General features: G+C 72.5%; 55 protein-coding genes (2 of these 55 only partly in view). 40 read left to right on the top strand and 15 right to left on the bottom strand.

Translation table 11 applies throughout. The features are described 5' to 3' along the window. Positions 1-904, top strand: partial view of an acetyl-CoA C-acetyltransferase gene (locus BMW62_RS05750; RefSeq protein WP_091929880.1) — the 3' portion only. The gene continues 293 nt to the left of window position 1, outside the view; only the last 904 of its 1,197 coding nucleotides appear in the window; its start codon lies off the left edge, out of view; it ends in the stop codon at positions 902-904. Positions 905-926: 22 nt separating this feature from the next. Here the strand turns inward: BMW62_RS05750 and BMW62_RS05745 are convergent, their stop codons facing one another. After that, positions 927-1,778, bottom strand: coding sequence for an SDR family NAD(P)-dependent oxidoreductase (locus BMW62_RS05745; RefSeq protein ID WP_091929879.1), 852 nt, complete (start codon positions 1,776-1,778; stop codon positions 927-929). Beyond that, positions 1,775-2,284, bottom strand: coding sequence for a nuclear transport factor 2 family protein (locus tag BMW62_RS05740; protein ID WP_091929878.1), 510 nt, complete (start codon positions 2,282-2,284; stop codon positions 1,775-1,777). The genes BMW62_RS05745 and BMW62_RS05740 overlap by 4 nt, the downstream gene beginning before the upstream one ends. Before the next feature lie 175 nt (positions 2,285-2,459). Here BMW62_RS05740 and BMW62_RS05735 point away from each other — a divergent pair, with 175 nt between their 5' ends. Then, positions 2,460-3,218, top strand: a complete 759-nt coding sequence (locus BMW62_RS05735) for an SDR family NAD(P)-dependent oxidoreductase (protein ID WP_091929877.1) — start codon at positions 2,460-2,462, stop codon at positions 3,216-3,218. A 3-nt stretch (positions 3,219-3,221) separates the two neighbouring features. On the opposite strand, the gene BMW62_RS05730 is transcribed toward BMW62_RS05735, so the two are convergent. From BMW62_RS05730 to BMW62_RS05720, 3 genes are read right to left on the bottom strand one after another with little or no spacing between them, the layout of a single operon-like run. After that, positions 3,222-3,626, bottom strand: a complete 405-nt coding sequence (locus tag BMW62_RS05730) for a nuclear transport factor 2 family protein (RefSeq protein WP_091929876.1) — start codon at positions 3,624-3,626, stop codon at positions 3,222-3,224. Next, positions 3,623-4,132 (bottom strand): nuclear transport factor 2 family protein, encoded by a 510-nt coding sequence (locus tag BMW62_RS05725; protein WP_091929875.1) that lies wholly within the window; start codon positions 4,130-4,132, stop codon positions 3,623-3,625. The genes BMW62_RS05730 and BMW62_RS05725 overlap by 4 nt, the downstream gene beginning before the upstream one ends. Further along, positions 4,129-4,998 carry an LLM class F420-dependent oxidoreductase gene (locus BMW62_RS05720; protein ID WP_091929874.1) on the bottom strand — a complete coding sequence of 290 codons (870 nt, stop codon included), beginning with the start codon at positions 4,996-4,998 and terminating at the stop codon, positions 4,129-4,131. The genes BMW62_RS05725 and BMW62_RS05720 overlap by 4 nt, the downstream gene beginning before the upstream one ends. A gap of 199 nt (positions 4,999-5,197) precedes the next feature. Between BMW62_RS05720 and BMW62_RS05715 the strand changes: the two genes are divergently transcribed. The 6 genes from BMW62_RS05715 (at position 5,198) to BMW62_RS05690 (ending at position 12,448) form a co-directional block, all read left to right on the top strand. Beyond that, positions 5,198-6,100, top strand: coding sequence for an IclR family transcriptional regulator (locus tag BMW62_RS05715; RefSeq protein ID WP_091929873.1), 903 nt, complete (start codon positions 5,198-5,200; stop codon positions 6,098-6,100). A 241-nt stretch (positions 6,101-6,341) separates the two neighbouring features. Then, entirely contained in the window at positions 6,342-7,478 is a 1,137-nt protein-coding gene (locus BMW62_RS05710) for a steroid 3-ketoacyl-CoA thiolase (RefSeq protein ID WP_091929872.1), read from the top strand. 4 nt (positions 7,479-7,482) lie between these two features. Further along, positions 7,483-8,112: a PaaI family thioesterase gene (locus BMW62_RS05705; RefSeq protein WP_091929871.1), complete on the top strand. Its 630-nt coding sequence runs from the start codon at positions 7,483-7,485 to the stop codon at positions 8,110-8,112. Further along, positions 8,109-8,933 carry an SDR family NAD(P)-dependent oxidoreductase gene (locus BMW62_RS05700; RefSeq protein ID WP_091929870.1) on the top strand — a complete coding sequence of 275 codons (825 nt, stop codon included), beginning with the start codon at positions 8,109-8,111 and terminating at the stop codon, positions 8,931-8,933. The genes BMW62_RS05705 and BMW62_RS05700 overlap by 4 nt, the downstream gene beginning before the upstream one ends. A gap of 66 nt (positions 8,934-8,999) precedes the next feature. Beyond that, entirely contained in the window at positions 9,000-10,646 is a 1,647-nt protein-coding gene (locus tag BMW62_RS05695; RefSeq protein WP_091929869.1) for a steroid-24-oyl-CoA synthetase, read from the top strand. Between the two features lie 194 nt (positions 10,647-10,840). Continuing rightward, positions 10,841-12,448, top strand: coding sequence for an ABC transporter substrate-binding protein (locus BMW62_RS05690; RefSeq protein ID WP_091929868.1), 1,608 nt, complete (start codon positions 10,841-10,843; stop codon positions 12,446-12,448). A gap of 227 nt (positions 12,449-12,675) precedes the next feature. Here BMW62_RS05690 and BMW62_RS05685 read toward each other — a convergent pair whose 3' ends face one another. Beyond that, positions 12,676-13,491: an SDR family NAD(P)-dependent oxidoreductase gene (locus tag BMW62_RS05685; RefSeq protein WP_091929867.1), complete on the bottom strand. Its 816-nt coding sequence runs from the start codon at positions 13,489-13,491 to the stop codon at positions 12,676-12,678. Between the two features lie 61 nt (positions 13,492-13,552). On the opposite strand from BMW62_RS05685, the gene BMW62_RS05680 reads away from it, so the two are divergent. After that, positions 13,553-14,461, top strand: coding sequence for a TIGR03619 family F420-dependent LLM class oxidoreductase (locus tag BMW62_RS05680; protein ID WP_091929866.1), 909 nt, complete (start codon positions 13,553-13,555; stop codon positions 14,459-14,461). Positions 14,462-14,492: 31 nt separating this feature from the next. Here the strand turns inward: BMW62_RS05680 and BMW62_RS05675 are convergent, their stop codons facing one another. Then, positions 14,493-14,972, bottom strand: coding sequence for a nuclear transport factor 2 family protein (locus tag BMW62_RS05675; RefSeq protein ID WP_091929865.1), 480 nt, complete (start codon positions 14,970-14,972; stop codon positions 14,493-14,495). A 247-nt stretch (positions 14,973-15,219) separates the two neighbouring features. Here BMW62_RS05675 and BMW62_RS05670 point away from each other — a divergent pair, with 247 nt between their 5' ends. Further along, the gene (locus BMW62_RS05670) at positions 15,220-16,227 is read left to right on the top strand and encodes an SDR family NAD(P)-dependent oxidoreductase (RefSeq protein ID WP_211434995.1); all 1,008 of its coding nucleotides are present in this window, start codon (positions 15,220-15,222) and stop codon (positions 16,225-16,227) included. Positions 16,228-16,413: 186 nt separating this feature from the next. Next, on the top strand, positions 16,414-17,331 hold the full coding sequence (locus BMW62_RS05665; RefSeq protein ID WP_091929864.1) for an IclR family transcriptional regulator: 918 nt from the start codon (positions 16,414-16,416) through the stop codon (positions 17,329-17,331). A gap of 43 nt (positions 17,332-17,374) precedes the next feature. On the opposite strand, the gene BMW62_RS05660 is transcribed toward BMW62_RS05665, so the two are convergent. After that, positions 17,375-17,875: a flavin reductase family protein gene (locus BMW62_RS05660; RefSeq protein ID WP_091929863.1), complete on the bottom strand. Its 501-nt coding sequence runs from the start codon at positions 17,873-17,875 to the stop codon at positions 17,375-17,377. A 321-nt stretch (positions 17,876-18,196) separates the two neighbouring features. Between BMW62_RS05660 and BMW62_RS05655 the strand changes: the two genes are divergently transcribed. From BMW62_RS05655 to BMW62_RS05605, 10 genes are all read left to right on the top strand, one after another. Next, complete coding sequence (locus BMW62_RS05655; protein WP_091929862.1) at positions 18,197-19,063, top strand: alpha/beta fold hydrolase; 867 nt, start codon at positions 18,197-18,199, stop codon at positions 19,061-19,063. Next, on the top strand, positions 19,060-20,772 hold the full coding sequence (locus BMW62_RS05650; RefSeq protein WP_091929861.1) for an FAD-binding protein: 1,713 nt from the start codon (positions 19,060-19,062) through the stop codon (positions 20,770-20,772). The genes BMW62_RS05655 and BMW62_RS05650 overlap by 4 nt, the downstream gene beginning before the upstream one ends. A gap of 16 nt (positions 20,773-20,788) precedes the next feature. Further along, positions 20,789-21,835 carry a ferredoxin--NADP reductase gene (locus BMW62_RS05645; protein ID WP_091929860.1) on the top strand — a complete coding sequence of 349 codons (1,047 nt, stop codon included), beginning with the start codon at positions 20,789-20,791 and terminating at the stop codon, positions 21,833-21,835. Positions 21,836-22,228: 393 nt separating this feature from the next. Continuing rightward, on the top strand, positions 22,229-23,026 hold the full coding sequence (locus BMW62_RS05635; protein ID WP_091929858.1) for a 2-keto-4-pentenoate hydratase: 798 nt from the start codon (positions 22,229-22,231) through the stop codon (positions 23,024-23,026). Continuing rightward, positions 23,023-23,946: an acetaldehyde dehydrogenase (acetylating) gene (locus BMW62_RS05630; protein WP_091929857.1), complete on the top strand. Its 924-nt coding sequence runs from the start codon at positions 23,023-23,025 to the stop codon at positions 23,944-23,946. Before BMW62_RS05635 ends, BMW62_RS05630 begins: the two co-directional genes overlap by 4 nt. A 14-nt stretch (positions 23,947-23,960) precedes the next feature. After that, entirely contained in the window at positions 23,961-25,034 is a 1,074-nt protein-coding gene (gene dmpG, locus BMW62_RS05625; protein WP_091929856.1) for a 4-hydroxy-2-oxovalerate aldolase, read from the top strand. Between the two features lie 11 nt (positions 25,035-25,045). Next, positions 25,046-26,230: an acyl-CoA dehydrogenase family protein gene (locus tag BMW62_RS05620; RefSeq protein WP_091929855.1), complete on the top strand. Its 1,185-nt coding sequence runs from the start codon at positions 25,046-25,048 to the stop codon at positions 26,228-26,230. Positions 26,231-26,258: 28 nt separating this feature from the next. Beyond that, positions 26,259-27,179, top strand: a complete 921-nt coding sequence (locus BMW62_RS05615) for a VOC family protein (RefSeq protein WP_091929854.1) — start codon at positions 26,259-26,261, stop codon at positions 27,177-27,179. Further along, the gene (locus BMW62_RS05610; protein WP_091929853.1) at positions 27,176-28,675 is read left to right on the top strand and encodes an FAD-dependent oxidoreductase; all 1,500 of its coding nucleotides are present in this window, start codon (positions 27,176-27,178) and stop codon (positions 28,673-28,675) included. The genes BMW62_RS05615 and BMW62_RS05610 overlap by 4 nt, the downstream gene beginning before the upstream one ends. Beyond that, positions 28,672-29,421 carry an SDR family NAD(P)-dependent oxidoreductase gene (locus BMW62_RS05605; RefSeq protein ID WP_091929852.1) on the top strand — a complete coding sequence of 250 codons (750 nt, stop codon included), beginning with the start codon at positions 28,672-28,674 and terminating at the stop codon, positions 29,419-29,421. Before BMW62_RS05610 ends, BMW62_RS05605 begins: the two co-directional genes overlap by 4 nt. 30 nt (positions 29,422-29,451) lie before the next feature. Here the strand turns inward: BMW62_RS05605 and BMW62_RS05600 are convergent, their stop codons facing one another. Continuing rightward, a complete protein-coding gene (locus BMW62_RS05600) occupies positions 29,452-30,492 on the bottom strand; it encodes a YeiH family protein (protein WP_091929851.1) in 1,041 nt (346 codons plus the stop codon). A 70-nt stretch (positions 30,493-30,562) separates the two neighbouring features. On the opposite strand from BMW62_RS05600, the gene BMW62_RS05595 reads away from it, so the two are divergent. Continuing rightward, complete coding sequence (locus BMW62_RS05595) at positions 30,563-31,483, top strand: LysR family transcriptional regulator (RefSeq protein ID WP_091929850.1); 921 nt, start codon at positions 30,563-30,565, stop codon at positions 31,481-31,483. A gap of 18 nt (positions 31,484-31,501) precedes the next feature. Here the strand turns inward: BMW62_RS05595 and BMW62_RS05590 are convergent, their stop codons facing one another. The 3 genes from BMW62_RS05590 to BMW62_RS05580 all read right to left on the bottom strand — a co-directional run bounded on the left by BMW62_RS05590 (position 31,502) and on the right by BMW62_RS05580 (position 33,842). Further along, on the bottom strand, positions 31,502-32,290 hold the full coding sequence (locus tag BMW62_RS05590) for an SDR family NAD(P)-dependent oxidoreductase (RefSeq protein WP_091929849.1): 789 nt from the start codon (positions 32,288-32,290) through the stop codon (positions 31,502-31,504). 98 nt (positions 32,291-32,388) lie between these two features. After that, on the bottom strand, positions 32,389-32,664 hold the full coding sequence (locus BMW62_RS05585; protein WP_091929848.1) for a ferredoxin: 276 nt from the start codon (positions 32,662-32,664) through the stop codon (positions 32,389-32,391). Continuing rightward, positions 32,664-33,842, bottom strand: a complete 1,179-nt coding sequence (locus BMW62_RS05580; protein WP_091929847.1) for a Rieske 2Fe-2S domain-containing protein — start codon at positions 33,840-33,842, stop codon at positions 32,664-32,666. Before BMW62_RS05580 ends, BMW62_RS05585 begins: the two co-directional genes overlap by 1 nt. A 163-nt stretch (positions 33,843-34,005) precedes the next feature. Here BMW62_RS05580 and hsaA point away from each other — a divergent pair, with 163 nt between their 5' ends. Further along, positions 34,006-35,184: a 3-hydroxy-9,10-secoandrosta-1,3,5(10)-triene-9,17-dione monooxygenase oxygenase subunit gene (gene hsaA / locus BMW62_RS05575; protein ID WP_091929846.1), complete on the top strand. Its 1,179-nt coding sequence runs from the start codon at positions 34,006-34,008 to the stop codon at positions 35,182-35,184. 61 nt (positions 35,185-35,245) lie between these two features. Here hsaA and BMW62_RS05570 read toward each other — a convergent pair whose 3' ends face one another. Then, positions 35,246-36,793, bottom strand: coding sequence for an FAD-dependent oxidoreductase (locus BMW62_RS05570; RefSeq protein ID WP_091929845.1), 1,548 nt, complete (start codon positions 36,791-36,793; stop codon positions 35,246-35,248). A gap of 100 nt (positions 36,794-36,893) precedes the next feature. On the opposite strand from BMW62_RS05570, the gene BMW62_RS05565 reads away from it, so the two are divergent. Genes BMW62_RS05565 through BMW62_RS05555 form a run of 3 tightly spaced genes read left to right on the top strand, consistent with a single transcriptional unit; the run spans position 36,894 to position 39,224 of the window. Next, positions 36,894-37,619 (top strand): TetR/AcrR family transcriptional regulator, encoded by a 726-nt coding sequence (locus BMW62_RS05565; protein WP_348271450.1) that lies wholly within the window; start codon positions 36,894-36,896, stop codon positions 37,617-37,619. A gap of 43 nt (positions 37,620-37,662) precedes the next feature. Beyond that, positions 37,663-38,421: an SDR family NAD(P)-dependent oxidoreductase gene (locus BMW62_RS05560; RefSeq protein WP_091929843.1), complete on the top strand. Its 759-nt coding sequence runs from the start codon at positions 37,663-37,665 to the stop codon at positions 38,419-38,421. A gap of 29 nt (positions 38,422-38,450) precedes the next feature. Further along, positions 38,451-39,224, top strand: coding sequence for an SDR family oxidoreductase (locus BMW62_RS05555; protein WP_091929842.1), 774 nt, complete (start codon positions 38,451-38,453; stop codon positions 39,222-39,224). Positions 39,225-39,301: 77 nt separating this feature from the next. On the opposite strand, the gene BMW62_RS05550 is transcribed toward BMW62_RS05555, so the two are convergent. After that, entirely contained in the window at positions 39,302-40,234 is a 933-nt protein-coding gene (locus BMW62_RS05550; RefSeq protein WP_091929841.1) for a 3-oxoacyl-ACP reductase, read from the bottom strand. 276 nt (positions 40,235-40,510) lie between these two features. Here BMW62_RS05550 and BMW62_RS05545 point away from each other — a divergent pair, with 276 nt between their 5' ends. Genes BMW62_RS05545 through BMW62_RS05535 form a run of 3 tightly spaced genes read left to right on the top strand, consistent with a single transcriptional unit; the run spans position 40,511 to position 43,180 of the window. After that, complete coding sequence (locus BMW62_RS05545; protein ID WP_091929840.1) at positions 40,511-41,671, top strand: steroid 3-ketoacyl-CoA thiolase; 1,161 nt, start codon at positions 40,511-40,513, stop codon at positions 41,669-41,671. Between the two features lie 4 nt (positions 41,672-41,675). After that, complete coding sequence (locus tag BMW62_RS05540) at positions 41,676-42,548, top strand: MaoC/PaaZ C-terminal domain-containing protein (RefSeq protein WP_091929839.1); 873 nt, start codon at positions 41,676-41,678, stop codon at positions 42,546-42,548. After that, positions 42,545-43,180 (top strand): PaaI family thioesterase, encoded by a 636-nt coding sequence (locus BMW62_RS05535; protein WP_091929838.1) that lies wholly within the window; start codon positions 42,545-42,547, stop codon positions 43,178-43,180. Before BMW62_RS05540 ends, BMW62_RS05535 begins: the two co-directional genes overlap by 4 nt. A 10-nt stretch (positions 43,181-43,190) precedes the next feature. Here BMW62_RS05535 and BMW62_RS05530 read toward each other — a convergent pair whose 3' ends face one another. After that, positions 43,191-43,808: a TetR/AcrR family transcriptional regulator gene (locus BMW62_RS05530; protein ID WP_211434994.1), complete on the bottom strand. Its 618-nt coding sequence runs from the start codon at positions 43,806-43,808 to the stop codon at positions 43,191-43,193. 138 nt (positions 43,809-43,946) lie between these two features. Between BMW62_RS05530 and BMW62_RS05525 the strand changes: the two genes are divergently transcribed. The 11 genes in view from BMW62_RS05525 to BMW62_RS05475 are tightly spaced (at most 45 nt apart) and all read left to right on the top strand, a layout consistent with a single transcriptional unit that may run on beyond the window. Next, the gene (locus BMW62_RS05525; protein WP_211434993.1) at positions 43,947-44,543 is read left to right on the top strand and encodes an FAS1-like dehydratase domain-containing protein; all 597 of its coding nucleotides are present in this window, start codon (positions 43,947-43,949) and stop codon (positions 44,541-44,543) included. Then, positions 44,540-44,977, top strand: a complete 438-nt coding sequence (locus BMW62_RS05520) for a Zn-ribbon domain-containing OB-fold protein (RefSeq protein ID WP_091929836.1) — start codon at positions 44,540-44,542, stop codon at positions 44,975-44,977. Before BMW62_RS05525 ends, BMW62_RS05520 begins: the two co-directional genes overlap by 4 nt. After that, positions 44,974-45,417 (top strand): hotdog family protein, encoded by a 444-nt coding sequence (locus BMW62_RS05515; RefSeq protein WP_244523858.1) that lies wholly within the window; start codon positions 44,974-44,976, stop codon positions 45,415-45,417. Before BMW62_RS05520 ends, BMW62_RS05515 begins: the two co-directional genes overlap by 4 nt. Further along, positions 45,414-46,598, top strand: coding sequence for a lipid-transfer protein (locus tag BMW62_RS05510; protein ID WP_091929835.1), 1,185 nt, complete (start codon positions 45,414-45,416; stop codon positions 46,596-46,598). The genes BMW62_RS05515 and BMW62_RS05510 overlap by 4 nt, the downstream gene beginning before the upstream one ends. 19 nt (positions 46,599-46,617) lie before the next feature. Continuing rightward, positions 46,618-47,853, top strand: a complete 1,236-nt coding sequence (locus tag BMW62_RS05505) for a DegT/DnrJ/EryC1/StrS family aminotransferase (protein WP_091929834.1) — start codon at positions 46,618-46,620, stop codon at positions 47,851-47,853. Beyond that, a complete protein-coding gene (locus BMW62_RS05500) occupies positions 47,850-48,689 on the top strand; it encodes an SDR family NAD(P)-dependent oxidoreductase (protein ID WP_091929833.1) in 840 nt (279 codons plus the stop codon). The genes BMW62_RS05505 and BMW62_RS05500 overlap by 4 nt, the downstream gene beginning before the upstream one ends. Beyond that, entirely contained in the window at positions 48,686-49,828 is a 1,143-nt protein-coding gene (locus BMW62_RS05495; RefSeq protein ID WP_091929832.1) for a steroid 3-ketoacyl-CoA thiolase, read from the top strand. Before BMW62_RS05500 ends, BMW62_RS05495 begins: the two co-directional genes overlap by 4 nt. 45 nt (positions 49,829-49,873) lie before the next feature. Further along, the gene (locus tag BMW62_RS05490; protein ID WP_091929831.1) at positions 49,874-52,093 is read left to right on the top strand and encodes an acyl-CoA dehydrogenase; all 2,220 of its coding nucleotides are present in this window, start codon (positions 49,874-49,876) and stop codon (positions 52,091-52,093) included. A 45-nt stretch (positions 52,094-52,138) separates the two neighbouring features. Continuing rightward, complete coding sequence (locus tag BMW62_RS05485; RefSeq protein ID WP_091929830.1) at positions 52,139-53,356, top strand: acyl-CoA dehydrogenase family protein; 1,218 nt, start codon at positions 52,139-52,141, stop codon at positions 53,354-53,356. A 2-nt stretch (positions 53,357-53,358) separates the two neighbouring features. Next, on the top strand, positions 53,359-54,489 hold the full coding sequence (locus BMW62_RS05480; RefSeq protein ID WP_091929829.1) for an acyl-CoA dehydrogenase family protein: 1,131 nt from the start codon (positions 53,359-53,361) through the stop codon (positions 54,487-54,489). Continuing rightward, positions 54,486-54,671, top strand: the 5' end (the start) of a protein-coding gene (locus BMW62_RS05475) for an SDR family NAD(P)-dependent oxidoreductase (protein ID WP_091929828.1). 615 nt of this gene lie beyond the right edge of the window; 186 of the gene's 801 nt are visible here — the first part of the coding sequence; its start codon is at positions 54,486-54,488; its stop codon lies off the right edge, out of view. Before BMW62_RS05480 ends, BMW62_RS05475 begins: the two co-directional genes overlap by 4 nt.

The raw sequence follows: 54,671 nt of genomic DNA, 5'->3' as shown, positions 1-54,671 counted from the left end.
CATGGCGGTGCACGCGATCCGTGCCGGAGAGGCGCAGGTCGTCGTCTCCGCCGGCGTGGAGATGGTCTCGAGGTACACGTTCGGCAAGTCGGACGGGATGCCCGGCACCCGCAACCCGCGGTTCTCCGACTCGGCGGAACGGATCGGTGACTGGTCGGACCCCCGGCTGGCCGGCCTGCTGCCCGACCCCTACATCGCCATGGGGCAGACGGCGGAGAACGTGGCGCAGCTGCGCGGGGTGACCCGCCGGGCGCAGGACGAGTTCGCGCTGCTGAGCCAGAACCGGGCGGAGAAGGCGATCGCCGACGGGTTCTACGCCCGCGAGATCACCCCGGTCACGGCGCCCGACGGCACGGTCGTCGACGCCGACGACACCCCGCGCGCCGGCGTGACGCTGGAGGCGCTGTCGTCGCTGAAGCCGGTGTTCCGCGAGGACGGCACAGTCACCGCCGGCAACTGCTGCCCCCTCAACGACGGCGCGGCCGCTCTGGTGCTGATGAGCGAAACCCGTGCGCGGGAGCTCGGCATCGCGCCGCTGGCCCGCATCGTCTCCACCGGGGTCAGCGCCCTGTCGCCGGAGATCATGGGACTGGGCCCGGTCGAGGCTTCCCGCCGCGCCCTGGCGCTGGCCGGCATGACCGCTGCCGACATCGACGTCTGCGAGATCAACGAGGCGTTCGCCGCGCAGGTCCTGCCCTCGATCGACGACCTCGGCCTGGACGTCGAGAAGGTGAACCCGCACGGTGGCGCCATCGCCGTCGGCCACCCGTTCGGCCAGACCGGCGCCCGGCTGACCGTCACCCTGCTCAACGGGCTGCGCTCCCGCGACGGGGCGATCGGACTGGAGACGATGTGCGCCGCCGGTGGCCAGGGTATGGCGATGGTGCTCGAGCGGCTGAGCTGACCCCTGCGGTCCGGCGCGGCGGTCAGCCCTCGCGCCGGACCGGCGCCACCGGCCCGAACAGCGGCCCGCCGCCGAAGAGGTGTCGCAGGGACGGTGGGGTGCGCCCGCCGGGCTCGGTGAGGCCGTACCGGATCGCGGCCTCGGCCGTCACCAGGGCCTGACCGCTCAGCTGCAGCAGGTCGGGGTCCTCGGCCAGCGCCCGGATCACCCGCCCCTGCAGCTGCGGGCTCTCGCCCTCGGCCACCGGCACCCCGGCGACCTGCTCGATGCCGCGGGAGAGCAGCGCGTCGGTCCGGACGAGCCCCGGCCACAGCGAGAGCGCGGCCACGCCGTGGGGCAGCAGCTCGCGGGCCATGTCGTGGGTCATCTTGTCCAGCCCCGCCTTGGCGACGCCGTACAGGACCGAGTGCAGGTAGCCGCGGGCACCGAAGGAGGAGACGTTCACGACCAGGCCTGAGCCCCGGGCCACCATGTGCCGGCAGGCGGCCGTGCTCGCCACCCAGTGCGCCCGCAGGCCGAGCCCGACGAGATCGTCCCACTCCGTGAGCGGGCGCTCCCAGAACGGCGGCACCACCGGGCCGATGGCCGGTCCGGCCCACACGTTGTTGACCAGCACGTCCAGGCGGCCCTGCTCCGCGACGCAGCGGTCGACGAGGGCGGTGACCGCTTTGTCGTCCCGGTGGTCGCAGACCACGGCGATCCCGCTCCCGCCGGCGTTCACGACCTGCTCGGCCGTCGTGGCCAGCGGAGCGCCGGAGGACGCGGGCCCGCGGCCGGTGACGTAGACGGTCCACCCCGCCTCGCCCAGGCCGAGTGCGATGCCCCGACCCACGCCGCGGCTCGCCCCGGTGACCAGCGCCACCGGCCGGCTCACGCGACGCCCTCTTCGATCCGGACGTCGTCGGGCAGCGGGCGGGTGATCGACCACAGCGTGCGAGCGACGCACCGGCTGATCCGCCACTCGCCGTCCTCCACGACGTAGGCGTCGTCGTATTCGATCGCGGCGACCTTCTCCGTGCGGGCGCGCAGGTCCAGTTGCCGGAAGCGCAGCGTCCACCGCCCCGTGGCCGACGTCGCGTCGACGACGGTGATGTCGGGATGCAGGCCGTGGTGCATGTCGAGGACCAGGTGCCGGCCCGCGTCGTCGCGGCGCAGCGCCACGCGCGCGAAGACGTCGGCGAGCCCGTCGGCGTCGTCGTAGCGCCCCACGCGCTCGAAATCGATATCGGCGCCGGAGGCGACGAAGCACGCCCGGAAGGCGGTCACGTCCTTGCGGTCGCAGGCGCGCCAGTAGCGGTACTTCAACCGCTCGATGGTCGCCACGGCCTCGACGGCGGCCAGCCGCTCCTCGAGGGAGGGGTGTGCGTCACTGCTGCTCATCGTCGTTCCTGCTGCACCGCGCCACCGTGGCCCGCGGCACCGGGAGGACACCCCCGCGGATCCCGATGAGCGGGATCGGCGCTCGGAGATGGGGCACCCGGTCGCGAAGGATGGCCGGGCCACCGGCCGCACGCCGGCCGGCGGACGACACGACGGGTGGAGGGAGAGGGCGGGCATGGGCATCCTCGACGGCAAGGTCGCCATGATCACCGGCGCGGGGCAGGGAGTCGGGCAGGGCATCGCGCTCGCGCTGGCTGCCGAGGGGTGCCATGTCGCCGTCCTGGGCAGGACGTCGTCCAAGTTGGAGACGACGGCGGACCTGCTGCGCGCCCGCGGGGTGAAGGCCGAGGCGATCCAGTGCGACGTCACCGAGACCGCCGCGATCCCCGACGCCGTCGCGCAGGTGGTCGACGTCTTCGGCGGCCTGGACATCCAGGTGAACAACGCCTACTTCGGTGCGTACGGCCCGCTGTTGTCGATGGACGACCGCAAGTTCCAGCGCGGGTTCGTCAGCGGACCCTTCGCCGCGTTCGCCTTCATGAAGGCCGCGCACCCGCACCTCAAGGAGCGGCGGGGCAGCATCATCAACGTGGTCAGCTCGGTGACCGTGCGCTGGGACCTGTCGACCTTCGGCGCCTACGCCAGCGCCAAGTGGGCGCTGCGCTCGCTGACCCAGGCGGCCGCCGACGAGTGGGGGCCCGACGGCATCCGGGTCAACGCGATCGCACCGCACGCGCTCTCCCCGGGACTGGCCTCCTGGGTGGAGGCCAATCCCGAGGAGGCGGCGGAGTTCCAGAAGACCATCCCCCTCGGCTACATCGGCGACTGCGAGGACGACATCGGCCGTGCCGTCGCCGCGATCGTCAGCCCGGCCATGCGGTACCTGACCGGCGCCACCGTGCCGCTGGACGGCGGGCAGGCCAACTTCGACTGACCGTCAGCCGGGGCGCAGGACCCCGCGGTCACCGCGTTCGATGGTGACGACGAAGCGCCGGCGGGTCAGTCGCCAGCCCTCCGGCGTCCGCAGCCAGCGGTCGTGGTACTCGCCCATGCACTCGTAGAACGCGCGGGGGTCGTCGGCGCCGACGTGGAACACCCGGCCGTAGGCCAGCGACCGGGCGGTGCCGTCCTCCACCGTCACCCGCACGTTGCCCAGCAGGTGCTGCGACGACCCGCAGCCGCCCAGATGCTCCCGGACACGGGCGACGATCGCCGCCCGGCCGTCCGCCCCGTAGCCGTGCGCGTCCTCGGTGAACGCCGCTCCGAGCGCGGCCCAGTCCCGCTCGTCCAGCGCCGAGGCGACCGCGTGCAGCGTCGCCTCGATCGCGGCGTGCTCGCTCACGCCTCGTCGCCCGGGGAGCCGTTGCCGAAGATGCCTGCGCTCAGCAGGCGGGGCGCCTCCGCGCGGCCGTCGAGCACCCGGTTGGTGCGGTCGACCACCTGCCAGCCCTCGGCGCCGCGGCGCAGCCGCCAGCGGTTGGCGGTGGCCCGGCGGACCACGAACCGGCCGTCGTCGTGCACGACCATCAGCGAGTGGCAGACCGCAACCGCGTCGTCGCCGGTCACCGTGACGTGCGGCGGGCCGACCACGTGCGCGCAGCCCCCGGCGATCCAGCGCTGGTGGGCGGGGGAACGGACCATGGCGGCGATCTCCGCACGCCCGGTCATGAGCAGCTCGTCGACGTCGTAGACCCCGTCGGGATCCCACAGCGCGGCCACCCGGGCGTCGTCACCGCCGTCGACGAGCGGACCGTAGGCCGCGACCACCTGCGCCACCGCACGCTCGTCCTCCAGCTGCTGCACCCGCTGCTCCAGGTGCGCCAGGCGCCCGGCGAGGTCGGCGCTCATCGGGCGGGCACCGCGTCGGCGGCGGCCAGCCGGGCCAGGGCCTCGAGCTGCTCGCAGTAGTGCTCGGCGGAGTCGGCGGCCAGCGCGACGTTGACCGTCGTGGCACCGGCCCGCCGGGGCCGGTCCAGCGCCTCGCGGGTGCGATCGGGGTCCCCCGCCGGGTCCAGCGGCCGCCCCGCGGAGAGGACGACCTCGAAGCCGGACGGGACATCGACGGAACCCAGCAGGTCGGCGAGCTCGTCGAAGGAGAGCCCGAAGGGCACCCACCCGTCGCCGGCGGTGACCGCCCGGCGCAGCGACGTGAGCGTCCGCCCGCCGATCCACAGCGGTACCCGCTCCTGCTGCGCGTGCGGCTCCACCACGAAGCCGGAGAAGTCGTAGAACTCGCCCGCGTAGCTCGGCTCGCGTCGGGACAGCGCCGCGCGAAGCGCGGCGATCGCGTCGTCGGCCCGCGGGCCACGCCCTGCGAACGGGACGCCGAGGAGCGCGAACTCATCCTCGAGGCTGCCGACGCCCAGGCCGAGGGTGAGCCGCCCCCCGCTGACCCGGTCCAGCGTCCCGTAGCGCTTGGCGATCTCGAGGGGGTGGTGGTAGCCGACCACCAGCACCTGGGTGGCGAAGCGGATCCGCCGGGTGCGGGCGGCCAGGTGACCGAAGGTGGCCAGTGGGTCCCAGTACGTGGCGCCGCGTGTTTCTGCGACGTCGACCGGGACAGCGACGTGCTCGCTGCAGGTGAGGTGGGCGAAACCGAGCCGGTCGGCCGCCTCCGCGATCAGGCTGAGCGCCTCGATGCCCGCATTCCGTTCCCACGGGGAGTGGGCCCCCGGTACGAGGGTCACCACCGGGCTGACGATCCCGATCCGCATGCGCGCTCCTCCCACGGGCAGGCGCTGGGCGGCCTGCGTCCGGCTCCATTGCTACCGCCGGCGGGGCGGCGCACGGCGCGCCCTCCCGGTGGCCGGGAAGGGAGGGAAGAACACGCCGCGCGAGAGTTCCGCGTCACGCTCGTCGCTGGTAGCTTCGACGAAACGGAATTCATTCCAGTTCTGGAGGGTGGAGTCACCGATGACTGTTCTCGCCGCCGAGCCCGCCGCCGACTCCGCTGCTCCCGCCGCCGGGCGGCCGGAGCTCCCTCCGTCGATGGTGGAGCGGATGACGCTGATCCTCGATGCCTTTGATGGCCGTTCCACCCGTCTGACGCTCGAGGACGTCGCCCGGAGCACGCACCTCCCGCGGTCGACGGCGCACCGGATCCTCGATCAGCTGGTCCGGTTGAGCTGGCTGGAGCACACCCCGTTCGGGTACCGGTTGGGGCGGCGGGCGCTGGGGTTGGGCGGCCGCGACGGTGGCTTCGAGGAGATCCGGGTTGCGGCCGCGCCGTTGCTGCACGAGCTGCAGATCAAGACCGGGATGGTGGTCCACCTGGCCGTGCTGGAAGGGGCCGAGGTCTACTACCTGGACAAGGTCGGCGGGCGCTTCGCCGGGACGGTCCCCTCCCGGGTGGGTGGTCGGGCTCCGGCTCATTCGACGGCGCTGGGCAAGTCGATGCTGGCCTGGATCGAGCCGGAGCAGGTCGACGTGCAGGTGGGCCGGGCGATCGGCCGGTTGACCAGCCGCACCATCGGCGATCTGAGCACGCTGCACCAGGAGCTGAACCGGATCCGCCAGCGTCGGGGCCTGGCGTTCGAGCGGGGGGAGTGCTTCCCGGACATCTCCTGCGTAGCTGCCGCGATCCGGGGTCCGGAGGGGCCGCTGGCCAGCATCTCCCTGGTCGGTGACGCGCGGATGCCGTTGGAGAAGGTCGCGCCCCTGGTGGTCGACGCGGCTCGTCAGGTGTCGCTCGCACTGCACCCCAACCTGGAAGCCGGCCGCCGTCCGCGTGCGGTCCGCTCCGTCGCCGGCGCCACCTGGTCCCCGCAGACCCTGGACCGGCTGCTGGTCGCCGGCGAGAACGGCGACTGGCTCTGACCCCCCGGCGGCCGGCTCTGAGCCTTCGGTGGCCGGCCGTGCGGAGGCTGGCCGTCGGAGCGGCGCGCGAGGTCCCGGCGGTGTGCGCGGTGACCGTCGCCGCCGGGCGCTGATCCTCCTCTCACCCGCCGAGCCGGTGGTTCGCTCAGCGGGATCGGCTCGCCGCCGGCCGCCGCGCCGCGGTTAGCGTCCGCCCCGGCCCCGAGTCCCGGCCCAGAGTCCCGAGTCCCGGAGGATCTCCATGCTCACCCCCGTCATCGTCGACGCAGCACGGACGCCCTACGGAAGGCGCGGCGGCGTGCTGTCCGACCTGCACCCCGCCGAGCTGCTCGGGATCGCCCAGAGGGGCGTTCTCGACCGCGTCGGTCTCGATCCCGCGCTGATCGGCGAGGTCATCGGCGGGTGCGTCACCCAGGCCGGTGAGCAGTCCGGTCACGTCGTCCGCACCGCCTGGTTGCACGCCGGCCTGCCGGAGACCACGGGCGCGACCACCATCGACGCCCAGTGCGGTTCCGCGCAGCAGTCGGTCCACCTGATCGCCGGCCAGATCGCACTGGGCACCATCGACGCCGGCATCGCCTGCGGCGTGGAGGCGATGTCGCGTGTTCCGCTGCTGGCCAACATCGGGGTCGGTGACTACGGCCGCCCCAGGCCGGCCGACTGGGACGTCGACCTGCCGGCCCAGTTCGAGGCCGCCGACCGGATCGCCCGCCGCCGGAACCTGGCCCGCGAGCAGCTCGACGCCTTCGGGCTGCAGTCGCAGCAGCGTGGTCGCCGCGCCTGGGACGAGGGCCGGCTCGACCGCCAGATCATCCCGGTGACCCGGCCGGACCGCGAGGTCGTGACCCGCGACGAGGGCCTGCGGGAGACCAGCGCGGCGGCGCTGGCGACGCTCAAGCCGATCCTCGAGGGCGGCCTGCACACCGCGGGCACCGCCTCGCAGATCTCCGACGGCGCCACCGCTGCGATCCTCATGGACGAGCAGCGCGCCCGGGGCCTCGGGCTGCGACCGCGCGCCCGGATCCTGGCCCAGTGCCTGATCGGCGCGGAGACGTGCTACCTGCTCGACGGCCCGGTGCAGGCCGCCGAGCGGCTCCTGGAGCGGACCGGCATGAAGATCGACGACATCGACCTGTTCGAGGTCAACGAGGCCTTCGCGGCGGTCCCGCTGTCCTTCGCCCAGGTGCACGGGGTCGATCCGGAGCGGCTCAACGTCAACGGCGGGGCCATCGCACTCGGGCACCCGGTGGGCTCCACCGGCGTCCGGCTCATCGCCACGGTGCTCGACGAGCTCGAGCGCACCGACCGGACGATCGGCATGGTCGCGGTGTGCGCGGGTGGCGCCATGGCCACCGGCGCCATCATCGAGAGGATTTGAGCCGATGCCCGCACCGGTCGCAGCCGAGCGGGTTGCCGACATCGCGCCGGAGCGTCAGCAGGCGTCGATCGGCCTGGTGGCGGCGGCCCGTGAGCTCATGCTGGCCGCTGCGCTGACCGACCTGGAGGCCGGCGACCTGCTGGCGGCCCAGGAGCTGGTCGGGCGCGCCACGGCGCTGCTGGGCGGCCGCACCCGCCCGCGGGTGCTGCGTCCGAGCTTCGCCGGCCCGGCCGAGGCGCGAGACGCCGGCGAGCCCTATCCCATGTCCGTGCACAACCCGATGGGGCTGCCGTTGGTCATCCGCTTCGGAAGCCCCACCGAGTGCCGGGGCACGGTGACCGCCAACGCGCTCTGCGAGGGGCCGCCGGAGTCCCTGCACGGCGGGTGGAGCGCCTGGCTCATGGACTGCATGCTCGGCATCCTGGTGCAGGGCCAGGGGCGCCCGGCGGTGACCGGAACCCTGGCCGTGCGGTACCTGCACCGCACCCCGCTGGACGCCCCGCTGGAGCTCGGCTCCCGCATCGTCGATCGTGACGGGCGCAAGATCACCGTCGAGGGCTGGATCGAGCACGACGGGCAGCGCACGGTCGAGGCCCGCGGGCTGTTCGTCGAGCTGTCCCCGGTGCCGGAATGAGCGTGGAGCTGACCGGCCTGGCCGACCGGATCGCGGTGGTCAGCGGTGCCGGGCGGATGCGCTCGATCGGGCGCGCGATCGCCGTCGAGCTGGCCCGCGCCGGCTGCGACGTCGTCCTGACCGGGACCGGCCGCGATCCGGATCGTTACCCCGACGACGAGAAGGCTGCCGGCTGGCGGGACGTCGACTCGGTCGCCGACGAGGTTCGCGCGCTCGGCCGGCGTGCGCTGCCCGTGATCTGCGATGTCGCCTCTCCGGAGGGGGTCGAGGAGCTCCTGACCGCCACGCTCGCCGAGTTCGGCCGCGTCGACGTCGTGGTCAACAACGCCGCCGCCTCCCGCGGAGCCGACCGCGTACCGGTCACCGAACTCGACATCGGGATCTGGGACCAGGCGATCGCGGTCAACCTGCGCGGCACCTTCCTCATGAGCCGGGCCTTCGGCCGCCGGCTGATCGAGCAGGACCAGGGCGGCAGCATCATCAACATCTCCTCCATCGGCGGGAAGCTGAGCGGGCCGCGGACCGCGGCCTACTCCGCGTCGAAGGCCGGCGTCCAGTCGCTGACCTCCTCCATGGCCAAGGAGCTGGGCTCCCACGGCATCCGGGTCAATGCCGTCTGTCCGGGCGTCACCGACACCGGCCGCCTCGACGACTGGTCGCCCGACGCCTGGGCCGCCTACGTCACCGCGAACCTGCCGCTCGGCCGCGTCGGCACCGCCCAGGAGGTCGCCTCCACCGTCGTCTTCCTGGCCAGCGACCAGGCGGCCTGGATCACCGGGCAGTCGTGGAACGTCGACGGCGGTCAGCTGACCGTCCGTTGAGATGCATGGACGACGAGCTGACGAGCCGCCCGTCGTCCCCGACCCGATCACGGAGGAGCCCCGGACATGACCGGCCGCCACCCGACCAGCCGGGACGACGCCCTCGCCCTCCTGACCGGCCCCGGGGCACGATTCGCGATCCGCACCGAGGACGTGCTCGGGGAACCGATGGAGGTGTTCGCCAACCGGGAGCGGTCGCTCGGGCAGCTGTTGCGCGCCTCTGCCCGGTTCGGGGACCGGGAGTACCTGGTCACCGAGGACAGCCGGCTGACCTTCCGCGAGCACCTCGATGCCGTGGCCGCGCTGGCCTCGGCGCTGCGCGAGGAGTTCGGCGTGGGCAAAGGCGACCGGGTCGCCATCTGCTCGGCCAACAACCCCGAGTGGATCCTGACCTTCTGGGCCGCCACCGCGCTGGGGGCCGTCGCGGTCGGGATGAACTCGCTGTGGGCCGGCCCCGAGATCGCCTACGGGTTGGAGCACTCCGAACCCGTCCTGCTGGTGGCCGACGCGCCTCGCCGCGCCCTCGCCGGCCGACCGGCGATCCCGGTGCTCTCGATCGAGGACGACGTCCCGGCGCTGGTGGCCGAGTACGCCGGCGCACCGCTGCCCGCGGACGTCGTGGCGGAGGACGACCCCGCGGTGATCCTCTACACCAGCGGCACCACCGGGCGGCCCAAAGGGGCGACGCACTCGCACCGCAACGTCATCTGCGCCTGCTGGTTCCACCTGCTCAACGACGCGGTCGCCGCCGAGCTCGGCACCCCGCTCGTCGACCGCCGCTTCCTGCTGATCACGCCGCTGTTCCACATCGCCGCCCTGCACAATCTGGCCGTCGTGCGGCTGGCGGTGGGCGACACCGCGGTCGTCCACCGGGGGCGTTTCGACGTCGACCGGGTGCTGCGGCTGGTCGAGCGGGAGCGGGTCACCAACTGGGGCGCGGTGCCCACCATGGCCGCGCGGATCGTCGAGCACGCCGACCGCAACGGCGGGTTGGGCGCCTACGACCTGAGCTCGCTGCGCACCTTCAACCTGGGCTCGGCGCCGTCCTCCCCGGGGCTCAAGGACCGGATCCGCGATGTGCTGCCGGTGGCCGGCCGCTCCATGGGGACGACCTACGGGCTCACCGAGTCATCGACCGCCGCGACCCTCGCCGGCCCCGCCGAGCTGCTCGCCGACCCGGATTCGGTCGGCCGCCCGGTGCCCACCGTGCAGGTGGAGGTCAGCGACGCCGACGGCGTGCCCGTGCCCGACGGGACGGAAGGGGAGGTGTGCCTGCGAGGCGCGCAGATGATGCTCGGGTACTGGCGCAACCCGGAGGCCACCGCGGCATCCACCGCCCCGCACCGCTGGTTCCGCACCGGCGATCTGGGCACCTTCGTGGACGGGCGGCTGCACATCTCCAGCCGGCGCTCGGACCTGATCCTGCGCGGCGGGGAGAACGTCTACCCGGTCGAGGTGGAGAACCAGCTGACCACCCACCCCGCTGTGCGCGAGTGCATCGTGCTGGGCGTCCCCCACGGCGATCTCGGCGAGGAGGTGGCGGCGGTCGTCGTCGTCGCGGCCGGCTCGGCGGTCGCGGGCGAGGAGCTGCGCGAGTACCTGCTGGACCGCATCGCCCGGTACAAGGTGCCCTCCCGCTGGCGGGTGACCACCGAGGAGCTGCCCCGCAACGCCACCGGGAAGGTCAACCGCACGCAGGTCCGGCTGCGGTGAGTCCGGCCGCCATCCGCCACCCCGCCGTCCTTGAGCCGGTTGTCCGGGGGACATCGCGGATGGTTGTCAACCTAGCGTTTGCTTGGTAGACGTGTCACTGTGACAGGCGGGCTCGCCGATGTGACCGACGGGCGATCTCGGGCTGCACCGTGTCCACCCGAAGTCCGGGGGGGCTCACGAGTCAGGAGAGGTACATGAAGCGAGGCAGGACCCACGCGCTGCGCTCGACCACCGCTCTGGTGATTGCGGCGGGGCTCCTCGCCGGTTGCGGATCGGCCGACGACCCCGTTCCCGGCGAGTCCCAGGACCAGGCGGCCATCGACTACGCGGAAGGCATGGTCGGGGAGGACTCCGGCGGCGAGCCGGTGAGCGGCGGCAGTCTCGACTACGCCGCGTACGCCGAACCGCGCTCGCTCGACCCGGCGGTGACGATCGCCGCGGGCACCACCGGCGGCATCGAGATGATCAACATCTACGACTCGCTGACGCGTTACGACGCGGAGGGGCGCGAATTCGTGCCGCAACTGGCCGAGTCGTTGGCGGGGAACGCGGACAGCACCGAGTTCACGCTGACCCTTCGCGAGGGAGTCACCTTCAGCGACGGCACCCCGTTGGACTCGGCAGCGGTGAAGTGGAGCCAGGAGCGCTACGCGGCCGAGAACGGGCCGGAGTCAGCCCTGTGGGTGGAGAACGTGAGGACGATCGAGACGCCTGACCCGACCACCGTGGTCTACCGGCTGTCCAAGCCGTGGGCACTGTTCCCGAGCATCCTAAGCACCGGCCCCGGCATGATCGTGGCGGAATCGTCGACGGCCGGCGACGCGTTCACGCCGATCGGGGCCGGTCCCTTCGTCCTGGAGAGCTGGGCGCCGGAGGAGGACCTGGTCCTCGCCGCCAACGAGGACTACTGGGACGGTCGCCCGCACCTGGACCAGGTCCGTTCCGTGTTCCTCTCCGACCAGCAGACGGGCCTGGACTCCCTGGCGAACGGCGCCGTCGACGCCGTCCTGGTGCGTGATCCGGAGAAGGTCGACCCGTGGCTCGAGGGCGGTGGCGCCGGCTATCTGAGCATGGTCGCTGCCGCCAACGTCGCGCTGATCAACGCCACGGAGGGGCGTCCCGGCGCCGACCCGCGGGTGCGGCGGGCGATGGCCATGGCCATCGATCCGCAGCTGATCAAGGAGCGTGCGTTCGAGGGTCACGGCCTCGCCGGCTCCACCCTCTTCCCGGAGTACTCGCGGTGGCACACCGACACCGAGGCGCTGCCCTACGACCCGGAGGAGGCGCGCCGGCTGCTCGAGGAGGCCAAGGCGGACGGTTACGACGGCGTCGTGGAGTACATCGACGCGTCGGATCCCGTCTCCCGGGCCACCAGCCTCGCAGTGCAGGCGAACCTGGAGGCGGTGGGTTTTACCGTCGAGACCGAACTCCTCCAGTCCATCGCCGACCAGATCAGCCGGATCGCCGTCAACCGCGACTACGACGTGGCGGCCTGGGGCAACGCCTACCGCGAGGGTGACCCGCTCGCGAAGATGTACCCCACGCTGCACAGCTCCGGCACCCAGACCTACGGCATGGCCACGAGCCCGGAGATGGACGCTCTGCTCGAGGACTTCCAGGCCGCCGCGACCACCGAGGAGCAGCTGGACGTCATGGACGCCATCCAGCAGCAGGTCAACGAGACCGTCCCCTTCCTCGATTGGGGCCCGCTGGCCGAGCTGATCGTCTGGAGCGACGACGTCCACGGTGTCCAGGGGGCGATGGCGTCGATGGTCCTGTTCGACGAGGCCTGGATCGGCTGACGCGCCGCGCAGGAAGCACGGAGACGGTCGTCCGGCAGACCCGACGGGACAGCTGGACGACCGTCCACCACGTCGAGGGTCCGGATCTGACGTCGACCGAGTTCGGTCCCCGTGATGTCAGCCGCATCGCTCTCGGCGGGCGCGCGCTCGAGGGCGACCGGCCCATGCTGGCGGTCGCCTTCTGGCCGCCGCGGCGCAGGCCTACTTCGCGTCCCTCCGGAGGGGGCTCACGGGTCCCGCGGGCGGTTGGTCCAGCCACCGCTCGCGCGGGGGAACCAGCCGCCGGCCGCGCGGCTGCCGCCGTCGACGTGCAAGGTCGTGCCGGTCACGTACCCCGACAGCGGCGAGGCCAGGAACAGCGCGACCCCGGCGACGTCCTCCGGGGTGCCCGGGCGCGCCAGTGGTGCCCACAGGCGCCAGCGCCACCAGTCCTCCTCGTCGACCAACTGGTGATAAGGCACCTGCGGAGTCTCGATCAGGTCGGGGGCGATCGCGTTGAACCGGATGCCGTCGCGCCCGTGCTCGAGCGCCATTGACCGTGACCAGGCCTCCAGCGCCGCCTTCGCCCCGGAGTACACCGCGTGGCCGGGGATGGCCCGGTGCGCCTCGACCGTCGTCATGGTGATCACGCTGCCGCCCCGGCCGCGGGACACCATGCCCGGCAGCAGGGTCGCGGTCAGCGCGAACACGTGGTCGACGTTGATGCGGAACATCTCCGCCCAGTCGGCCGGGCCCTCCTCCTGGAACAGCCGCGGCGCGCGCAGGAAGTGGCCGACGTTGTGCACGACGACGTCGGGCTCGGTCAGCTCGGCGACCCGCTGAGCGGCGGACGGAGCCGTCACGTCCAGCTCCACGACCTCGATGCGCCCAGCGCCGTGCACGTCCGTGGCCGGCGGGGCGGAGACGTCGACGTCGAGGCTCAGCACGTCGGCTCCGTGCGCCGCGAACGCCCGCGTGACGGCGCCGCCGATCCCGTGGCAGCCACCGGTGACGACGGCGCGCATCCCGGTGAGCAGAGGACCCGGGGACCGGAGCGCGTCCATGGTGGCAGGCTAGCCCGGTCACCAAGCGCTTGCTACACGCCCATCGAAGTGAGGAGCTGCCATGCCGCCGCTGACCGTCGGACTGCCCAACCACGGTGACTACTTCGGCGGTGCTCCCTGGCGCACGCTGGTCGACCTGGCGGTGCAGGTCGAGGAGGCAGGTCTCGACGGCGTCTCCGTCGTCGACCACGTGGTCATGGGCGACAACCTCGACCGCTATCCGTACGGCAACTTCCCCGGCGGGCCCGAGGCCGCCTGGCTGGACCCCCTCACGGTGCTCTCGGCGATCGGCGGGGCGACCTCGCGGGTGCAGCTGGCCACCGGCATCCTCATCGCACCGCTGCGTCCGCCCGCGCTGCTGGCCAAGACGGCCGCCACCCTCGACGCCCTCACCGGCGGCCGGCTCGTGCTGGGGGTCGGGACCGGCTGGCAGGCGGAGGAGTACGAAGCTCTCGGCCTGGACTGGGCACGGCGCGGGCAGCTGCTCGACGACCAGCTCGCCGCCTGCCACGCGCTGTGGCGGGGCGGACCGGTGGACTTCGAGTCCGAGACGCTCTCCTTCCAGGGCATCTACTCCTACCCTCGGCCTCTCCAGCCCGGTGGCGTGCCGTTCTGGATCGGCGGCAAGCTCACCCCGCGCAACCTCGACCGCATCGTCCGCTGGGGAAGCGGCTGGATCCCGGCACCGACCGATGGGGGAAAGGCCGTCGCCGAGGGGATGGTCAAGCTCCGCGAGGCTCTCGAGGCGGCCGGCCGCGACCCGGCGTCGGTGCGGGTCCGCGTCTCGCCGCGGCCGATACGCGACGACGACGGCGTCCTGGACATCGAGGCCTCCCTGCGTGGCGCAGCCCGGCTCGTCGAGGCGGGCGGCACCGATCTGTTCGTGCTGCTGCAGGCGTGGTGCCCCGACCCGGCGGAGGCGCCCGCCTTCCTCGAGGAGCTCGCCGCCGCTCGGGCGGCCCTCGACTAGGTCCTGGTTCCGAGCAGCCCGCCGAGCACGGTCATGCGCCACCTGCGCCGACCGCCCAGGAGCGCACCGGCCGGCTCTCGATCGAGGCGAGGTGCAGCTCCCGGCGTGCGATGCGCCACCCCTCGCCGGTGCGCCGGTAGGTGTCGCGGTAGCGCAGGTGCCAGACCCGGTCGGTGATCTCGCCGGAACCGCGACGGTCGAGGTGGTGGGCCGCGCAGGCCACCGTTCCGCGGTGGATGTCGTCCGACGGGCCGGCATCGTAGACCTCGCCGACGATCGCGTGGAAGGTCTGCGGCACGCCGGCCACGGCCGCGAGCGCCGCGCGCACCCCGGCGCGGCCCTCGTGGGTCACCGACGGAGCCAGCGACGCCGGGAGGTCCGGTAGCACGAGGACGCCGTCGTCGGTGAACAGCTCCGCGACCGCGTCGAGATCGCGGCCGTCCACGTACGAGGCGTAACGGGCGACCAGGTCCGACAGTGCGGCGCGGTCGGTGGGTGGGACGGCGACCATGGCGAGCCCTCCAGTTCGTCGGTGGATTGTTCCGATGCGGGCACCTGCTCGCCACCGGCGGTCGGTCGGCATCTCCTGCATCGCCGTTCCGCCGGTGGCCCCGTCGGCTCCACCAGTTGACCAGGCGGGCGGTCGAGCTCTCGAGCCGACCACTCCTCGGCCGGGCCCGACCGCCCGGGTTGCGTGCAGTTCGCCCTCGCGCGAGGAGTTCGGCCGGGAGCTGCGCACCCCCGGTGGGGATCGTGGAGTGGCGGGGCTGCGGGGCGACGACCGGGTGCTGACCGACCGCGTGCCCGGTGACCGGGACGTCTCCCGGTTCGGCCTCCTGCCCGGCGACACTTCGGGCATGGGGGGCAACCAGACCGACCGGCGGCCGGTCGCACTCGTGACGGGGGCCAGCCGCGGCATCGGCCGGCGGATCGCGCTGGCCCTGGCCGCGGGCGGCTACGACGTCGCGTTCACCGCTCGCACCCTGGAGGAGGGGCAGGGCGTGGTGGGGCCGCGCGTCAGCACGGGTGCGCAGGGGCCGCTGTCCGTCCCCGGCAGCCTGGCGGCGACCACGGCCCAGGTCACGGCGCTCGGGGTTCGCGCGCTCCCGGTGCGGATGGACCTGCTCGATGTCGACAGCGTCCGGGCCGCCGCCGAGCGGGTGCACCAGGAGTGGGGGGCGGTGGACCTCCTGGTGAACAACGCGATCACCCATCTGGCCGGTGGGCACGACCGGTTGCTCGACCTCGACCCCGCAGTGGCCGCCCGGACTCTGGAGGGCAACTTCCTCGCCCAGCTGGTGCTGGTGCAGGCCGTCCTGCCGTCCATGCTGGCGGCCGGCGGCGGCACGATGGTCAATCTCTGCTCGGGGTCGTCGACCACCGATCCGCCGGCGTCGCCGGGGGAGGGCGGCTGGGGGTTGGCCTACGCCGCCTCCAAAGCGGCCTTCGGTCGGCTGGCCGGCGCGGTCAACGCCGAGTACCACGGTGCCGGCGTGCGGGCGTTCAACCTCGACCCGGGTTTCGTTGTCACCGAGGCGAGTACCGCCAGGGGCGGCATCTCGGCCATCTCGGGCGCCGGGTTCGAGCTGACGCCCGACTGGGCCGCCGGTGCCGCCGTGCTGTGGCTCGCCCGAGCCCCGGAGGCCGCGCGCTTCCTCGGTCGAGTCGTCTGGACCCCGAAGCTGGTGGCCGAGCTCGGCCTGACCGATCCCGGGTCAGCGGATCCCGGCGTGCAGCGGGCCGCCGCCGATGAGGTCGCGCCGTGAGCGGGGCCGGCGTGCCCGTCGTCGCGCGCGACCTTGGTTCCGCCGGACGTCCCGGCTCCGGGTGACCGGGAGCTGTCGGTGGGACGGGTGCTGAGAACACGCTCTCGTGGTGTTCCGTGTGATGCAGCTCGCTGGTACCGTCGACGGAACAGGAATTCATTGCAGTTATGGAGCGTGGAGTCACCGATGACTGTTCTCGCCGCCGAGCCCGCCGCCGACCCCGCTGCCGCTCCCCTCGCCGCGCGGCGGGAGCTCCCGCCGTCGATGGTCGAGCGGATGACGCTGATCCTGGACGCGTTCGATGGTCGCTCGACCCGGTTGACCCTGGAAGACGTTGCCCGGCGCACGCATCTGCCGCGGTCCACCGCGCATCGGATCCTCGATCAGCTGGTGCGGTTGAGCTGGCTGGAGCACACGCCGTTCGGCTACCGGCTGGGCCAGCGGGCGCTGGGTCTGGGAGGGCGGGACGGAGGTTTCGAGGAGATCCGGGTCGCTGCTGCGCCGTTGCTGCACGAGTTGCAGATCAAGACGGGGATGGTCGTGCACCTGGCGGTCCTGGAGGGGGCGGCGGTGTACTACCTGGACAAGGTGGGGGGCCGTTTCGCCGGCGCCGTTCCGTCTCGGGTCGGTGGTCGGGCTCCGGCCCATTCCACCGCGCTGGGCAAGGCGCTGCTGGCGTGGTTGGAGCCCGAGCAGGTCGACGCCCAGATCGGCCAGGCGATCGGCCGGCTGACCAGCCGAACCATCGGCGATCTGAGCACGCTGCACCAGGAGCTGAACCGGATCCGCCAGCGCCGCGGCCTGGCGTTCGAACGGGGGGAGTGCTTCCCCGAGATCGCCTGCGTGGCCGCCGCCGTGCGGGGCCCGGAGGGGCCGCTGGCCAGCATCTCCCTGGTCGGCGACGCGAAGATGCCGTTGGAGAAGGTGGCCCCGCTGGTGGTCGACGCGGCCCGTCAGGTTGCTGTGGCCCTGCACCCCAACCTCGACAGCGGTCGCCGTCCGCGCCCCGTCCCGGGCGCTGTTCCGCGGGCCGCCGGCCCCACCTGGTCGTCCCAGACGCTGGACCGGCTGCTGGCCGCCGGGGAGAACGGCGACTGGCTCTGAGGCCTGCGGGGCCCGTTGCGCCGTGGGCGGCCCCGGCCGGGGCTCATCCCCAGCGGTCGCCCCAGCCCCAATCCGGTGGTGCGAACTCCGGCTCGGGGTCCACGCCGAATCGGCCCCGGAAGAAGATCATCGGTCGTGTCTCGGGGCCGGTCTCCACGTGCAGCACCCGGCCGATGACGACGTCGTGGTCACCCGCCACGTGCACGTCGTAGACCTCGCAGTGCACCCGGAGGAGGACGTCGTGCAGGGCGGGGGCGCCCCACCGCGACCGGTTCCACTCCAGGCCCTCGTACTTCTTCCCCCGCGCCGAGCCGAACCGGCCGCAGACGTCGGTCTGGTCCTCGGCGAGCACGTTGACGCAGAACTTCCCGGAGGTTCGGATGCGCGGCCAGGCCTGACCCCGGTGGTCGGCGCAGAACAGGATCAGCGGCGGCTCCAGGGACACCGAGGCGAAGGACTGGCAGGCGAAGCCCACCGCGTCCTGGCCGTCGTGCCCGGTCACCACGGTGACGCCGCTGGCGAAGGCGCCCATGGCGCGCCGCATCTCGTCCGGGGTCGGGGGCGCCGGGTCCGGTGCCGTGGCACTGCCTGCAGCGCCTGCCGCGAGTCCTGTCGACGGCGACGTGCTGTTCGGCTCGATCGTCCGCATGCCGAGGACGGTAGGAGCGCCACGCGCAACCCTCCCCGGCCGCGTCCCGGTGACCGGAAGCAGGCGGCGACCGATCGGGGAACCGGTCGCGCCGCTCCGGACCTGCCCGGCCGTCCCGTTGATCGGGACGCCTGCCGCCGACCATCCCCCGGGCCCGCCTACGGTTCCCACGCCCGCCGACCACCCGATCCCGTGTGCGCTGGAGCTGATCCGCCGATGACCCCGCTGACCTACGAATCCACGCTCCGGGAGCTGCCCACAGACCAGGGCGTGCTGCGCTATCACGAGGCCGGCGACGGCCCTCCGCTGCTGCTGCTGCACGGCTCGGGCCCCGGGGTCACCGGCTGGCGGAACTACCGCGGCAACCTGGCCGTTTTCGCCGAGCACTTCCGCTGCCTGGTGCTGGAGTTCCCCGGCTTCGGGGTGAGCGACCCGACCGACCAGCACCCGATGGTCGCCGCGCCCGCCTCGGTGCTGCGCTTCCTCGACGGTCTCGGGCTCCACCAGGTCGATGTCGTGGGCAACTCGATGGGCGGCATCGTGGCGGCCCAGGTGGCCGCCGCCCATCCCGACCGCATCCGCCGACTGGTGACCATCGGCGGCATCGGCCGGAACATCTTCAGCCCGTCACCCGGCGAGGGCATCAAGCTGCTCGTGGAGTTCACCGAGGAGCCGACTCGCGAACGACTGGTCCAGTGGCTCCACTCCATGGTGTACGACCCGGCGATGGTCACCGAGGAGCTGATCGAGGAGCGGTGGGCCCAGGCCACCGACCCGGAGACCCTGGCCAGTGCCCGCCGCATGTACGGCCGCAAGGCGATGGAGTCCCGCGCCGCAGCGGCCGCGAACTCCGACGCGCCGCCGTACTGGGCCATGCTGCACAAGATCAAGGCGCGCACGCTCATCACCTGGGGTCGCGACGACCGGGTCAGCCCGATGGACATGGCTCTCATCCCGATGCGCACGATCCCGGAGGTCGAACTGCACGTGTTCCCCAACTGCGGGCACTGGGCGATGATCGAGGCCAAGGAGGCCTGGGAAGCCACTGTCCTGGCCTTCCTGACCCGGAAGGACGCGGCATGACCGCGGTGGGGGACTGGGACGAGGAGTACGACTTCCTCGTCGTCGGCTCCGGGGGCGGCGGCATGGCCGCGGCGCTCACCGCTGCGGACGCGGGCTTGAGCGTGCTCGTCGTGGAGAAGGGCAAGAAGTTCGGCGGCAGCACCGCGATCTCCGGCGGCGGGATCTGGATCCCGAACAATCCGACGCTGAAGGCGAAGGGCCACGACGACAGCCGCGAGTCCATCCGCCGCTATCTCGACCTGCTCACCGACGGCCGGGTCCCGGACGCCCGGCTGGACGCCTTCGTCGACCACGGCCCCGCTGCCATGGAGCTGCTCTGCCGCAGCAAGTGGATGGTCTTCGACTGGACCAAGGGCTACGCCGACTACCACCCGGAGCTGGAGGGCGGCCGCCCGCTGGGCCGCTCCATCGAGGCCAAGCCCTTCGACACCCGCAAGCTGGGCGAGGACGAGAAGTACCAGCGGCCCAACAGCATGAAGGGCCCGCTGGGCCTGTGGGTGACCGCGAAGGACTACCACGACCTGGCGATGGTGAAGCGCACCTGGCGGGGCCGCTGGGCCTCGGTCGTCGCAGCCTGGCGGGTGTCGAGCAACGTCGTCCGCCGTCGGCACATGGCCACCGGTGGACGGGCGCTGGCCGCGCGCATGCGCATGGCGCTCAAGGACGCCGGCATCCCGCTGTGGCTGCGCACCCCGATGACCGACCTGGTGCTCGACGACGCCGGTGCGGTCCGCGGGATCGAGATCAGCCGTGAGGGGACGCCGATGCGCATCGGTGCCCGCCACGGCGTGCTGCTGGCCACCGGCGGCTTCGACCACAACCAGCAGATGCGTGAGCAGTACCTGCCCGAGGGGGCGCACCCGGACTACAGCGCCGGTGCGCGGGAGATCGTCGGCGACGGCATCCTGCTGGGGCAGAAGGCCGGGGCGGCGCTGGACCTGATGGACGACGCCTGGTGGATGCCCTCGGTGCGGCACCCGGCCGGGGCGGTCATCCCCCTGGTGTCCGAGCGGTGCATCCCGCCCTCGGTCATCGTCGACTCCGCCGGACAGCGGTTCACCAACGAGTCCGCGCCCTACGTCAACTTCGTGCACGACCAGCTCGCCGGTGGGCACGTGCCGGCGTGGTTCGTCATGGATGCCAAGGCCCGCTCGCGGTACCCGTTCGCGCAGATCCTGCCCGGCATGCCGATCCCCAAGGAGTTCTACGACGCCGGCATCGCCTTCCGAGCAGACTCCCTGGCGGGGCTGGCCGAGCAGATCGGCGTCCCGGCCGAGGCGTTGGTCGCCACCGCCGACCGATTCAACGGCTTCGCCCGCACCGGTGTGGATGCCGACTTCGGCCGCGGCGGCTCGGCCTACGACCGCTACTACGGGGACCCGACGCTGAAGAACCCGAACCTCGACGTGATCGACAGGGGGCCGTTCTACGCGTTCCGCATCGAGGTCGGGGATCTCGGCACCAAGGGTGGCCTGGTCACCGACGAGCGCAGCCGGGTGCTGCGCGGCAACGGTGATCCCATCCCCGGCCTGTACGCGACCGGCAACACGTCGGCGTCGGTAATGGGCAACGAGTACGCCGGCCCGGGCGCCACCATCGGCCCCTCGATCGTCTTCGGCTACGTCGCCGCGAAGGATGCCGCCGCGTCCGCCCGGTCCACCGCCGGGGGTCCTCGGACCGCGGGCGGGCCGCTCGCCCAGCCGGTCTGACCCGCAGGGAGGAAGCATGTCCCAGCAGGCCCCGCAGCGGGTGCGGGTCGTCGAGGTCGTCCGCGAGACGCCGGACGCCCACTCGTTGGTCCTCGAGCCCGAGGAGCCGGAGCACTTCTCCGGGTACCGGCCCGGCCAGTTCCTCACGGTCCGGGTGCCATCGGAGCGGCACGGGGGGGCTGCCCGTTGCTACTCGCTGTCCAGCTCCCCGCACTGCCCGGAGCGGCTCAAGGTCACCGTCAAGCGGACGGTGGGTGGTTACGGCTCCAACTGGCTGTGCGACAACGTCGCCGCAGGGGCCGTGCTGGAGGTGCTGCGCCCCTCGGGCACCTTCTCGCCCCGATCGCTGGACGACGACTTCCTGCTGCTCGCCGCCGGCAGCGGCATCACGCCGGTGATGTCGATCCTCAAGTCGGCGCTGTCGGTCGGCAGCGGTTCGGTGACCCTGGTCTACGCGAATCGCGACGAGCACTCGGTGATCTTCCGTGACGAGCTGCTCGCCCTCATCGAGGAGCATCCCGAGCGGCTCGTGGTCCTGCACTGGCTGGAATCGGTGCAGGGGCTGCCGAGCGCTGCGGGTCTGCGGGCACTGACCGAGCCGTACGCGGACCGGCAGGTGTTCGTCTGCGGCCCCGGTCCTTTCATGGACCTGGCCCAGGCCACGCTCACCGCCGCCGGCGTGCCGGGGGAGCGGCTGCACATCGAGCGCTTCACCTCGCTCACGAACGACCCGTTCGCCGACGTGCCGCCCGTGGAGATCGAGGTGGAGGACGACGACGCCGGCCCGGCGGCCGAGGTCGAGGTCGAGCTGGACGGGGAGACGAGCACGGTCGCCTGGCCCCGCCGGACCAAGCTGCTCGACGCCCTGCGCAACGCCGGCCTGGATGCGCCCTTCTCGTGCCGGGAGGGCAACTGCAGCGCCTGCGCCTGCGTCGTCCTCGAGGGCGAGGTGACGATGGAGCGCAACGAGGTGCTCGACGCCGCCGACCTGGCCGACGGGCTGGTCCTCGCCTGCCAGGCGCTCCCGGTCAGCGAGCGCTTCCGCGTCACCTACGAGGCCTGAGCCCCGGCGCGCTGACGCTGCTGCCCGCCGGCGCCGTGCAGGCTGCCGACGTCGGCCCGACCGCGGCCCGGCCGGTCACCGGTGGACCGCCTGGGCCTGTTCCGGCCGGTGTCCCGGCTGCCGGGATCCGGGACCCACCCGGAGCGGGTCGGGGCCTCCGTCCACGAAGCCGCAGCACTGGCGTCCGGATCGCGGTCGCCCCGCGGAGCCTGCCGGGAGCCCCACTGGTCCGCACCGCGGTGCACCGGCACCGCCGCCCGTGCGCCGGGCGCGGTCGAGGCCGAGTCGATCGACCGGCCCGCGTGCCTCCCACTGAGCGGGAGGTCACCACCGGCGCCGGTCGTCCGGTGCGACGGTTCCTCGGCCACTGCACCCATCGACGAAGGGCCTCGGATGCTCAGCCCGACACACCGCCAGCTGGCTGCGGACCGGCTCTGGGCCGCCCAGCGGGACCGGGCGCCGATCGAGCCGCTGACGGCGACGTTCGACGGCATCGACGTCGTCGACGCCTACGAGATCCAGCTGCTGAACATCGCCCGTCAGCGGGCCGACGGCGCCACCGTGCACGGCCACAAGGTGGGGCTGTCCTCCCCGGTGATGCAGCAGATGATGGGCGTGGACGAGCCCGACTACGGCCACCTGCTCGACACGATGGTGCTCTCCGAGGGCACCCCGGTGCCGACTGCTCGGTACTGCTTCCCGCGGATCGAGGTGGAGGTCGCCTACGTCCTCGGCGACACGCTGCCGGGGGAGGGGTGCACCGAGGACGACGTCCTCGCCGCCACCGAGTACCTGGCTCCGAGCATCGAGCTGATCGACAGCCGGATCGTCGACTGGCGGATCGGTCTGGCCGACACGATCGCCGACAACGCCTCCTCGGCCGGCGTCGTCCTGGGCGCCGCACGGATGAGTCCGCGCGACCTGGACCCGGCCGACATCGACGCGGTGCTGTTCCAGGACGACGTCGAGGTGGCCCGCGGGAACACCAGCGCCGTCCTCGGCAACCCGACCACCGCCGTCGCCTGGCTGGCCCGCACGGTCGCCTCCTTCGGCGTGAAGCTGGAGGCCGGGCACGTGATCCTGCCGGGCTCCTGCACCCGGGCGTTCGACGTCCGGGCCGGCTCCACCTTCCGTGCCGAGTTCGTCGGACTCGGCTCCGTGGCTTTGACCTTCACCGGGGGAGACCAGTGACCGCCACCAGCAAGGCGACCGCCGCCATCGTCGGCTCGGGCAACATCGGCACCGACCTGCTGTACAAGCTGCAGCGTTCGGCCAGCATCGAGCCGCGCTGGATGATCGGGGTCGACCCCGCCAGCGAGGGCCTGGCCCGGGCGACCGCCCTCGGCCTGGAGTCCTCGGCCGAAGGTGTCGACTGGCTACTGGCCCAGGACGAGCAGCCCGATCTGGTCTTCGAGGCCACCTCGGCCTACGTGCACCGCGCCAACGCCCCGCGCTACGCCGAGCGGGGGATCCAGGCCATCGATCTCACCCCGGCTGCCCTCGGCCCCGCCGTCGTCCCCGCCGTCAACCTCGACGAGCACCGGGAGGCTCCCAACGTCAGCCTGATCACCTGCGGCGGCCAGGCCACCATCCCGATGGTGGCCGCGGTGTCCCGGGTGACCGAGGTGGCCTACGCAGAGATCGTGGCCAGCGTCGCGTCCCCCTCGGCCGGCCCGGGCACCCGGAACAACATCGACGAGTTCACCCGGGCGACCTCCCGGGGCATCGAGGTGATCGGTGGCGCACGGCGAGGCAAGGCCATCATCATCCTCAACCCGGCCGAGCCGCCGATGTTCATGCAGGACACCATCTTCTGCGCCATCCCGGAGGACGCCGACCGCGACGCGATCGCGGCCTCGATCACGAAGATGGTCGCCGATGTCGCGAGCTACGTGCCCGGCTACCGGCTGCGCGCCGAACCCCAGTTCGACGACCCGAACCCGATGAGCGGTGGCATGGCCCGCGTGGCGGTGTTCATCGAGGTCGAGGGCGCCGGGGACTTCCTGCCGCCCTACAGCGGCAACCTGGACATCATGACCGCCGCGGCGACCGCGGTCGGCGAGGGATTCGCCGCCCGCATCCTGGCCGACCGCACACCCGCCGCGAGCTGAGGACGACGACTCCCATGACTGCTCTCTCCGCCTTCCCGGCCGCGAAGGCCTACAGTGCCGACCTCGACATCCGGATCACCGACTCGTCGCTGCGCGACGGCTCGCACGCCAAGCGCCACCAGTTCACCGTCGAACACGTCCGCTCGATCGTCGGCGCCCTCGACGACGCCGGGGTGCCGGTCATCGAGGTCACCCACGGCGACGGCCTCGGCGGTTCGTCGTTCAACTACGGGTTCAGCCACACCCCCGAGCAGGAGCTGATCAAGGAGGCCGTGAAGACGGCCACCCGCGCCAAGATCGCCTTCCTCATGCTCCCCGGCCTGGGCATCCAGGACGACATCCGCGAGGCGGCAGGGAACGGTGCGGCGATCTGCCGGATCGCCACGCACTGCACCGAGGCCGACATCTCGATCCAGCACTTCGGGTTGGCCCGGGAGCTGGGCCTGGAGACCGTCGGCTTCCTGATGATGAGCCACAGCCAGCCCCCGGAGGTGCTGGCCAAGCAGGCCCGGATCATGGCCGACGCGGGTTGCCAGTGCGTCTACGTCGTCGACTCCGCCGGGGCGCTGATCATGGAGCAGACCAGCGACCGGATCGCCGCGCTCGTGGCCGAGCTCGGGAACGACGCACAGGTCGGCTTCCACGGGCACGAGAACCTCGGCCTCGGTGTGGCGAACTCCGTGCTCGCCGTCCGGGCCGGCGCCCAGCAGATCGACGGGTCCACCCGCCGGTTCGGTGCCGGGGCCGGGAACACGCCGGTCGAGGCCTTCGTCGCGGTCGCCGAGAAGCTCGGCATCCGAACCGGGGTCGACACGCTGAAGATCATCGACGCCGCCGAGGACGTCGTACGCCCGGTCATGGACGGCGAGTGCCTGCTCGACCGGCTCTCCCTGACCATGGGTTACGCCGGCGTCTACTCCTCGTTCCTCAAGCACGCAGACCGCCAGGCCCAGCGCTACGGGGTCTCCGGCGCCGAGATCCTCATCGAGGCCGGACGGCGCAAGCTGGTCGGCGGGCAGGAGGACCAGCTGATCGACATCGCTGTCTCGCTCGCCGAGAAGAACTCCACGCTCGCCGGAAAGAACTGAGGTCCACGACCATGACCACCACCGCCCTCGACGCGATCACCGAGCGCGCTGACGAGATCCGCGCGCAGGGCGTCGTCAACGAGAGTCTCGGCAAGCTCAGCGACACCGCCGCGAAGACGCTGCGCGACGCCGGCGTCATCCGGATGCTGCAGCCCGCGAACTACGGCGGCGCCGAGGCACACCCCGTCGAGTGGGCCGAGACCGTGATGGCCATCGCCGCCCTGGACGGCTCCACCGGCTGGGTCGCAGGCATCGTCGGCATCCACCCGTGGGAGATGGCCATGGCCGACCCCAGGGTGCAGGAGGAGGTGTGGGGAGCCGATCACGACGTCTGGATCGCCTCGCCGTACGCCCCCATGGGCATCTTGCGCCCGGTCGAGGGCGGGTATGTCTTCAACGGCCGGTGGCAGTTCTCCTCGGGCACGGATCACTGCGACTGGATTTTCCTCGGTGCCTTCCTGGGCGACGAGAACGGCGACATGGCCAAGCCACCGCAGAACATCCACGTGATCCTGCCGCGCTCGGATTACGAGATCGTCGAGGACACCTGGGACGTCGTCGGCCTGCGGGGCACGGGCAGCAAGGACATCGTCGTCAAGGACGCCTTCATCCCGTCCTACCGGATCATCCACAACGCCAAGCTGGTCGACGGCACGCAGCCCAAGGACGCCGGGCTGACCAACCCGCTCTACCACCTGCCGTTCTCCTGCGCGTTCCCGCTCGGCATCACCTCGGCCGTCATCGGCATCGCCGAAGGTGCGCTGGCCCACCACCTGGCCTACCAGCGCACGCGTGTGCAGATCACCGGGACCAAGGTGAAGGACGACCCGTACGTGCTCTACGCGATCGGTGAGGCCGCCGGCGAGATCGCCGCCTCCCGGGCCGCGCTGCTCGACAACGCCAACCGGATGTACGACCTGGCCGCCGCCGGTCACGAGTTCTCCTTCGAGGAGCGGGCGCTGGGCCGGCGCAACCAGACCCAGGCCGCCTGGCGGGCGGTGCGGGCGGTGGACGAGATCGTCGCGCGGTCGGGTGGCAACGCCATGCGCATGGACAACCCGCTCCAGCGGTTCTGGCGGGACGCCCACATGGGCCTGACGCACGCCATCCACGTGCCCGGCTCCATCAACCACGTGGCCGCGCTGTCCCAGCTCGGCATCGAGCCGCCGCCGGGACCGATGCGCTCGATGATCTGATCCGCCCTTCTCGAACGGAGACCAGCACATGACCCAGATCCGTGGCCTCGGCTACCTCGAGGTCCAGACCACCGACGTCGATCGCTGGCGGGAGCTGACCGTCGGCGCCCTCGGCTTCGCGGTCGGCAGCGGCCCGAACCCGGACGCGTTGTACCTGCGGATGGACGAGCGCCGCGCCCGGCTGATCGTGGTGCCCGGGGACCACGACCACGTGCGCGCGGTCGGCTGGGAGGTCCGTGACCAGTTCGCGCTGGCCGCGGTCGGCCGTGCCGTCGAGGCGTCCGGGGTCGCGGTCAAGGAGCTGTCCCGCGACGAGTGCGACGACCGCGGCGTCGAGGAGGCGATCGCCTTCCAGGACCCGTCCGGCACTCCCGTCGAGGTGTTCTTCGCGCCGATCCTCGACCACTCGCCGCTGATCACGGGGCAGGCCCAGCAGTTCGTGACGGGCGGCCAGGGGATGGGGCACGTCGTGCTCCCCACCACCTGCCCCGACGAGACCGTGGCGTTCTACTGCGAGGTGCTCGGCTTCAAGCCGCGCGGTGCCATGCGGCTCGGTGGGCCGAAGTCGCCGCGGCGGGTCCGGTTCATGGGGGTCAACCAGCGTCACCACAGCCTGGCCATCGCGCCGGCACCGCACGGCGAGCCGCCGGGCCTGGTGCACCTGATGGTCGAGGTCGACACGTTGGACGCCGTGGGCCGCGCACTGGACAACGTGAACCGGGCCGGCTTCTCGCTGTCGTCGACCCTGGGTCGGCACACCAACGACAAGATGGTGTCCTTCTACGTGCGCGCCCCCGGCGGGTGGGACATCGAGTACGGCTGCGAGGGCATGCTGGTCGACGAGTCCTCCTACACCGCCGAGGAGATCACCGCCGACAGCTACTGGGGCCACGACTGGTCGGGCTCGGAGCCGCTGGCCGCCTTCGTCCCGCGGGCCGCAGGGGCATGAGCGGGTCGGTCGCCCCGGTTCCCGCCTCGGCGATCGACCGGATCGAGGCCGAGGTCGACGTGCTCGTCGTCGGCCTCGGCTGCGCCGGCGGGGCGGCCGCCCTCGAGGCGGCCGCCGCCGGTGCGTCGGTGCTCGTGCTCGAGCGGGCCTCGGGCCCCGGCGGGTCCTCGGCGCAGTCCGGGGGAGAGCTCTACCTCGGCGGCGGGACGCGGGTGCAGAAGGCCTGCGGCTTCGAGGACGACGCGGACACCATGTTCGCCTACCTCCGCGCCGCGCTCGGCCCGCACGCCGACGAGGAGAAGCTGCGGCTGTACTGCGACGGCAGCGTCGAGCACTTCGAGTGGTTCTGCTCGCTGGGTCTGGAGTTCAACGAGTCGCTGTACGGCGCCCCGAGCTGGATGCCGCCGACGACCGACGGCCTCATGTGGCTCGGCGAGAACGCCTGGCCCTACGACGAGCTGGCGCGGCCGGTGCCGCGCGGCCACCGGCCGGCGACCGAGTCGTGGGGCGGCTGGTTGATCATGGAGAAGCTGACCGCGGCGGTGCGCGCCGCCGGGGTCACGATCGAGTCCGACACGCTGGCGTCCTCCCTGGTCATCGAGGGCGGGCGGGTGGTCGGGGTGACGGCGCGCCGGTTCGGCGCGGAGGTCGCCTACCGGGCGCGGCGCGGCGTCGTCCTCACCACCGGGGGGTTCGTCGACGACGAGGAGATGCTGGCCGCGCACGCCCCGCTGCTGCTGGGCCACGGCAAGGTCAGCGACGGACTGGACGACGGCAGCGGCATCCGCATGGCCGCCGCGCTGGGGGCCGCCACCCGCCGCATGGGGTCGGTGGAGATCGCGCTGACCGCCCTGCCGGCCGCGATGGTGCGCGGGATGATGGTCAACGGCCTGGGCCAGCGGTTCATCAACGAGGACGTCTACCCAGGGCTGTTCAGCCACGCGGCGGTGGTGCACCAGCCGGGGCCGTGGTGGGTCGTCGTCGACGAGGCCGGCTGGGAGTCGATCCCGCCCCGCGACCTCTGGGGCGTGCGGCCCACCCATGCGGCCGAGACCCTCGCCGAGCTGGAGGCGGAGCTCGGCATCCCCGAGGGTGCGCTGCAGGCGACGGTCGAGCTCTACAACCGGCACGCCGCCGCAGGCGAGGACCCGCTGTTCCACAAGAACGCGGAGTGGCTCCGCCCGCTGGAGCCACCGTTCGCCGCGCTGGACCCCCGGCTGGGATTCGCCAGCGGCCGCGACGCCACACCGCAGGGGACCGGTGCCGCCGGTTTCACCCTCGGCGGGCTGCACACGACCGTGGACGGCGCGGTGCTCGACGTCTCCGGTTCGGCCATCCCGGGATTGTTCGCCGCGGGGCGGGCCAGCGCCGGCATACACGGCGAGGGCTACATCAGCGGGACGTCGCTGGGCGACGGCACCTTCTTCGGCCGACGTGCCGGCCGGGCCGCCGCGAGGGATGCGGACCGACAGTCATCAACGAGGACGAGGCGATGAATCGCTACGACGGCAAGCGGGTGTTCCTCACGGGGGCAGGCTCGGGCATCGGTCGGGCGACCGCGGTCCGGCTGGTAGCCGAAGGTGCGACGGTCTTCGCCGTCGACCGCGACGACGAGGGACTGGCGGCCACCCGGGAGCTGGTCGAGGATCCGGCGCGGCTGACCTGCCACACCGCCGATCTCTCCACCGAGGACGCCGTGGTGGCCGCGGCCGGCGCGGGCGTGGCGGAGCTGGGTCAGATCGACGTGCTGGCCAACGTCGCCGGGGCACTGCGCACCACGCCGATGACCGGCCTGGACCTCGACGACTACCGCTGGCTGTTCGCGATCAACCTGTTCGCGCCGGTCACGCTGTGCCGGGAGCTGTTGCCGCACGTTTCCGACCGCACCGGGGTCATCGTGCTGACGACGTCCACCGCGGCGACGAAGGCCCATCCGGGCATGACCGGTTACGCGGCGTCCAAGGGCGCGCTGCTGTCGTTCGCGGTGAGCTTGTCCGCCGAGCTGGCGCCGCGCCGCATCCGCGTGGTCCCGGTGTCGCCGGGCGGAGTGGCCACGCCGCTGACGATGGACAAGCAGCGGTTCCAGGGCATCGACGTCTCCTGGTACGCCCGCACGTACCCGCTGTGGGGCAAGCCGGGCAAGCCGGAGGACCTGGCCGCGGCGATCGCCTTCGCCGGCTCCGCCGACGGTGCCTACCTCAACGGGACGGAGTTCCGGCTCGACGGCGGTTCGCACGTGTGACCCCCGATGCCGAGGGCGCCGGACCGAGAATCAGGAAACCAGGAGCACACCGCCCAGCGATACGCCCGCGACCACGGTGGTGGAAGTCAGCGCGAGCAGCAGCGGACGCGGCCCGACCCGGCGGAGGGAGCTGAGCCGCACCCCGCAGCCCAGTGCGAACATGGCGGCGGACAGCAGGCCCACCTGAGCGGCTCGGGCCACGTCCAGCACCGCCTCGGGGACGATCCCGCTGGACCGGACCACCACCATGGCCAGGAAGCCGACGACGAACAGCGGCACCAGCGGCGGACGACGTTCTTCCGGCCCGCCGGCTGGCTGACGGCGCCGCTGCCAGCTCACCACCGCGATCACCGGGGCGAGCATCAGGACCCGCGCGAGCTTGACCACCACCGCCACCGTCAGCGCGCCTGCGCCCATCGCGCCGCCGGCCGCGACCACCTGGGCCACCTCGTGGATCGCGCCACCCGCCCACAGCCCACCGACGTGCTCGGACAGGCCCAGCCCGGCGGCGGTCAGCGGCACCAGCGGGATCATCAGCGTGCCGAAGAGCACGACCAGCGCGACGGCGGTGACGACCTCCTCCTCGTCGGCATCGACCACGCCGTCGACCGCGGCCACGGCGGCGGCGCCGCAGATCGAGAAGCCGCAGGCGATGAGCAGCCGCTGGGTGGGGCTGATGCCCAGGAGGCGGCCCACCAGCAGGGTCGAACCGATACCTCCCGCCACGATCACGGTGACCACTCCCAGCATCCCGGCGCCCAGCCCGAGGACGTCGCCGAACAGCAGCTGCAGGCCCAGGAGCACGATGCCCAGCCGCAGCAGCCGCTTCGCCGAGAAGGAGAGGCCCGGTTGCACCGTCGCAGGCAGCCGGACGACGTTCGCCATGACCACGCCCAGCACGATCGCGATCATCAGCACGCTCACCGACGGCACGGCGCGGTGCAGCACGGAGGACGCGGCCGCTGCGAAGGTGCAGAGAACGAGCCCGGGTAGCGCGCCCCACCACCCACTCGGCTCCGGCCGAGGGGCTGCGCGGTCCGGGCGACCGGCGCCGGGAGTGAGGGAAGACATGCCCTGATGCTGGTCCCGGCCTCTGGACGGCAGTAGTCCCCGGGCTGTCATGGGGCCATATGCTCGGGATATGACTGGGCATCGGGACTGGCCCGACCTGGCCCTGCTCGAGCTGCTGGTCAGCATCTCCGAGCACGGCAGCCTCGGCGCGGGCGCCCGCGCCGTCGGCATGGCGCAGCCCAACGCCAGCCGGGCCGTGGCCCGGTTCGAGCGGGGGAGCGGGGTGCGGTTGCTGCGACGGTCCCCGCGGGGGTCGACGCTCACCGCGGAGGGCGCGCTGGTCGTCGACTGGGCACGCGGCGTGCTCGACGCCGCGGAACGGCTGGGTGCCGGCATCGACGCGCTGCGGGCCGGCGCCGGTCCCGGGCTGAGCGTGGCCGCGAGCATGACCGTGGCCGAGTACCTCGTTCCGGCCTGGCTCACCGAGCTCCGGCGTCGCCACCCGGCGGTCCGCGTCGCCCTGGACGTGCAGAACTCCGCCGACGTCGCGGCAGGGGTCGGAGCCGGGAACTACGACATCGGCTTCGTGGAGTCGCCGGAGCTGCCTGGCGGCCTGCACCACCTGGAGGTGGGCCGTGACGAACTCGTCGTGGTGGTCCATCCCGGGCATCCGTGGGCGCAGCGGCGCGACCCGGTCACGTCGGCGGAACTCGCCGCGACCCCGCTGGTGGTGCGCGAGGCGGGCTCGGGCACCCGGACGGCGCTGGAGGCAGCGCTGGGCGGCGCCGGTACCACGGTGGCCCCGGCGCTGGCCCTCACCAGCAATGCGGCGGTGCGGCTCAGCGTGCTGACCGGGGGACCGCCGGCGGTGCTGAGCGCACTGGCCGTCGACGCCGCGCTGGCCTCCGGCGAGCTGCACCGGGTGCCGGTCGCGGGAGTCGATCTGGAGCGGCGGCTGACCGCGGTGTGGATCGGACCGCGCCAGCTCACCGGCCTGGCCGGCGATCTGGTGCAGATCGCCGAGCGCAGCTCCGGTAGGGCTCCGGGCTGACCGGCGGCGCCGGTGGGATCAGCGACCCATCAGGCGCTGGTGGTGGGCGTGCGCCCGGCTGACCAGCTCGGCGCGGTCCATGCCGCTGCGCTTGGCGGCGACCGCCTCGTTGCCGCCCGCGATCCACACCGGCCCGTGAGGCAGCTGCTCCAGGCCCTCCCGGGCGACGTCCTCCGGTTCGGCGACGTTGAGGCCCGGGATGGAGAAGTCCAGCCCGGCCCGCTCCATCGCCGGTGTCCGGGTCACCCCGAGGACGAGCTCGAGCACGTGCACGCCGTGCTCGCGCAGCTCGAGCCACAGCCCCTCGGCGAACACCCGGCTGAACGCCTTGACCGCCGAGTAGATGCTCATGTCCGCGGTGCCCATGTAGCCGGCCAGCGAGCCGACCAGCACGATCCCGCCCCGGCCACGCTCGCGCATGAGCGCGCCGAAGTGGTGGGTCAGGGCCAGCTGTGCGGCGATGTTGAGGTCGATGACGCCCTGGATGCGATCGAGCTCACCGGTCACGAACTCGTGTCCGTAGGAGTTGGCGCCGGCGTTGAAGATGAGCAGCCCGACCTCGACGTCGTCGGTGGCCTCCCGGATGGCCTTGACCGCGCCCGGATCGAGCAGGTCCAGCTCGAGGGTGCGTACCGTCACGCCCTTCGCCCGTACCGCGTCAGCGGTCTCGGCGAGAGGCCCGGGCTTGCGGGCGATGAGCAGCAGGTTGATCCCGGCGTCCGCGAGCTGGTGTGCGAACGAGGCGCCCACGCCCTCGGAGCCACCGGCGATGACCGCCCAGGGGCCGTACGTCTGGTTGTCGATCACGATGTCGCCTCTCAGCTGGATCGGCCGTGCTGCGCGTCGCGTCGGTCGATCCGTGAGGACTGACCGGCGCGAGGCGTGTCACGGAGTTGAGGTGGCGCTCAGGATTCGGCGTCGGGAACGGGGAGCAGGCCTTCGACGGCGGCGCCCCGGATCGAGGCGCGCAGCTCCGAGCAGTTCTCGAAGAAGTTGCTGTTGGGCCCCGAGCCGGGCTGTGCTGAGCGCCGCTCCACGCACGCGGCGACGGCGTCGGCGTCCCACTGGACACTGGTCTGCTGCCAGCTGCTCTTCCGCACCTGCACCTGCGCCGAGCAGCGGCGGCACCGAACCGGCCGCATCGGGGCGTCGAGCAGCCGGTTGTCCGGTCGCACCGCCATCAGACCGGCTGACCCGCTGCCCAGGCAGCCGGCGTGTCCTCGGCGGCGGCGCGGCGGGCGAGGTTCTCCTCGACCTCCCGGCGCCACGCCTCGTTGGGCTTGGTGGTGTCCATCTCGTACTCGAACCGCTCGACCATCTCCGGCGTGACGTCGGCGACGTCGACGTAGAACTGCTCGTACCAGCGTCGCAGCTGGTAGACCGGGCCGTCCTCCTCGCAGAGCAGCGGATTGTCGATCCGGGTCTTGTTCTTCCAGATCTCCACGTCCTGCTCGAAGCCCTGCCGGATGAAGTCGCCCGTCCCGATGGCCAGCTTCTCGGCGGCGTCGCCGGGCAGGTGCTCCGAACGCTTGACGATCACGCCGTACTGCAGGACGAACGAGTTGGCGTCGATGGGGTAGTGGCAGTTGATCAGCACGGACTCGAGGTCCATGTTGTCGTAGTGGTAGGTCAGGTCGTCGATCATGAACGACGGTCCGTGGTAGGCGGCCACCGACGTGTTGCCGATCAGCTTGGGCTGCCCCTCCTTGGCCGGTGGGCGAACGTCCTCCCGCCCGACGCCGTTCTGGATCTGCGTGGCGACCGGACCCTCGAAGATCGTCTTGAAGTAGGTCGGGAACGAGCCGTGCACGTAGAAGAAGTGCGCCATGTCGACGATGTTGTCGATGACCTCACGGCAGTTGGTGTTCACCACGGTGTAGTACCAGCGCCAGTCGGTCCACTCGTCACTGGTCGCGCCCTCGATGCGCGGGATCGTGACGTCGGCCGGCGGGGGGTTGCCTTCCGGGTCGTTCCAGACGAAGAGCATCCCGTCCTGCTGCAGGGTCGGCCAGGCAGCCGTCCGCGCCCGCAGGGGCACCCGCCGGCTGTAGGGGATCTGCTTGCACTTGCCATCGCCGCCCCAGCGCCAGTCGTGGAACGGGCAGGCGACCTCGTTGCCCTTCACGGTCCCCTGCGACAGGTCGCCACCCATGTGCCGGCAGTAGGCGTCGAGGACGTTGACGGAGCCGTCCTCGCCCTGGAAGACGACGAGCTTCTGCCCGAACGCCTGGATGGAGTGCGGCTTGCCGTCGGCGAAGTCGCGGATCAGCCCGAGGCAGTGCCAACCACGCGCAAAACGTGTCGGTGCCGCCTCGGCCTCGATGCGGCGGATCTCGTCCATGTCCTGCACAGCGGTCATTGCCCGACCATCCCCTCGAGTGCTGGTGCTCGAGCGCCAACGTAGGTCGGGTGCCACGGCACGGGGTGGCGCGTCTCACTCATCGGAAAGGCCACGAGCCGGAGCCGCGCCACGGCGCACCATCGGGTCCGTGCCACGCATCGACGCGCGAGGAGGAACCGGGATGAGCGACACCGGAGGGACGACGGTGCACGCCCGGGTGGCCGCGCTGCTGCCCGGCATAGCCGATCGCGCCGCGGCGGCGGAGGAGGCCTGCCGGGTGTCCGACGAGACGATGGCCGAACTGGGTGACGCGGGTGTCTTCCGCATGCTGCAGCCCAAGCGCTACGGCGGCGCGGAGTGCGACCCCACCGAGTTCTTCCGGGTGGTGCGGGCGGTTGCGGGCGCATGCGGCTCCACCGGCTGGGTCACCTCGGTCGTCGGGGTCCACCCCTGGCAGCTCGCGCTCTTCCCGGAAGGCGCCCAGGACGACGTCTGGGGCCCCGATCCGGACACCCTGGTCGCATCCAGCTACGCACCGGTCGGGCGCCTCACCGAGGTCGACGGTGGCTACCAGCTGACCGGGCGGTGGAGCTTCTCCTCCGGTTGCGACCACGCCGGCTGGGCTCTGCTCGGAGCCCTGGTCGTCGGCGTCCACGGCCGGCCGCTGGACTTCCTCACCGTGCTGGTGCCCCGCACGGACTTCGTGGTGCACGACGTCTGGGACGTGATGGGGCTGCGCGGGACCGGCAGCAACGACATCGAGGTGGCCGGCGCATTCGTGCCGGAGCACCGGGTGCTGCGCAACTTCGAGCACTCCCAGCTGCGCGGCCCGGGGCAGCGCGCCAATCCCGGCCCGCTGTACCGGATGCCCTTCGGTGCGGTGTTCGCCTCGGCGGTCACCTCTCCGCTCCTCGGCGCGGTGCAGGGTTGCTACGACTCCTACGTCGCCACGATGCGCGACCGTGTGCGCCTGTCGCTGGGCGGTGGCCGGTTCGCCGAGGACCCGTTTGCCCAGGTCGCCGTCGCCCGGGTGGCCTCGGAGATCGACGCGGCCACGTTGCAGATGGACCGCAACATGAGCGAGCTGCACCGGCAGGCGGCCGCGGCGGAGGGCATCCCGATGGAGCTGCGACTGCGCACCCGCCGCGATCAGGTGCGGGCCACCGAGCGCTCCCTCGCGGCCGCGGACCTGCTCTTCAAGACCGCCGGCGGCAACTCGCTGCGGAGGGGGAACCCGATCGAGCGTGCCTGGCGCGACGTGCATGCCGGCAGCGTGCACGTGGCCAACGACGTCGAGCGCACGCTCGCCCTCTACGGCAAGGGCGCTTTCGGCCTGGCGGTGGAGGACAACCTCATCTGAGACCGAACGGCCCCGGCTCCACCTGGGAACCGGGGCCCGCCGTCCGACGGCGGCATCGGGATCAGAGCGCCCCCGTCATGTCCCGTACGGCGAGGGAGCTGAACACCATGGCGGTCCCGATCGGGACGCCGGGGCCGGGGTAGACAGGCCCCGCCATGGAAGCGCTGGTGTTGCCGGCGGCGTAGAGCCCGGGGATCGCGTCGCCGTCGGCGCGCAGCACCCGGGCGTGCGCGTCGGTGCGCAGCCCACCCTTGGTGCCGAGATCGCTCAGGACCAGGCGGGCGGCGTAGTACGGCGCGGTGTCCACCGGGACCAGGCAGGGGTTGGGGCCGTCGCCGGCAGCGAAGAACCGGTCGTAGGGGTCGTCGCCGCGCGCGAAGTCCTCGTCGACGCCGGCGGCCGCGAACCCGTTGAAGCGGTCGACCGTGGCGGTCAGCGCAGCCGCCGGGACGCCCATCTGCCGGGCCAGTTGCTCGATCGTCCCGGCGCGCACCCAGGTGCCGGCGGCGAGGTGCACGTCGGCCGGCAGCGGGGGCAGCGAGATGGCCGGCAGCTCTCCGCCGGTCCGGGAGTCGAAGATCAGCCAGGACGGCACGCGATCCGGGGCGGCCGCCATCTGCCGCCCCATCCGGTCGTACGGCAGGGACTCGTCGGCGTACCGGTGGCCGTGGCCGTCGACGATCAGCCCGCCGCGGAATCCGAGCGTGAAGGCGGCCGAGCCATCGGGGTGCAGGATCCCGGGGCAGAACCACGCCTGGTCGAGCAGGTCGGTGGCCGCGCCCAGCGCGACCGCCGCGCCGATCGGCTCTCCGGCTGCGGCCTCCGCCGGGGCCATCGACCACTCGGCCGCGCCCGGTACCCCGTGCGCGGCGCGCATGGCCGTGTTCCGCTCGAAGCCGCCGGCCGCCAGCAGCACGCCGCGTCGGGCGCGCACCTCCACCGGGCCGTCGGCGGTCAGGGCCACGACGCCGACCACGCGGCCGTCATCGGTGAGCAGGCCGGTCACACGCGCTCCCGTGCGGATGTTCCCGCCCGCGCGGACGTAGGCCAGCAGCAGCCTCCCGATCAGCGCCCGTCCCTGGCTCAGAGGCGCCGAGCGCGCGTGGTCCCGACCGGCCCGGTCCCGGTCCACGGGCGGACGGACCAGCGCGGCGAGCTCGCCCAGCTCCGCGGCGGGCAGGTCGAGAGGGTTGATGGCCCGCCCGGCGTCCATCCGGCCCGGGGCGGCGAAGTAGTCGGGGAAGGGTCGCCACTCGAAGGCGATCGCGGGGTCGCGCTCGAGGAACTCGACCAGCGCCGGCGCGTGCTCGACGAACGCATCCTGGTGGGCAGCGGTGCCCTCCCCGATCAGCGCCCGCAGGTAGGTCCGTGCCGCCTCGGAGGAGTCGCCGATCCCGGCGCGCTCCTGCACCTGCGTGCCAGGCAGCCAGCACGCAGCGCCGGAGTAGGCCGAGGTGCCGCCCAATCGGTCCGTGGCCTCGAGGACGACGACGGACCGTCCTCGAGCAGCTGCCACGAACGCTCCGGTCAGCGCCCCGGCCCCGGATCCCACGACGACCACGTCGTACTCGCTCTCCTGCGCACCGGTCCCTGCATCCTGCCCGTCCACCCGTGCCTCCTCCGCGCGCCGCCCGCTCCGAGGCACTCAACCGGCGCTCGTCACCCGTCGGAGGCACGATCCCGTTCAGCGGTACGGCGGCTGGCGGGGGATGCGGTGCCGGTCAGTATCATTTCAATCGTCCATGTCCCGACATCGCGAGGTAACAGTGCCCAGGATCGCCGAGGCCCGGGAGGCAGCCGAGCCGACCTCGCCGAGTCAGAAGGCGCGGCACCGACGCATCCTCCGAGCGGCAGCGGACCTCGCTGCCGCCAAGGGGCTGGACGAAGTGCAGATGCACGACGTGGCCAAGGAGGCCGGTGTCGCCATCGGCACCCTCTACCGGTACTTCCCGTCCAAGACCTACCTCTTCTCCGCCGTCATGGCCGAGCAGATCGACCTCCTCGATGCCCGGATCTCGCCGCCGCGTCCAGGACAGGCCCCCGAGGAAGCGGTCTACGACGTGCTGGTCACCGCGACCCGCCAGCTCTTCCACCGGCCGACCCTGGCCCAGGCGCTGCTGCAGGCGCAGAACTCCGCCCACGCCGCCCGGGTGCCGGAGGCGGCCCGCAGCGACCGCACCACGCAGAACCTGCTCCTTCGCGCGCTCGGGGCATCAGAGCCGACTGCGCAGGACATCACCGCGGTCTGGCTGGTCATGCAGTGCTGGTACGGCCTGCTCACCTCCGCGCTCAACGGCCGCACCTCGCTCCCGGACGCCGAGGCCGATCTCCGGGTCGCCTGCCGGCTGCTGCTCGCCGGGCGCGGCTCGGTACGGGCGGACGCCGAGCTCCCGATGACCGGGAACACCCCACCCGCGGCCGAGCTGGTCGGTTAGCGTCCGCCTCTCGCCGAGCGACGCGAGGGAGACAGGCGCAGCCATGGAGCACGAGATCGTCCGCGACAGGTTCACCGGCACCGCCGTGCTGCTCACCGGCGCCGGCTCGGGCATCGGCCGCGCGACCGCGGTGCGACTCGTCGCCGAGGGCGCCGAGGTGTTCGCGGTCGACGTCAGCGAGGACGGCCTGGCGGCCACCGTCGCGGCGGCATCCGGGCCGGGGCGGATACTCCCGCATGTCGCCGACGTCTCCGACGAGGCCGCCGTCGTGGCCGCCGTGAGTGGCGCTGTCGCCGCGCTGGAGAAGCTGGACGCGCTGGTCAACGTGGCCGGCATCCACCGGACCACGCCGATCGGGACCCTGGCCGTCGAGGACCTGCGAGCCCTGTTCGACGTCAACGTCGTCGGCACGGCGCTGTTCTGCCGCGAGGCGCTGCGCCACCTGCCCGCGGGCGGCGTGATCGTCAACACGGCATCGTCGTCGGCCAGCCACGGCAACCCGTACATGACGGCGTACTCGGCGACCAAGGGAGCGGTGCTCGCGTTCTCGCTGAGCCTGGCCTCGGAGGTGATCGGCCGCGGCATCCGCGTCCTGGTCGTCTCCCCGGGCTCGACCGCCACCCCGCTGACCGCCGGCGTGCAGTTCGAGGGCCTGGACGCGCGCTACTACTCCCGGATCGTCTCGCCCATGGGAACCGGCCGGCCCGAGCAGATCGCCGCGACGATCGCCTTCGCCGCGTCGCGCGACGCCTCCTACCTCACCGGCGTGGACCTGCGGGTCGACGGCGGGTCGCACATCTGATCGCCCGCTGACGAACCCCCAGGAGACCCATGTCCCGCCGCATCGCCGTCACCGGTTCCGCCTCCGGCATCGGCCAGGCCCTGGCCCAGCAGCTCACCGAGGCGGGCGACACCGTCATCGGCATCGACCTGAAGGACGCCGACGTCTGCGCCGACCTGGGCACGTGCACCGGGCGTGCCCATGCCGTCGAGGCGGTGCTCGAGCGGTGCGGGGGAGTGCTCGACGGGCTGGTCGCCTGCGCCGGCATCAACACCCCGTCCCCGGCACTGGTGAGCGTCAACTTCTTCGGCGTCACCGCGCTGGCCGAGGGGCTGCGGCCGGCGCTGGCCGCCGCGCCCGCTCCGCGTGCCGCCGTCGTCGGGTCGATCTCCGGCACCCAGCAGGTCGACGTGGAGGTCGTCGCAGCCTGCCTGGCCGACGACGAGGCGGCCGCCCTCGCCCGGGCCGAGGTGGTGATGGGGGAGGGGCCGCAGAGGCTGTACCCCTCGTCGAAGGCGGCCCTGGCCCAGTGGGTGCGGCGGGACTGCGTCACGCCGGAGTGGGCCGGCGCGGGCATCCCGCTGAACGTCGTCGCACCCGGCGTGGTGCGCACCCCGATGAGCGCCGCGCTGTTCGCCGACGAGCGGATGAAGCAGGTCATGGACCGCGCGGTGCCCATGCCGTTGAACGGCTACGCCGGCCCCGAGGTGATCGCCGAGGCGCTGAGCTGGCTGATCGGTCCGGCGAACACGCACATGACGGGCCAGGTGCTCTACGTCGACGGCGGCGCGGAGGTCAGTCTGCGGGGCCCGGCCGTCTTCTGACCAGCTCGCCGGGAAGCTCCGAGCAGCGGAAGGGCCCCTGCCGCCGACGGTGGCAGGGGCCCTTCCGGTGGACGGGGTCAGCGGGAGGCGGCCACGTTCTGGACGCCGGTGGTGTCGAGCCGGGCGATGTCGTAGGCGGAGAAGGTCTGCTGCGGGCTGCGACCGGTGAAGTACCCGGTCAGCTGCTCGTCGAGCTCCTCGACGGTGAACGTGCCGTCGGCAGCGGTGAACTTCTTCTCCACGGTGGGCGGGGCCAGCAGAGCCACGAAGTCGCCGTAGACGACGAAGACCTGGCCGCTGATGCCCTGCGAGGCGGGGGAGGCGAGGTAGCCGACCAGCGTGCCGACCCGCTCGGGCGCGAGGATGTCCAACCCGTCGCCGGTGGCCGCCTCGGCGAAGACGCCGTCGGTCATGCCGGTGCGCGCACGCGGGCAGATCGCATTGGCGGTGACGCCGTAGCGGGACAGCCCCTGGGAGGTCGAGAGGGTGAGCGCGACGATCCCGGCCTTGGCCGCGGAGTAGTTGGCCTGGCCGGCAGACCCGAAGAGGAACGCCTCGGACGCGGTGTTGACCACCCGCCCGTACACCGGGCCGCCGGTGGCCTTCGACGCCTGCCGCCAGTGCACCGCGGCGGCACGCGACACCGAGGCGTGGCCTTTGAGGTGCACCCGGATGACGTCGTCCCACTGCTGCTCGGACAGGTTGAACAGCATGGTGTCGCGGGTGATCCCGGCGTTGTTGACGACGATGTCCAGGCTGCCGAAGGAGTCGACGGCGGCCTGCACCAGTTGCTCGCCCAGGCTCCAGTCGCCGACGTCGCCGGTCACCGCGACGGCCTTGCGGCCGAGCGCCTCGACCTCTGCGACGACGTCGTGCGCCGCCGAGCCGACATCGTTGACGACGACGTTCGCGCCGCGGGCGGCCAGGGCGAGCACCTCCGCGCGGCCGAGACCCGCGCCGGCCCCCGTGACGACGGCCGTGCGGCCCTCCAGGCTGGTCGTTTCGTTCACCGGGCTACTCCTCTTCCAGCGGCCACCGACAGGTGCGGCCGCCGCACGTGACGGACGTTCGACTGCGCCCGCCGGGCGGGCTGCCGGCGGAGCGTAGGGCGGTCCCGGAGCCACGTGTCCTGCGTCGTTCCGCTGGCTGGGATGGGCGCGGAGCCGGAACCCGAGGCCGGGCTGCCGCGTGCCGGTGGCCGGGACGGGACCGTTGCACCCGGTGAGAATTCATTCTAGTTTGGGACCGAGTCGGACAACCGCGCACGAGCAACCCAGGAGAACGTCATGGCCCAGGCCGTCATCGTCGACGCCGTCCGTACGCCCGTCGGCCGTCGGCGCGGTGCCCTGTCGGGGGTGCACCCGGCCGAGCTGCTCGGCATCGCGCAGAAAGCGTTGGTCGGGCGCAACGGCCTCGACCCGGCGATCGTCGGGCAGGTCGTCGGTGGCTGCGTGACCCAGGCGGGGGAGCAGTCCAACAACGTCACCCGCAACGCCTGGCTCCACGCCGGTCTGCCCTACTCCGCCGCCTGCACCAGCATCGACTGCGCGTGCGGCTCCTCGCAGCAGGCGGTGCACCTGGTCGCCGGGCTCATCGCCGCAGGCACCATCGACGTCGGCATCGGCTGCGGCGTCGAGGCCATGAGCCGGGTCTTCCTCGGCTCCGCGCTGGCGCCGGGCACCGGCAGCCCGGCTCCCGACGGCTGGACCCTCGACATGCCCGACCAGTTCACCGCCGCCGAGCGGATCGCGGCGAAGCGCGGGATCACCCGCGAGCAGGCCGACGCGCTCGGTCTCGCCTCGCAGCAGAAGGCCGCCCGCGCCTGGGCCGAGGACCGCTTCGCCGGCCAGATCGTCCCGGTGACCGCGCCGGTCATGGGTGAGGAGGAGCCGACCGGCGAGACCGCCGTCGTCACCCGTGACCAGGGGCTGCGCGAGACCACCGCCGAGAAGCTGGCCTCGCTGAAGTCGGTGCTGCCCGACGGCATCCACACCGCCGGCAACTCCTCGCAGATCAGCGACGGTGCAGCTGCGGTGCTGCTCATGAGCGAGGACCGCGCACGAGCGCTGGGTCTGCGGCCGCGCGCGCGGATCATCGCCTCCGGCATGGTCGGTTCCGACCCCTACTACCACCTGGACGGGCCGGTCGAGGCCACCGCGCACGTGCTCGACCGTGCCGGCATGAAGCTCGACGACGTCGACCTGGTCGAGATCAACGAGGCGTTCGCCTCGGTGGTGCTCTCCTGGGCGCAGGTCCACGGCGCCGACATGGACAGGGTGAACGTCAACGGCGGCGCGATCGCGCTGGGTCACGCGGTCGGCTCGACCGGCGCGCGGCTGATCACGCAGGCGGTCAACGAACTCGAGCGGGCCGACAAGTCGACCGCGCTGGTCACCATGTGCGCCGGCGGGGCCCACTCGACGGCAACCATCCTCGAGCGGATCTGACGCGGTGCCCATCGATCTGGACACAGCGCTGTCGGCCGAGCCGAGCGTCCGCGAGGCCTGCTGGACCACCCGCGACGTGCTTCTCTACCACCTCAGCCTCGGTGCCGGGGGGCATGCGGGCACCGATCCCGAGCTGCGCTACACGTTCGAGCGGGATCTGCAGGTTCTCCCGACGTTCGCCATGGTCGCCGGTCAGGGCGTCTCGGCCGGTGAGCTGCCACCGATGGCGATGTCCATGCCCGGTGTCGACATCGACCTGCGCCGGATCCTGCACGGCGGGCAGTCGCTGACGGTGCACCGGCCGATCCCCGCGTCAGGCACGGCCACGGTGAGTTCACGCGTGGCGAACGTCTGGGACAAGGGCAAGGCCGCGGTGATCGAGCTGGAGCAGGCGGCGGTCGCCGGCGACGGCGCCCCGCTGTGGACGACGACCATGCAGATCTGGGCCCGCGGCGAAGGCGGTTTCGGCGGGGAGCCGGGCCCCGATGTGGCCAGGTCGCAACCCGACCGGGCGCCCGACGTCGTCCTGGACTCCGTGACGACGCCGCAAACGGCGCTGCTCTACCGGCTCAACGGCGACCTCAACCCGCTGCACGCCGATCCGGCGTTCGCCGCGCAAGCCGGCTTCGAGCGGCCCATCCTGCACGGCCTGGCCTCTTTCGGGCTGGTGGCTAAGTCGCTCGTCGACGGGCTGCTCGACGGGGACGCCACCCGGCTGACCGGGCTGTCGGTGCGTTTCGCCGGCTCGGTTTACCCTGGCCAGTCCATCCGGACCAGCGCCTGGCGGGACGGGAACGACGTCCTGCTGACGTCGGTGTGCCCGGAGCGCGACGATGCGCCGGTGCTCACGCACGCGACCGCCTCGGTGCGGCCGTGAGCTCAGAGGCGGCCGCCCGGCAGCGGCCGCGGCTCACCGCCACGCCGGACAACGCCGGCGTGGACGCCGCTGTCGCGGCGGCTCGCCGGGTGGTCACAGCGCTGCTGCACGCCGGTGGCAACAGCGCCGCGGAGATGCAGGACGTGGCGGCCCGTCTCGACGCCGTCGCAGATCACCTCGAGCAGCACGCCCCACCCATGGCCGATCGAATGGTGGACATGTGGGCCGGCGAAGGGGTGACCCGGCACGACCCGGTGACCGGGCCCGAGAACGCCATCGCCCCGCCGCTGGCGCTGGCCGGCCGTGACGACGGCGCCATCGAGGGCACCACGACGCTGGGCCTGCCCTACCAGGGGCCGCCCGGCTTCGTGCACGGCGGGGTCTCTGCCTTGCTGCTCGACCACACCCTCGGTGTGGCCAACCACTGGGCCGGCCCGTCAGGGATGACGGCCGAGCTGACGCTGCGCTACCACCGGACCACGCCGTTGTTCCAGCCGCTCACCGTGACCGGCCGTCAGGTGTCGGTGGACGGGCGCAAGATCCGGACCGAGGGCACCATCACCGCCGGCGGCGAGATCTGCGTCAGTGCGGAGGGGCTGTTCATCACGAAGCAGATACCCCGCCCGCAGTGAGGGTGGCCGGTCAGCCGGCGGGCCGGCGCAGGCCGTGGAGGAAGAGGTCGATCAGCAGGTCGGCGAACTCCTCGGTGGAGAAGTCCTTCCGGTTCGGCCAGTGCATGGTCGCCCAGAGCGTGTCGCGCAGGGCGCGGTAGAAGACCTCGGGTGGCACGTCCCCGCGGAAGGTGCCGTCGGCGATGCCCGCCTCCAAGGCCTCCAGCCAGTGGCTCCGTACGGCGCGGGATGCGCTGTCGACCGGCTCGAGCAGGCCGCGGTCGCGCAGGTACTGGCGGTCGTTCTGGTACATCGCCGTCGGGTGCGGGTGCTCCTCGATCACGGCCAGCGTCTCGTGCACCAGTCGGCGCACCGTCTCCTCAGGCGTACCGGCTTGCCGAGCGACCTCTGCGAAGCGGCGCTGGATGTCCTCCATGAAGGCCCTCAGCACCTCGCCCACGATGGCGTCCTTGGAAGGGAAGTGGTGGTACAGGCTGCCGGACAGCACCCCGGCGGCCTCGCCGATGTGCCGGACCGTCGTCGCCGCCACGCCACGCGTCGCGAACAGCTCCGCCGAGCGTGCCAGGATGGCTGCGCGCCGGTCCCCGGGTGCCTGAAGGCTCTCCTGCCGCGCTCCGATCTCGGCCACCGCCAGTCCCTTCCGCGTTGTCCGCTGCCGGTTCGGCCGGCGACCGAGCCGGTCCCGCCGAGTGGGACTCGGGGGCTTGTCGTCCACGTCTCCCATTAGCGTACCAAGCGCTTGCTAGATACAGCGGAAGGGGACGGCGTGACGGCAGGGAGCAGCACGGAGGCGCAGGCCGGCCTGGCCGAACAACTGACCGGCTTCGTAGGCATGGAGGCCGAGCCGCCGCGCGTGGCACGGTATGCGGTCAACGAGGCGATGGTCCGCAACTGGGTCGAGGCGCACGACGACCGCAATCCCGTCTACGTGGACCAGGCCCGGGCTCGCGAGACCGGTCGGCAGGGGATCGTCTGCCCGCCGGCGATGATCTCCACCTGGGTGATGGCCGGTTATCGGCGGTGGCGGGAGGTCCACCGGCTGCGGAGTGAGGGGATCGTCGAGGACTTCGCCTACTCGCGGCTGCTGAACCTGCTCGACCAGGCCGGCTACACCTCGGTGGTCGCCACCAACGTGGAGCAGGAGTACCACCGCGAGCTGCACCCGGGCGACCACGTGACCGCACACTTCACGATCGAGTCGATCTCGCCGGTCAAGCGCACGGCGCTCGGCGAGGGCTGCTTCCTCACCCTGCACAAGAAGTACGTGGACCAGGCCGGCGACCTCCTCGTGGAGGAGCGGTTCCGGCTGCTTCGTTTCAAGCCCAAGGCCGCGGAGCCGGCGGCCGGGGAGGACAAGGCATGAGCGACCGCAGTCAGGATGGCCCGCGCACCTCCGTGCCGCGGTTGATCATCACGCAGGACAACGAGTTCTGGTTCACCGCCGCGCGTGAGGGGCGGCTGGAGATCCAGCGCTGCGGGGAGTGCCGAACTCTCCGCCACCCGCCCGCGCCGTCGTGCCCGCGGTGCCGTTCCTTCGTGTGGGACACCGTCGAATCCAGCCGCCGCGCCACCCTGCACAGCTACACGGTCATCCACCACCCCCCGGACCCGGCCTTCGAGTACCCGCTGGCCGTCGGCCTGGTGGACCTGGAGGAGGGCACCCGCCTGGTCGCCGACATCGCCGGGATCCCGCACGAGGAGCTGACGCCGGGCATGGAGCTGGAGGTGGGCTTCGCCGAGCACGCGCACGGCGACGTCCTCCCGCAGCTGCGCCGTCCCTCGGGAGGTGCCGCGTGAGCGAGCTGGTGAGCGCACCCGGAATCACCGTGAGCTTTCCCGACTGCCAGGTGGGTGCGCAGCTGCCCGCCCTGGACCTGCCGCTGGACCGGACGACGATCGTGGCGACCGCGATCGCCTCGCAGGACTTCGAGGACGTGCACCACGACCCGGGCAAGGCCCAGGAGCGCGGCACTCCCGACATCTTCATGAGCATCAACTCGACCAACGGCTTCATCGACCGGTACGTCACCGACTGGTCCGGGCCGGCGGCCCGCATCACCCGCGTCGGGCTGCGGCTGGGGGTCCCGAACTTCCCCGGCGACACCATGCGGCTCACCGGTGAGGTCACCGGCGTCGACGGCGACGCCGTGACGCTCCGGGTGCTCGGTTCGAACGACCGCGGCGTGCACGTGACCGCCGAGGTGACGCTGGTCCCGACAGGAGGGAACGCACGATGACCGACGGTGGGTTCAGCGGCAAGGCCGCGATCGCCGGCATCGGCGCCACCGAGTTCTCCAAGAACTCCGGGCGCAGCGAGTGGCGGCTGGCCTGCGAGAGCGTGCTCGCCGCCCTCGACGATGCCCAGATCGGCGTCGAGGAGGTGGACGGGTTCGCGCTGTTCACCATGGAGACCAACCCGGAGATAGCCGTCGCGCGCGCGCTCGGCATCCCGGAGCTGACCTTCTTCAGCCGTATCCCGCACGGCGGCGGTGGCGCCTGCGCGCCCGTGCAGCAGGCCGCGCTGGCCGTGGCCAGCGGCGTCGCCGACGTGGTCGTCGTCTACCGCGCCTTCAACGAGCGCTCGGGGCACCGCTTCGGCGCCGGCCCGCCGCCGTTCGCGTACACGGCCAACACCGACCAGGAGTACCGCAACTGGATCAACCCCTACGGGCTGCTGACCCCGGCCCAGCAGGAGGCATTCCTGGCGCGGCTCTACATGGAGAGGTACGGCGCCACCAGTGCCGACTTCGGTCAGATCTCGGTGCTGTCCCGCAAGCACGCGGCGAACAACCCCAAGGCCTGGTTCCACGGGCGGCCGATCACCCTGGAGGAGCACCAGAACTCCCGGATGATCGCCGACCCGCTGCGGCTGCTGGACTGCTGCCAGGAGAGCGACGGGGGCCAGGCGCTCGTCATCGTCAGCACCGAACGGGCCCGGGACCTGCCGCACCCGCCGGCGGTGATCTCCGCCGCGGCCCAGGGCGTGGGTCCGCAGCAGATCTCGATGAGCAGCTACTACCGCGAGGACATCGACCGGATGCCCGAGGTGGAGCTGGTGGCGCGGCAGATGTGGCGCCAGGCCGGGATCGGGCCCGACCAGGTCGATGCGGCGATCCTCTACGACGCGTTCACGCCCATGGTGCTGCTGCAGCTGGAGGAGTACGGCTTCTGCGGCCGCGGCGAGGCGAAGGACTTCATCGCCGAGGGCAACCTCGAGCTCGACGGCCGGCTGCCGGTCAACACCCACGGGGGCCAGCTCGGCGAGGGCTACATCCACGGCGTCAACGGCATCGCCGAGGGCGTCCGGCTGGTGCGCGGCACCTCGGTCAACCAGCCGGCCAAGGCGATCGACACCGTGCTGGTGACGGGTGGCTCACCGGTGCCGCACAGCGCCCTCGTCCTGACCGCCGACCACTGACCCATCCCAAGGAGTTCTGATGACCGAGACAGTGCGGACCGGGGACCCGGCCGACCGCATCACCTATGCGCGCGCCACCCACGGCGAGGAGGAGATCCGGGCCGTCGTCGACGTCCTGCGCAGCGGCCACCAGGGGTTGCGCATCGGCAGGAACGTCCACGAGATGGAGACCCGGGTCGCCGCGCTGAGCGGCAAGGCGCTGGGCGCGATGTGCAACTCCGGGTCCTCCGGCCTCTACCTGGCCGTCGAGCTGCTCGGGCTGCCCGAGGGCAGCGAGGTCATCACCTCGCCGCTGACCTTCTCCACCGATGTGGCCCCGATCGTGCGGGCCGGGCTGGTGCCGGTCTTCGTCGACGTGGAACCGGCGACCTTCAACGTCGACGTGGCCGCCATCGAGGAGATGGTCACCGACCGCACCCGGGCGATCCTGATGCCGAACCTGGCCGGCAACTGCCCGGACTGGGACGCCATCCGCGAGATCGCCGACCGGCACGGTCTGAAGGTCATCGAGGACTCCTGCGACGCCCTCGGGCCCAGGCTGCGCGGCACCCCCACCGGTGCGCGCGCCGACATCAGCGTCACCAGTTTCTCGATGGCGCACATCATCACCTGCGCCGGCACCGGCGGGATGGTGCTGGTCGACGACGAGGAGACCCGTGACCGGGCACTCCTGCTGCGCCGGTGGGGTCGTCGGTCCGAGCCGAACCTGTTCGGTTCCTCGGGGACCGGGCGGGTGTTCCGCGAGAACCTCGACGGCGTCGACTACGACAACGACTTCATCTTCGACGTGCTGCCGTGGAACTTCGAGCCCTCCGAGCTGGGCGCGGCCTACGGGGTCGTGCAGCTCGACAAGCTGGAGGCCAACTACAAGCGCCGCAAGGAGCTGTTCGCCGCCTACACCGCGGCCTACGGCGCCTACCCGGAGTTCTTCACCACCCCGGTGGAGACCCCGGAGCTGGACACCGCCTGGCTCTGCTACCCGGTGATGATCAACGCCGACGCCCCGTTCACCCGCAGCGAGCTGCAGGAGGCGATCGAGGGTGACGGCATCGACACCCGCACGGTGTGGAGCGGCAACATCACCCGGCACCCGATGATGGCCGGCGTCGAGCACCGCACGCCCGAGCGCGGCCTGCCCGAGGCCGACGCGGTCTTCGCCCGCGGCATGACCCTGGGCATGAGCCACGGCCTCGGTGACGCGGAGGTGGCGCGGATCAGCGACAGCATCCACCGGTTCGCCGCCCGGTACCGATGAGCCGACGGTTCACCGGGCAGCGGGCACTGGTGACCGGCGCCAGCCGCGGCATCGGCGCCGGTGTCGCCGAGCGGCTGGCCGCCGAGGGCGCCGACGTGCTCATCACCGCCCGCACGCTCGAGCAGCACGACTCCCTCAGCGGGACGCTGAGGGAGACCGCCGAGCGGCTGTCGCGCTACGGAACGCGGGTGGAGGTGCTCGTCGCCGACCTCAGCGATCCCGAGGACGTCGCCGGCATCGTCCCGGCCGCGGTCGAGCGGCTCGGCGGCCCGGTCGACGTCCTGGTCAACAACGCCGCGGCGGCGATCTACCAGCCACTGGCGGACTACCCGCTACGGCGCCGGCTGCTTTCCTTCCAGGTCAACGTGCACGCTCCGCTGGAGCTCATGCAGGGGGTGATCCCGGGCATGCGCGAGGCCGGTCGCGGCTGGATCGTCAACGTCTCCAGCGCCAGTGCCCGGCTCTCGGCCGGCCCGCCGTTCTCGGTGCACCCGCCCGGCTCGGCGATGGGGGTGTACGCCGGCTCGAAGGCGGCGCTGAACCGGATCACCAACCTCATGGCCGTCGAGCTCTACGGGAGCGGTATCCGGGTGAACACCGTGGAGCCGAGGTCCGCCGTCCTCAGCGAGGGAGCAGCCGCCCTGGTCGGCGAGCTGATCCGGCCCGAGGAGGTCGAGGCGTTGGAGGAGATGGCGGAGGCGGTGACAGCGCTCTGCGACTGCCCCGAGGACGTCACCGGGCAGATCGGGGTCAGCCTCGACCTGATCCGCGAGTGGAACCTGACCGTGCGCGGCCTGGACGCGCAACCCTGGAAGCGCGAGGAGATCCTCCGATGAAGCCCGTGATCGTCGACGCCGCCCGCACCCCGTTCGGAAAGCGGGCGGGCTGGCTGTCCGGCCTGCACGCCACCGAGATCCTCGGGGCCGCCCAGCGGGGCGTGCTGGACCGTCTGGACCTCGACCCGACGCTGATCGAGCAGGCCATCGGCGGCTGCGTGACCCCGGTCGGGGAGCAGTTCGGCAACATCACCCGCACCGCGTGGGTGCACGCGGGGCTGCCGACCGAGACCGGCTGCACCACGATCGACGCGCAGTGCGGCACGGCGGCGCAGGCGGTGCAGCTGCTGGCCGGCCAGATCGCCATCGGTGCGCTCGAGGTCGGCATGGCCTGCGGTGTCGAGCTGATGTCCCGGGTGCCGCTGACCGCCAAGGTGGGCCTCGGGTTCGACACTCCCCGGCCGGCCGACTGGTCGGTCGACATGCCCGACCAGTACACCGCCGCCGACCGGATCGCCCGCAGGCGTGGCCTCTCCCGGGAGGAGCTCGACGCCTTCGGGTTGCGCTCCCAGCAGCGGGCGCGCGCGGCGTGGGACGACGGGCGGTTCGACCGCCAGGTCATCCCGGTCACGGTGCCCGGCGCCGACGGCGAGGGGCCGCAGGTGGTCGATCGCGACCAGGGTCTCCGTGACACGAGCACGGAGGCGCTGGCCCGGCTCAGGCCGACGGTCGAGGGCGGGCTGCACACCGCGGGCACGTCTTCGCAGGTCACCGACGGCGGGAGCGCGGCCGTGCTGATGTCCGAGGACCGGGCTCGGGCGCTCGGACTCGCGCCGCGGGCACGGCTGCTGGCTCAGTGCGTGATCGGCGGCGACTTGGAGTTCATGCTGGACGGGCCGGTGGACGCCGGCCGCAAGCTGCTGGAGCGCACGGGCATGTCCGTCGGGGACATCGACCTGTTCGAGGTCAACGAGGCGTTCGCCTCGGTGCCGATGTCGTTCGCCCGCGTGCACGGGGTGGACGAGGACAAGCTCAACGTCAACGGCGGCGCGATCGCCCTCGGCCACCCTGCGGGCGCCACGGGCATCCGGCTGATCGCCACGGCGATCGACGAGCTCGAACGCCGGGACCAGCAGATCGCCATGGTCGCCATCTGCGCGTCGGCGGCGACCACCTGCCTGATCCTCGAGCGCGCCTGAACCCGTACCGCCGTCCCCGATCCCGACCACCGACAGGAACCAGCTGTGCCCCTTCCGCTCACCGATGACCAGCGCGACCTGGCCGAGTCCGTCGCGGCGTTCGCCCGGCGGTCCGCGCCGATGGAGTCCACCCGCGCGACCTTCGACGACTCGGCCGCCGGCGCACGTCCTGCCTTCTGGGAGGCGCTGCTCCGTCAGGGGCTGCACGCGCTGCACCTCCCGGAGAAGCACGGCGGCGCGGATGCCGGGCTCGCCGAGCTGGCCGTGGTCGTCGAGCAGCTGGGCCGGGCCCTCGTCCCCGGGCCGTACGTGCCGACCGTCACCGCCAGCGCCGTGGTCGCCGCCGCCGGCGAGGGCGCTCTGCGGGACGAAGTGCTGGCTGAGTTCGCCGACGGGGCGACCGGGGCGCTGGTCCGCTCTCCCGGGCTGCGTGCCGAGTCGGCCGAGTACGGCTGGACGGTGAGCGGTGCTTCCGGGCCGGTGCTGGGTCTGCCGGGAGCCGATGTCGTCGTCGTCCGAGCCGATGGCGCCGACGGGCCGGTGTGGTTCCGCGTGCGGGCGGCGGACGCCACGGTCCGCATCGAGTCCGGCACCGACCTCACCCGGTCGGTCGGGCGGCTCGAGCTGGAGGCGCACGCGGTCTCCGCCGACGAGGTGCTGCCCGCTCCCGATCCGGACCTGGTGGACGTGATCGTCACCGCGCTGCTGGCCGCCGAGGCCAGCGGCCTGGCCGGTTGGTGCCTGTCGACCGCCGCGGAGTACGTGAAGACCCGCGTCCAGTTCGGCAAGCCGATCGGCAGCTTCCAGGCCGTCCAGCACAAGGCGGCGATGCTGCTGGTCCGCTGTGAGCGGATCACCGCCGCCGCGTGGGACGCCGCCCGCTCGGCCGGTCAGCCGGCCGAGCAGCAGCGGCTGGCCGCCGCGCAGGCCGCGCTCACCGCCCTGCCGTCGGCCATCGACGCCGCGCTGGAGTGCGTCACCATCCTCGGGGGCATCGGCTTCACCTGGGAGCACGACGTCCACCTCTACTGGCGGCGGGCGATCAGCATCTCCTCCTCGGTGGGGACCGAGGAGGAGTGGGCCCGCCGGCTGGGCGAGGCAGCGCTCACCGCCGAGCGTGACTTCTCCTTCGTCGACGCCGATGCGCTGCCCGAACTCCGCGCCCAGGTAGGTGCGGTGCTCGACGAGGTGCTCACCTTGCCGCCGGACCCGGTGAGCAGCACCGGGTGGGCGTCGGCCCGCGGTGGTCCGCGGATGGCCCGGCTGGCCGAAGCCGGGCTGGTCGCGCCGCACTACCCGAAGCCGTACGGCATCGGAGCCGGGCCCCACGAGCAGGCCGTCATCGCCGCCGAGTTCGCCCGCCGCGACCTGCCGCAGCCCACCACGATCATCGGCGAATGGGTGCTGCCCACGATCCTCGCCGGCGGGACCCCGGCCCAGCAGGAGCGCTTCCTGACCCCGACGCTGCGCGGGGAGATCGTCTGGTGCCAGCTGTTCAGCGAGCCCGGCGCCGGGTCGGACCTGGCGGGCCTCTCCACCCGGGCGGAGAAGGTGGAGGGCGGCTGGAAGCTCAACGGTCAGAAGGTGTGGACGTCGTCGGCGCACGAGGCCGACTGGGGCGTGTGCCTGGCCCGCACCGATCCGGATGCGCCCAAGCACAAGGGCATCTCCTACTTCCTGGTCGACCTGCGCACGCCCGGCGTGGACATCCGACCCCTGGTGCAGTCCACCGGGATGGCCGAGTTCAACGAGGTGTTCCTCGACGACGTGGTCGTGCCCGATGACTGCCTGCTGGGGGAGCCCGGTCAGGGGTGGAAGCTGGCGACGACGACGCTGACCGAGGAGCGGGTCAGCATGGGGGGGATGCTGCCGCACGGCGGCGCGCGGCTGGTCAAGCGGGCCATCGCCGAGGGCAGCTACGCCACCAGCCGGGCCGAAGCCGTCCGGGTGCTGGGCCGCAACACCGCCCGGGAGCTGTCCCTGGGGGCGTTGAACCTGCGCAGTGTGCAGACGCTGCTGGCCGGTGCCCGACCGGGTGCGGAGATCAGCGTGCAGAAGGTCTACAACGCGCTCGCCCAGCGGGAGGGCTCGCGGGCGATCCTCACCCTGCTCGGGCCGCTGGGCACGCTGACCGGATCCTCGGTCGATCCGGCATCGGACTTCGTGCTCGACCACATCGCGCTGCCGTCGGTGCTGTTCGGCGGCGGCACGATCGAGATCCAGCTCAACGTCATCGCCCAGCGGATCCTCGGGCTACCCCGCTAGTCCGCCGCATCCTCCACCCATTCCCCCGCAAGGAGCGCCCATCCCATGCAGATGGACCTGTCCCCGGAGTCGAGAACGCTGCGCCGGCAGCTGCGCGAGTACTTCGCCGAGATCATCACCGAGCAGGACCGCCGCGACCTGGTCGACCAGACCGAGGGCGGTCCGACCTTCGACCGGATCTACCAGCGCATGGGCAGCGACGGCTGGCTGGGCCTGGGCTGGCCGGAGGAGTACGGGGGCCGCGGCGAGGACCCGGAGGCGCTCTTCGTCTTCTACGACGAGGTGCTCCGGGCCAACGCCCCGCTGTCCCTGGTCACGCTCAACACGGTCGCCCCGTCGCTGATGAAGTACGGGACCCAGGAGCAGAAGGACTTCTTCCTCCCCCGGATCCTGGCCGGGACGCTGATCTTCGCCATCGGCTACACCGAGCCGGGCGCGGGCACCGACCTCGCCGCCCTGCAGACCCGGGCGGTGGTCGACGGAGACGAGCTGGTCATCAACGGCAACAAGATCTACACCAGTGCGGGGGTCTTCGCCGACTGGATCTGGCTCGCCGTCCGCACCGACCCCGACGCGCCGCGCCACAAGGGCATCTCGGTCGTCCTGGTGCCCACGTCGGCGCCCGGCTTCTCGGTCACCGAGATCCACACCGTCGGTGGGATCAGCACCTCGGCGACCTACTACGAGGACGTCCGGGTGCCGATCACCAACGTGGTCGGCGAGCTCGACGCGGGCTGGCCGCTGATCACCTCCCAGCTGAACCACGAGCGGGTCGCGCTGGCCGCCCGTGGCGGGATCGCCAACGAGCTGTTCTCCGGGGTGCTGGCCTGGGCCAAGGAGGAGCGGACCGACACCGGTCGCCTCTACGACGTGCCCTGGGTGCGCAGCACGCTCGCCGAGGTCTACGCGCTGCTCTCCGCCGCCGATCTGGTCAACCTCCGCCTGGTCGCCGACGTCGCGGCCAACACCCTCGGTGGCGGTGACTCCGCCGCAGCCAAGGTCTTCGGCACCGAAGCGGTGGTCACCGCGTACGGGCGGATGCAGGACGTGCTCGGCGCCCAAGGCCTGCTGCGGCCCGGCAGCCCCGGTGCCGTGCTGCAGGGACGGGTGGAGACCCTCGCCCGCAGAGCGCAGAACAACACCTTCGGCGGAGGCACCAACGAGGTGATGCGGGAGATCGTGGCGGCCAAGACGCTGGGCATGACGCTGGCCGCCCGCCGCCGCGACGAGCAGAAGTCACCGGCCAGGAGTGGGAGCAACTGACGATGCAGTTCGAGCTGGACGACGACCTGGTCGCGGTGCGCGACCTGACGGAGAAGATCTTCGGGGACCGCGCGGAGGTGGAGCGGGTCCGGCAGGTCGAGGCGAACGAGGGTGGCCACGACCGCGAGCTGTGGCGGGTCCTCGCCGACGCCGGCGTGCTGGGCATCCCACTGCCCGAGGACGCCGGCGGTGCCGGGATGGGCATGCTCGGATTGGTCACCCTGCTGGAGCAGCAGGGACGCCGGGTCGCCCCGGTGCCGCTGTGGGCGGCCCTGGCCACCGCGGCTCTGCCGATCGCGCAGTTCGGTACCCAGCAGCAGGTCGAGCGGTGGCTGCCCGGTCTGGTGGACGGGTCGGTGGTCCTGACCGGAGCCTTCGATGCCCCGACCGGCCGCGCCGTCACGGTCACGGCCGAGGAGGACGCCGGGTCGCTGCGGCTGAACGGGCACCTGGCCTCCGTGCCGGCGGCCGAGGTGGCGGGGGCGGTGCTGGTGCCGGTCGGCCTGCCGGTGGGGGAGACCGCCGTGGCGATCGTCCCGACCGACCGCCCCGGGGTGACCGTCAGGTCCTTGTCCGTGACGAGCCGGGAGAGCAACGCCGCCGTGGCCCTCGACGGCGTCGTCGTGTCCGCCGACGAGGTGCTGCCCGGGGACGGTGCGGAGATCGCCCGCTGGACCCGTCGGCGCGCCCGCGTGGCGTTGGCTGCCCTGCAGGTCGGCGTGTGTTCCGAGGCGCTGCAGATGACCGCCCGGTACACCTCCGAGCGGATGCAGTTCGGTCGGCCGCTGTCGACCAACCAGGCCGTCGCCGTCCGTGCTGCCGACGCCTACCTCGACACCGAGAGCATCCGGCTGACCACGCAGCGGGCCGCCTGGCTGATGGACCTCGGGCAGGAGGAGGAGGCCGAGGCCGCCTCGCTCGTCGCCAAGTGGTGGGCCTCGCGTGGGGGGCTGCGGGCGGTCCACGCGACGCAGCACCTGCACGGCGGCATCGGCGCGGACATCGACTACCCGATCCACCGGTACTTCCTGTGGGGCCGGCAGGTCGCGTTCACCCTGGGCAGCGCCGACGCGGTCGGCGCCGAGCTGGGCGATGCCCTGGAGCACGGCGGCGACATCGGCGCTCCGGCTTGACCGACGGAGAGGCGCCGACCGGCGCCTGGGACGAGGGGCCGTTCCGCCTGCCGAACCGGACCGCGCTCGTCACCGGCGCGGGCCGCGGCGTGGGCGAGGGCATCGCCCGGGCGCTGGCCGCGGCCGGTGCGGCGGTCGCCGTCAACGACCTGCATCCGGACCGGGCGGATCGGGTCGTGGCC

It is taken from the genome of Blastococcus sp. DSM 46786 (assembly GCF_900109665.1).
Classification (GTDB): domain Bacteria; phylum Actinomycetota; class Actinomycetes; order Mycobacteriales; family Geodermatophilaceae; genus Blastococcus; species Blastococcus carthaginiensis.
Note: the sequence above shows the minus strand (reverse complement) of the source record. Positions and strands in the feature narration are given on the sequence as shown.

What these genes read in the sequence shown, in the direction of transcription:
- BMW62_RS05740 (WP_091929878.1), bottom strand. Translation starts at nt 2,284, where the DNA reads ATGAGCAGCAGTGACGCACACCCCTCCCTCGAGGAGCGGCTGGCCGCC.
- BMW62_RS05735 (WP_091929877.1), top strand. Translation starts at nt 2,460, where the DNA reads ATGGGCATCCTCGACGGCAAGGTCGCCATGATCACCGGCGCGGGGCAG.
- BMW62_RS05725 (WP_091929875.1), bottom strand. Translation starts at nt 4,132, where the DNA reads ATGAGCGCCGACCTCGCCGGGCGCCTGGCGCACCTGGAGCAGCGGGTG.
- BMW62_RS05720 (WP_091929874.1), bottom strand. Translation starts at nt 4,998, where the DNA reads ATGCGGATCGGGATCGTCAGCCCGGTGGTGACCCTCGTACCGGGGGCC.
- BMW62_RS05715 (WP_091929873.1), top strand. Translation starts at nt 5,198, where the DNA reads ATGACTGTTCTCGCCGCCGAGCCCGCCGCCGACTCCGCTGCTCCCGCC.
- BMW62_RS05710 (WP_091929872.1), top strand. Translation starts at nt 6,342, where the DNA reads ATGCTCACCCCCGTCATCGTCGACGCAGCACGGACGCCCTACGGAAGG.
- BMW62_RS05705 (WP_091929871.1), top strand. Translation starts at nt 7,483, where the DNA reads ATGCCCGCACCGGTCGCAGCCGAGCGGGTTGCCGACATCGCGCCGGAG.
- BMW62_RS05700 (WP_091929870.1), top strand. Translation starts at nt 8,109, where the DNA reads ATGAGCGTGGAGCTGACCGGCCTGGCCGACCGGATCGCGGTGGTCAGC.
- BMW62_RS05695 (WP_091929869.1), top strand. Translation starts at nt 9,000, where the DNA reads ATGACCGGCCGCCACCCGACCAGCCGGGACGACGCCCTCGCCCTCCTG.
- BMW62_RS05690 (WP_091929868.1), top strand. Translation starts at nt 10,841, where the DNA reads ATGAAGCGAGGCAGGACCCACGCGCTGCGCTCGACCACCGCTCTGGTG.
- BMW62_RS05685 (WP_091929867.1), bottom strand. Translation starts at nt 13,491, where the DNA reads ATGGACGCGCTCCGGTCCCCGGGTCCTCTGCTCACCGGGATGCGCGCC.
- BMW62_RS05680 (WP_091929866.1), top strand. Translation starts at nt 13,553, where the DNA reads ATGCCGCCGCTGACCGTCGGACTGCCCAACCACGGTGACTACTTCGGC.
- BMW62_RS05675 (WP_091929865.1), bottom strand. Translation starts at nt 14,972, where the DNA reads ATGGTCGCCGTCCCACCCACCGACCGCGCCGCACTGTCGGACCTGGTC.
- BMW62_RS05665 (WP_091929864.1), top strand. Translation starts at nt 16,414, where the DNA reads ATGACTGTTCTCGCCGCCGAGCCCGCCGCCGACCCCGCTGCCGCTCCC.
- BMW62_RS05660 (WP_091929863.1), bottom strand. Translation starts at nt 17,875, where the DNA reads ATGCGGCGCGCCATGGGCGCCTTCGCCAGCGGCGTCACCGTGGTGACC.
- BMW62_RS05655 (WP_091929862.1), top strand. Translation starts at nt 18,197, where the DNA reads ATGACCCCGCTGACCTACGAATCCACGCTCCGGGAGCTGCCCACAGAC.
- BMW62_RS05650 (WP_091929861.1), top strand. Translation starts at nt 19,060, where the DNA reads ATGACCGCGGTGGGGGACTGGGACGAGGAGTACGACTTCCTCGTCGTC.
- BMW62_RS05645 (WP_091929860.1), top strand. Translation starts at nt 20,789, where the DNA reads ATGTCCCAGCAGGCCCCGCAGCGGGTGCGGGTCGTCGAGGTCGTCCGC.
- BMW62_RS05635 (WP_091929858.1), top strand. Translation starts at nt 22,229, where the DNA reads ATGCTCAGCCCGACACACCGCCAGCTGGCTGCGGACCGGCTCTGGGCC.
- dmpG (WP_091929856.1), top strand. Translation starts at nt 23,961, where the DNA reads ATGACTGCTCTCTCCGCCTTCCCGGCCGCGAAGGCCTACAGTGCCGAC.
- BMW62_RS05620 (WP_091929855.1), top strand. Translation starts at nt 25,046, where the DNA reads ATGACCACCACCGCCCTCGACGCGATCACCGAGCGCGCTGACGAGATC.
- BMW62_RS05615 (WP_091929854.1), top strand. Translation starts at nt 26,259, where the DNA reads ATGACCCAGATCCGTGGCCTCGGCTACCTCGAGGTCCAGACCACCGAC.
- BMW62_RS05610 (WP_091929853.1), top strand. Translation starts at nt 27,176, where the DNA reads ATGAGCGGGTCGGTCGCCCCGGTTCCCGCCTCGGCGATCGACCGGATC.
- BMW62_RS05605 (WP_091929852.1), top strand. Translation starts at nt 28,672, where the DNA reads ATGAATCGCTACGACGGCAAGCGGGTGTTCCTCACGGGGGCAGGCTCG.
- BMW62_RS05600 (WP_091929851.1), bottom strand. Translation starts at nt 30,492, where the DNA reads ATGTCTTCCCTCACTCCCGGCGCCGGTCGCCCGGACCGCGCAGCCCCT.
- BMW62_RS05595 (WP_091929850.1), top strand. Translation starts at nt 30,563, where the DNA reads ATGACTGGGCATCGGGACTGGCCCGACCTGGCCCTGCTCGAGCTGCTG.
- BMW62_RS05585 (WP_091929848.1), bottom strand. Translation starts at nt 32,664, where the DNA reads ATGGCGGTGCGACCGGACAACCGGCTGCTCGACGCCCCGATGCGGCCG.
- BMW62_RS05580 (WP_091929847.1), bottom strand. Translation starts at nt 33,842, where the DNA reads ATGACCGCTGTGCAGGACATGGACGAGATCCGCCGCATCGAGGCCGAG.
- hsaA (WP_091929846.1), top strand. Translation starts at nt 34,006, where the DNA reads ATGAGCGACACCGGAGGGACGACGGTGCACGCCCGGGTGGCCGCGCTG.
- BMW62_RS05565 (WP_348271450.1), top strand. Translation starts at nt 36,894, where the DNA reads ATGCGGTGCCGGTCAGTATCATTTCAATCGTCCATGTCCCGACATCGC.
- BMW62_RS05560 (WP_091929843.1), top strand. Translation starts at nt 37,663, where the DNA reads ATGGAGCACGAGATCGTCCGCGACAGGTTCACCGGCACCGCCGTGCTG.
- BMW62_RS05555 (WP_091929842.1), top strand. Translation starts at nt 38,451, where the DNA reads ATGTCCCGCCGCATCGCCGTCACCGGTTCCGCCTCCGGCATCGGCCAG.
- BMW62_RS05545 (WP_091929840.1), top strand. Translation starts at nt 40,511, where the DNA reads ATGGCCCAGGCCGTCATCGTCGACGCCGTCCGTACGCCCGTCGGCCGT.
- BMW62_RS05520 (WP_091929836.1), top strand. Translation starts at nt 44,540, where the DNA reads ATGAGCGACCGCAGTCAGGATGGCCCGCGCACCTCCGTGCCGCGGTTG.
- BMW62_RS05510 (WP_091929835.1), top strand. Translation starts at nt 45,414, where the DNA reads ATGACCGACGGTGGGTTCAGCGGCAAGGCCGCGATCGCCGGCATCGGC.
- BMW62_RS05505 (WP_091929834.1), top strand. Translation starts at nt 46,618, where the DNA reads ATGACCGAGACAGTGCGGACCGGGGACCCGGCCGACCGCATCACCTAT.
- BMW62_RS05500 (WP_091929833.1), top strand. Translation starts at nt 47,850, where the DNA reads ATGAGCCGACGGTTCACCGGGCAGCGGGCACTGGTGACCGGCGCCAGC.
- BMW62_RS05495 (WP_091929832.1), top strand. Translation starts at nt 48,686, where the DNA reads ATGAAGCCCGTGATCGTCGACGCCGCCCGCACCCCGTTCGGAAAGCGG.
- BMW62_RS05485 (WP_091929830.1), top strand. Translation starts at nt 52,139, where the DNA reads ATGCAGATGGACCTGTCCCCGGAGTCGAGAACGCTGCGCCGGCAGCTG.
- BMW62_RS05480 (WP_091929829.1), top strand. Translation starts at nt 53,359, where the DNA reads ATGCAGTTCGAGCTGGACGACGACCTGGTCGCGGTGCGCGACCTGACG.